Below are 55,084 nucleotides of genomic sequence, written 5' to 3' on the forward strand. Positions count from 1 at the left end.
TGGCGCTGGCCTGGGTGATGGCGCGGCCCGGCGTCACCGCTCCGATCGCCAGCGCGACGACGCTCGACCAGCTCGACAGCCTGGTGCGGGCCGCGTCGTTGCAGCTCAGCCCGGACGATATCGCCGAGCTCGACAAGGCCAGCGCATAGCCGCGCACGATCGTTCAAGACCCGCGCCGCTGCCTTGCCCTACCGTCCCTGCATCGTCACAGGATGCCGGGGACGCCGCATGGCCGGACAGGGTCTTCTCGATCAGCAGCTATGGCAGCAATTGCTGGCGCTTGTGCTGGCATCGGCCATCGTTATGGGCAGCCCGGGGCCGGCGACGATAAGTGTCACCGCGATCGGCGCCGCGTTCGGCCTGCGCGATTCGCTCCGTTATGCCTCGGGAATCGTTGTCGGCACGGTCCTCGTGCTTTTGGTGGTGGCGACGGGCATCATGGCCGTTCTCACCGCGCTGCCGAAGCTCGCAGCGCTGTTGGCGGTCGCCTCGGCAGCCTACATCCTCTATCTGGCGTTCAAGATAGCGACGGCGCCGCCACTGGCGGCACGCGTCGGTAGGGCAGCGCTTCCCACTTTCCTTGGCGGGTTCCTTCTGGCCGTTGCCAATCCGAAAGGCTATGTGGCGATTGCCGCCGTGTTTGCCGGCGCGTCTTCCGGCGCCGGCGGTCTTGCTATTTCAGCCAAGCTGGCGGTCCTCGCCTTGATGATCGTTGCCATTCATCTCTTGTGGCTTCTCGCCGGCGCGGCTTTTGCACGTTTGCTGCGCAAACCGCTGGCGTCGCGGATCATCAATCTGGTGTTTGCGGTGACGCTGATTGCAACAGCCGGCCTGGCTGCCTTGCCGTGAACCCTTCTGGCGTTCGCGGCAGGGTGTCTCAGCCTTTCAATTCACGTTTCGCGTCCAGCTCACCAAGCCTTTTCACCGCCGTCGGCGGCATCGGCGGCGGGTTCGGCGTCTGCGACGCCTCGACGAGGAGCTGGTCGCAGGCTGCTTCCGTCTCGCCGATCAGCCGGTGCATGAATTCTTCCTTGCCGAGGCCCGGCGGGATCGGCGGCAGGAAGCGCGCCTTGATCGTACCGGGATAGCGCAGGAATTTGCGGCGCGGCCAATAGAGGCCGGCGACGTGAGCGACGGGCACCACTGGAATGCCAAGTTGCGCATAAAGTTCGACGATGCCGTATTTGTAGACCGGTTCGTCGCCCGGCGCACGGCGCGTGCCCTCGGGATAGATGATGAGCTGGCGCGGATTGCGCGCCAATTCCTGTTTGGTCGCGGCGATAACCATCTTCAATGCCTTCGAGCGGCTGCCGCGATCGACCGGAATCATCCGCATCTTCAAGATGTACCAACCGAAGAACGGGATCCAGGTCAGCTCCCGCTTCAATATGTAAACGGGATCGTCGAGATACGGCAGGAAAGCGATCGTGTCCCAGAAGGACTGATGCTTCGGCGCCAGGATGAAGGAGCCTTCAGGCAGGTTTTCCTGGCCGGTGATCTCACTCCTGGTGCCGGCGACCTTATCGTAGAGCCACATGCTGGTGCGCGACCAGAATTTCGGCACAAACCAGGCGCGATGGCGCGGCGACAGGAAATAATACGGAGTCCAGAGGATCATCTGGACGATCAAGTTGAGGTAGAAGGCGAGATTGAACGCCAGCGAGCGGAAATAGAGCATACAGCAAGTGCCCGGTGAGGAGGTGTGCGTTGGTTACACCAAGCGCCGGCAAAAAGGAAACGGTGCAGTGGCCGGCAATGAGCCGGTGTCCGCTCCTTTGCTCTGATTTACCACGTCGACTGTGCCAGCCGCTCCTTCAGGCGCGGGGCGGCGAAATCGAGAAACGCACGCAGTTTCACTGGCAGCAGACCCTGGCCGGCATGGACGAGACTCACCGGCCATGGGTCTGGCTCGAACTCCTGCAACACCGGGCGCAGCGTACCAGACCGGAGGGCGGGGGCGATCTGGTAGGAAAGCAGCCTCGTCACGCCGACGCCGGCAATCGCCGCATCGATTGCTGCCTCTGCCGTGTTGACCCGTAACCTGGAGCGGACCGGCACGCTGAATTCAGCCTTGCCGGTGGCGAAGCTCCAACTGGCGGCGGTGAGCCCTTCGAAGGTGATTGCACTGTGTCCTGCAAGGTCTTGCGGCGTTTTCGGTGTGCCGTGCTCGGCGAGATAGGCCGGGCTCGCACAAACGACGCGGCGGATTGAACCCAGGCGGGTGGCGATCAGGCTCGAATCGGCAAGCTCGCCGATGCGGATGGCGAGGTCGATGTGCTCTTCGACCAGCTGGGTTATCCGGTCGGCGAGTGTAAGCCGCACACTTACCTCGGGATAGACGGAGAGGAAGCCGGTGACGACCGGCAGCACATGCAGGCGGCCGAAGACGATCGGCGCAGTGACGATCAGTTCGCCGGTCGGGGCGCTGTATTCGCCGGCGGCCATTCGCTCGGCCTCGCCGATCTCATCGAGAATACGGCGACAGGCGGCGAGATAGGCGTGGCCCGCATCGGTCAGCGACAGCTGCCGCGCCGAGCGGTTCAACAGCCGTGTCTTCAGGTGCCTTTCCAGGTCCGAAACCTTGCGGCTGACCGTCGTCAGCGGAATGCCGAAGCGACGCCCGGCAGCCGAGAGGCTGCCTGTCTCCGCCGCGGCAACGAAAAGCGACATGGACTGGAGGCGATCCATAGCTCTACCGAAAATTTGCCCTTCCGAAAAACGGAAGGATAGGTTGCAGATATGGCATCTGCATCTCGAAGACGGAAGGCCCTATTCTCGTAAGCGAACAATGCAGCGCACTCGGCGCCTAAGGAGATCTTCATGAACGCTCACACCAGCGATGTCGCCTTCACCCCGACGGTGAAGGCGATCCAGGCCCGCAAGGGCTCGCGCCAGGCCTATGCCCGTGTCGAGGAGCGTGGCAGCTGGCAGGCGGCAATCACGCCCGATCTCGCCGCCTTCATCGAGGCGCAGACCAGCGTCTTTCTGTCGACCGCCAATGCGGACGGGCAGCCTTACATCCAGCATCGCGGCGGGCCTGCCGGTTTCCTCAAGGTGCTCGACGAACGGACGATCGGCTTTGCCGATTTTTCCGGCAACAGGCAGTTCATCACCCAGGGCAACCTCAGCGACAACCCACAGGCTTTCCTGTTTCTGATCGATTATGCGCACCGGCAGCGCATCAAGATCTGGGGCAAAGCGCAAGTCGTCGAGGGCGATGCCGAGCTGACCGCAAAGCTGATGCCGCAAGACTATAAGGCGCGACCCGAGCAGGTTATCCTGTTTGCGGTTTCGGCTTGGGATTCAAATTGCTCGCAGCACATCCCGCAGCGTTTCGAAGCGGCCGACGTGGCGGCGGCGCTGGGCGAACGCGACAAGCGCATCGAACGGCTCGAACAGGAGATCGCACGCTTGCGATCGGATGCAGCAGCCAGGGAATAAGAGCCAGGGAATAAAAAGTGCCGGTGCCGTTCAGCTCCCGCCTGCGGCGTCGGCCAGCGCGACGCTCTCGGTTTGCTTCACCGGCATGATGCCGCGGGCCAGCGCCAGCAGGTATTTGTTATATTCGGTGAACAGTACACGCAGCGCTTCCGGCTTGGTCAGCCAGCCGCCATTCTCGAGGTTGGTGTTGACCACCGGATAGGGCTCGAGCCTTGCGCCGTGCAGCAGCCGGCCCATTTCCAGCAGGCTGCGCGGCATGTGATAATTGTTGGTGACGAGAATGACGGTGCCGTAGGCATGGTCCTCGACCCATTTGGCGCTTTCCTCGGCATTGCCGATCGTGTCGAGCGCAGCGCGGTCGATGTCGACGCAGCATGAAAACAGCCTCTTGTCGCCGCCGGTCGCGGCTTGAAGCTGGCGGCGGCTGGCGGAAGGATGGACGCCGCTGATCAGCAGCCGCTCGCCCTTGCCTGACGCAAGCAGGCCCATAGCAGCGTCGAGTCGCGACTGGCCGCCGGTCAGCACGATGATAGCGTCTGCCCTTGCCGGATTGGCGGGCGTCGTCAGACGGCTGACGGTATTGGCGAACCAGCCGAAGCCGGCGACAAACAACGCCACAAGGGCGACCAGAAGGAGAGCCGAGAGGCGCAAGGAGCGGGCTGCCAGCAGCCGCCCATGTTTGGCGGATTGATCCGGCTTGGCAAATTCATCAGGCCCGGCGAATTCATGCGGACGCGCAACCAGCACTGGCATGCACCCAGCGGTATCGGTCGAGTCCCGAACGTCCATCATGAAATGGTTAATCCCGAAATACGGCCTTTGGTAGGAAAAAAATGCAATTTTCGTGACGATGCGTTTCCATCCGTGATCGATCTTTCCTTTAGCCGGCGTCCGGCTGGCGAATATCGATGTCGCTGAGATAGGTAACCACGGTGAAATGGGAGGTTGCCGCCGTCAGCGCGCCGATCACCAGCACCATGACAGCGACCCCGAGATAACCCGCCGAGCCGATGGCGAAATTGCCGAACAGGGCGGTCGCCTGGTCGGCCTGCGGTGTCGCCATATTGCGTGACGACCACCAGGAGAAGGCGATGAAGACGAGGATCGCCGCGGCGCCGCCTGCCGCGGCGCCCTTCATACCGGTGACCAGAAAATGCCGGCGGAATTCGCGCGCGATGAAGCGCGCCTCGGCGCCGACGAAATGCAGCACCTCGATGATGTGGCCGTTGCCGGCCATGGCGCCCCGCGTCGCGAATACAACGGTCAGCACCGTCGCAGACAGCATCAGCGCCAGCACTGCGATACCGATCGTTACCGTGGTGCGGGCCATGGCAACCAGCCGGTCGACCCAGGTGCGATGATCGTCGAGCGAGGCGCTCGGCAGCTTCGGCGTGATTGCCGCACGCAGTGCGGCGAAATCGGGCGGACTGTTCTCGTCAATGGTGATGATGATCAGGCGCGGCACCGGCAGCTCATCGATGTTCAGGCCCGAGCCCAGCCAAGGCTCGAGCAGTCGGGCCGTTGCTTCGCGATCGACGATCCTGGCGCTTTTCACGCCAGGGAATTCGCCGGCGATCTGCGAGGCAAGCGCAAGTGCGGCCTCCATGTCGAGGCCGTCGACCGGCTTGATCTGGATGGTCGCTTCGCGCGAGATCTGGTTCTCCCAGACGGAGGCGGTGTCACGCACCAGCGTGACTGCGCCAAACGTCAGGCAGGACAGAAACGTCATGATGGCGATGACCAGCACCAGCGCCCGGCCGGCGATGTTCTGCGCCGGCACGATCGGCGCCATCTTGCGCTGGACGCGGGGCTTTGCCGCCGCGGCGTCCTGACCCTCGAAATGTTCGACGGAGAGCTCAGTCATAGATGTCCAGCCTTCCGCCGGCCAGGATCATTCGCCGTGCGTCGACCTGTTCCATCAGGCCGAGGTCGTGTGTGGCGATCACCACGGCGGTCCCCAGCCGGTTGAGCTCGATGAACAATCGCAGCAAGCGTCGCGCCAGCGGCGGGTCGACATTGCCGGTCGGCTCGTCGGCGAGCAGGATCTCGGGCTGCTCGATCAACGCGCGGGCGATGGCGGCGCGCTGCTTCTCGCCGCCAGACAGCACCGGCGGCAGCACATGCATGCGCTCGCCGAGGCCGACCCATTTCAGCAGCTCGGTGACGTCGGTGCGGTAGGTCGCCTCCTCGCGGCCGCGCACGCGGAGCGGCAAGGCCACGTTCTCATAGGTGGTCATATGGTCGAGCAGGCGAAAATCCTGGAACACCACGCCGATGCGCCGTCTCAGATGCGGCAATTCGGTGCGCGAGATGCGCGAACGGTCCTTGCCGAAAATGGTGATCAGGCCGCGCGTCGGCTTCAGCGACATGAACAAAAGCCGCAGCAACGTCGTCTTGCCGGCGCCGGAAGGTCCGCTCAGGAACTGAAAGGAGCGCTCCGGAATGTGCAAGGAGATGTCGCGGAGAATCTCCGGACCCATGCCATAGCGGAGGCCGACATTTTCGAAGCGGATCACTTTCGACGACCTGAAATTCTTGGCGGCAAGATGCCAGCCCTTTCTGTGGTAAGACCATCGGCCGGCATCGTTAACCGACGGTTAATTTGGCGGCTTTTCGAGCGAGTGACAGGGGTTCCGGTGGGGAAGCGTTAACCATTTCCGTTTACCCAAAAGAAACGAACAGCGAACAGGTGCTGTAGTGTCGGGCCATGATGGCTGAGGATCGAACCGCGCGCCCGGTTTCCGGCGAAATCATGACCGATCCGGCCGCCGAGCCGGAACGCATCATGCATGACGTGACCACCGACGTCATCGATGCCGACTATGAGGTGCTGCCCCGCCATTTTACACGCCCAGACTTTGCGCCGCCGCCTGCCCGCATGATTTCCACGCCTTCGATCGAAGGCATGGACATGTTGCGCAAGCCCGAAACCGCCGTCGAACGGCCGTTGTGGGTGCACGGTGGGCCGATCTTCTGGATTGTCGGCGTCGGCGCCGCCTTTGCCGCCTTCTGGATGTCGGGCGGCCATGCGCTGGTTCGTTAGAACGGCGCCAGAAAATCAACAGGTCACCAGGTAACCGATTCGCGACGCGCTGGGGGCATCCGACCGTTCGCGGGCGTCCTGCGAAAGATTTGGCCTTGCCAGCCGGCTCGACATGCCTAGAAACGGGGTGGAGGACCGTTTCGGTCGGCTTCGCCTACACGGCGATCATTTCTGGAAGGGCAGCCAATGCCAGTTGTGCGCGGCAAGGACATCGAAGTCCTGTTTTCAGCGTCCGCCATTGCGCGGCGGAACCTGGAACTTGCCAAGGAGATCGCCGGGCACGACTACCACGACCTTCTGGTAATCTCGGTGCTGAAGGGATCATTCATCTTCGCCGCCGATCTTATCCGTGCCATGCACGATGTCGGCCTGTCGCCGGAGGTCGAGTTCATCTTCATCTCCAGCTATGGCGCCGGCACGACCAGCGGTGAGGTGAGGGTGCTGCGCGACATCGACAACGAGGTCGCCGGTCGCGATGTGCTTCTCATCGACGACATTCTGGAATCCGGAAAAACGCTGAGTTTCACCCGCGACCTCATGCTGTCGCGCGGCGCGAGGAGCTGTGCCATCGCCGTGCTGCTCGACAAGCGCATGCGCCGCCAGACCACGCTCAACGCCGACTATGTCGGCTTCGACTGCCCCGATTATTTCGTCGTCGGCTATGGCATGGACGTCGCCCACGCATTTCGCGAATTGCCGTTCGTCGGCATCGTCAAGGGCGACGCCTAGTTGGGTTGTCGCCGCTCGCGGTTCAGGAAACATCAACTTTTCCTCGCCAAATATCCTGCCCATGGCAAAGCTCCTGATCGTCGAGGACGATGAATCCGTCCGCAGCCTCGCCGCCCGTGCGCTCGAACGCGCCGGGCATAATGTCACTGTTGCCGCCGATGGCGCGCACGGTCTTTCTCTGATCGGGGCGGCGCAGGGGGGCTACGACCTTGTGCTGTCCGACATCCGCATGCCCGAGATGGACGGCATCGAGATGGCCAAGGCGGCAGTGGCGCTGTTCCCGGCGGTGAAGATCGTGCTGATGACCGGCTATGCCGACCAACGCGAGCGCGCCGAGGAATTGGACGGCATTATTCTCGACGTCGTGCAAAAACCGTTCGCGCTGGCTGAAATCCGCGCCCGCGTCGAACAGGCGCTCGCCTGCTTCGCCTAACGCCCAAGGCCGACCGCCTTCAGGCAGGGTCGCAGGTCGCCGCAATGGCTGGCGCGCCGCTCCGGCGCCGGCCGGCATTGAGCGCAAAAAGCCCGGCGCCGATGATGAGGGCTGCGCCGGCCGCCGTCGCTGGTCGCGGCATTTCGGCAAAGAACAGAAAACCCCATAGCGGCGACCAGATGATACCGGTGTATTCGAAGGTGGCGACGCTGTTGGCGGGCGCCAGCCGGTAGGCCTGCGACAACAGGATCATTCCGGCCGAGGCAACGAAGCCGCATGCCCCCATCTTGAGGAGATCCGGCGTCGCCGGCCAGGCCCATGGCCGGACGAGGAACTCGAGGCTCGGATGCACGGCGTGGTCAATGCCTGCCAGCCAAAACAATGCCGCTACCAAGGCCGCGCCGACCAGATAGGCGCCGTTCTGATAGAACGCCATGACTGTCGAGGATTCGGTGTCGCCGATCTTGCGCGCCATCAGCTGCGAGAAACCGTAGAGCAGAGCCGAACCTAGCGACAGCAGCGCCGCCCAGTCGAACAGGCCGGCGCCTGGGCGCACCATCACCAGCACGCCGAGCATGCCGACCAGGACGGTGGCGAGCGCCTGCCAGGACACGCGTTCGCCGAGATAGGGGCCGGCCAGCGCCATGATGAACAGCGGCGCCATGAAATAGAGCGCCACCGCGTCAGCCAGCGGCAGGGCGGCGATTGCCAGATAGTAGGCCGTGTAGGAGGTGAACTGGATGAAGGCGCGCATCGTCAGCATGCCGAACCGCTTCGACAGGATTGCCTGCAATCCGACATCGGCGTGGACGAGGAAAACCAGGATCGGCAAGGCGACGATCGAGCGGATCGCCATCACCTCGGTGACCGGATAGTGGCTCGACACCGCCTTGACCAGCGGGTCCTGCAGCGAAAAGACCAGTACGCCGAGACAGAGGCTGAGGATGCCGAGCACAAGCCGATTCTGCATAGGCGCTCCTGTCCCCGCGTGCGCGGCCGAACGCAGGCCTGCATCCGGGTAAAAAGAACCCGCCGCCATTTCGGGCAGCGGGTACGAGTGAGGACTTTTGATTGGTCCGCGGCCGATTTCGCGGACGCATATCCAATGGGTAAGGCGAACTATCGTCCGCCGTTTGACATGTTGCAAACGAATTGGAATGATGCCAGCAATCAGATTTTCTTATGGCGGGCACATGCGACCCAATCTCGACAGCGACCTGTTGCGAACCTTCGTGGCGGTCGCCGACAGTGGCAATTTCACCAAGGCGGCGGAGCGGGCCGGCCGCACCCAGTCGGCGGTCTCGATGCAGATGAAGAAGCTTGAAGGCATGATCGGCGACAGCCTGTTCGAGCGCGGCTCGCGCGGTGTGGCGCTGACACGGCGCGGCGGCGAGCTCATCGCCAACGCCAGGCGCATCGTTTCACTGCTCGACGAGACGGCGGCATCGATGGTCGCGGCGCCGCTTGGCGGGCCGGTGCGCATCGGTATCCCGGAGGAATATGGCCACGCGATCCTGTCGCGCGCGCTCGGCGCCTTTGCCAAGCGCCATCCTCAGGTCGACATCACCGTCCGCTACGCGCATTCCGGTGCGCAGATCGCGGCGCTCGCCGCTGGCGAGCTCGATCTGGCGGTGGTGTTCGAATGGCAGGATCTGTTGGGCGGTGAGGTGCTGATGCATGACCCGACCGTATGGGTGACGTCAGAGCTGCATCACATGCATGAGGAGCGGCCGGTGCCGATCGCGCTCTACAACCGTGCCGGTTGGTGCAAGGATTTCGCGATAAAGTCGCTGGAACAGCGCGATCTCGCCTATCGTGTCGCCTACACCAGCGATACCAATGGCGGCCTGCGGCTCGCCGTCACCTCCGGGCTGGCGATTGCGCCGATCTCGCGCAGCAACATCCCGGCCGGCTGCCGCGAGCTTACGACCGCCGACGGGTTCGGCGACATCGATTCCTCGAACGTGGTGCTGCGGCGCAACCCGAACGCTTCCGGCGAGGCCATCGACGGCATGGAAGAGGCGATCCGCGAGGCTTTCACCAACCGTTAAAGAATGCCGCTCGGTCCGGCGGTGGCGGCCACCACGGACCGCGCGCGGCGATCTTCCGAATACAGGCAGCCTTACTTCAGCTCCAGCAGCCGCTCCAGATAGCTGCGCTCGATATCGGGGCTGAGTGCATTGCCGAGCCGCTTGCGGATCGCTTCGAGGATTTGGCGGGCACGCTGCACGTCGATCTCGTCAGGCACTCTCACCGAACTCCCGTCATCGGGACCCTCGCTGGTGCGGGGCCGCCCGAGCGGGTCACGGTCGGCATTCTGCTGTCGTCCGCCCTGGCCGTTGCCGCCCTGGTCGCCTTGCATCGCCTGCAATTGCTTCATCATGTCCTTGGCGCCCCTGCGCAAGGCTTCCAATGCGCGGCCCTGGTGACCGACGGCCTGGTCGCCTTCGCCCTCGCCGAGCGCCTGTTCGGCATTGCCCATGGATTTGCCGGCCTCGCCAAACCCCTCATTGGGGTCGAGGCCCATGCCTTCGAGGCTCTTCCTCAATTGATCGAGCTCGCTCTGCAGCTTGCCCTGGCCTTCCTGCAACTGCTTCATCGCATCGGCGAATTCCTGCGGCGTCATCTGCCCCGGCCGGCCGAGCGGATCGCGGTCGTCGCCCAGGCCGGGCTTGCCCTGTTCGTCCATCGGGCCCGGCTCACCGTTCTCGCCGAGCTGCTCGTCGCGGTTCTGCCCGCGCTGTTGCTGGCCACGCTGCATCTGGTCCATGCGGAAGGTGTCGTTCATCATCTCCTGCTGGCGCCGCATGATCTCGCCCAGCTTATCCATCTGCTGACGCATCTCGCTGTCCTGCTGACCGCCTTGTTGCTGGCGGCCTGCCTGCAGATTGTTCATCATGTCCTGCAGCTCAGACAGCAATTGCTGCGCCTGGTCGCGATTGCCGGATTTCGCCAGGTTCTCGATCTGGTCCATCATGCGGTCGATGTCGCTCTGGCGCAGTTCCCGGCCGTTCTGCTGCATCTGTGGCGCATTCGGATTCTGCTGCGCCCGCGCCGCGAATTCCTGCAGGAACTGGTTCATCGCCTCGCGCAGTTCCTTCATCGCCTTCTCGATCTCCTGGTCGCTGGCGCCGTTCTTGATCGCATCCTGCAGCGCCTGCTGCGCCTGGCGCAGCCGCTTCTCGGCCGCCGACAGATTGCCTTCCTCGATGCCGAGCGCGATCTCCCAGAGGTAGGCGACCTCGTCGCGCAACTGGTCGTCGCTGTCGGCCATCTTCAGCCGGGTGCGGGCGCTCATGATGGCGAGGTAGTGCGTCATGTTGTCGAACGTGTCTTCGGGCCTGAGCGTGATCGCATCCATCAGGTCGAGCACCCGGTCCTTGGCATAGGCGTCGAGCGCCAGCATGCGGCGCTGCTCGACAACAGCCCGCGCCAACGGGTTGGAGAATGGCCGCTCCGGCATCACCAGCGTCTTGGTTTCGCTGGTCGCCGTGTGTCCGGCACCGTCGGTGGCGACAAGCGACAGCTTGACGTTGCCACCGGCCCAGACATGGTCGGTCAGGTCCTTCGTCGTCTTAGCGGCATTCGCCTTCCCGCCGCGGCGCGGCAACGTCAGCGGCATTTCCGGCGGGCCATAGAGCGGATGCGCGTTGGGTGCCTGCGGATCGGCCAATGCGAAAACCGCCTTGGCGGAGGCCGCGCCATAGTCGTCGTCGATCTGGTAGTTGAGTTCGAAGGCGCCGTTGACGGCGCGCTTCGGCTCGCCGACAAAGCGGATCTGCGGCGGCTTGTCGGGAATTATGGCGAAGGCCCAGCGGCCGAGCTCGCCGTCGCCGGACTGCAGCGTCAGCGTGCCGTCGGCCGTCAACTTGCCGCTGAACTGGCGCACGGTGGAAGGCGTTGCCGGAGCTGCCTCAGTCTTGGCGGCTTGCGGCCCGGTCGGATCGATGGCGCGGGTGTTGCCGCCGGTGTCGGCGTAACTCAGCGTTTCCTCGCCCGAACCGCCGGTGACGCGCAGCGACACATCGCTGCCCTCCGGAACGGTGAAGGTCGGCGCCGTTTGAGTGGCGTTGTTGGCAAGGACTGGGGCGTTCAGGAATATCGGCGGCCTGCCGGTATAGGCCGGCGGCGTCACCCAGGCATCAATGCGCGGCGGCACGACGTCGCGGGCGGCACGGGCAACAAAGCCGTCGCCCAGCCTGCCGCCCGACGGCCCGAAGGAGAAGGCAAAGGCAGTGACCAACAAAAGCGCGGCAACGGCGCGCAACGCCCACGGGTCGCGTTCCGGCACGCGTGTGCGCGGCACGTCGCCGCCAAGCTCGCCCAGCCGGTCCGCCATGCGCCGCTGATGCTCGCGCCACAGTGCTTGCGAAAAAATGCTTTCCTTGCCGCTCGGGCGATCGGTCTGGACCTGCACCGGGCTGTGCAGCAATCGGTTGGCCGCCTCGATGCGGCGGTCGACCTCGGCACTGGATGGCGTGCGGAAGAAACGCAGCGGATAGAGTGCGGCAAGCGCTGCGACGCCGAATGCCGTGATAAGACCGATCCGCGCCAGATCGGGCAAAAATGGGAACAGGCCGAGCCACGAAATGCTGAGGAACAGGCTGGCGACGATGATCAGCGGCAGCAGCAATGGCCAGCCGCGTTCGACGATTATCGAGACCTGCGTCCCCAGCCGGCTCAAGGCAAGGCGCCTGGCCAGACTGCGATCGCTGGTGAAAATGGGTCGTTGCGTCATCGGCCCTTCCTGGCCGGGCGGGATAGCCCAGGCCTCACGAGTCTATCGCATGGGCCCGAAAAGTCGATTTCCGGGAAGCACGATGCGAAGACCTAAAATCTTAGCGCGTACTTCGTGCGTCCAAGCGGATGCACATCGCCCCAAGGATACCAACAAACACGGCGAAGGCGAGGCGGTTCCCCAAAACGTGAACAATAATGCCCCGGATATTGTCAGAATTTCGCCGGATTGGCGTTTGCGCCGCAGACCAGTACGGCAACGCGCTCGCCTCTAGCCGGTGTGTAGCGGCCGGACAGGAGCGCCGCGAAGGCGGCCGCACCGCCCGGCTCGGAGATGATTCGCACGCGGTCCCACAGCGCCGCCTGGGCGGCGACAATGTCGTCGTCGCCGACCAGGATCGAGCGCTCGACGAATGCCTCGGCGATAGGAAACATCATTTCGCCGACACGCTTTGGCGCGAGCGAATCGGCGGCGACGCCCTCAGCCGGCGCGTCGACGGGTCGGCCCGCCGCGAACGCGCGATGAAGCGTCGGCGCACCCTCCGGCTCGACCGCGATGATCCTGATGCGGCCGGAAAACCAGGCGGCGATGCCGCCGATCAGGCCGCCGCCGCCGACAGCGACCAGCAGGGTGTCGAGCTCCGGCAGGTCGGCCTCGATTTCGAGGCCGAGCGTGCCCTGCCCGACCAGCGTCTCCTCCTGGTTGAAGGCGTGGATCTGCAGGGCGCCGGATTTTTCGGCGAAGCTCTCGCTGGCGGCCAGCGCCTCGGCATAACGGGCGCCGCCGACGATCAGCTCGGCGCCGTAGCCGCGGATGCGGTCCAGCTTGGCCTGCGGGCTCACTTCGGGAACAAAGATGGTCGCCTTGTGGCCGAGTCGCATGGCGGCATAGGCGACGGCGGCGCCGTGATTGCCGCCCGATGCGGCGACGACGCCGGCCGCAGGAACCGGCCGTTCGAGGAGATTGGTGAACGCACCACGCGCCTTGAACGAGCCGGAATGCTGCAAGCACTCAAGCTTCAGGTCGACCGGCAGAGGCGGACGGCCGAAATCGGCCATGTCGACGCGCAGCACCGGCGTGTGGCGCACGAAGGGCCGGATGCGTGGTTCCATCGCCGCAATGCGCTCGCGTGTGATCGTGTGGCCGTGCAGCATGCATTCACTCCCAGGGCTGACATTCAGAGTTGACATTACTTAGTAACTTGGCAAAGTAGCTAAATGCAAGAGGTCGATGTCTTCAAAGCGATTGCCAACGAGCGCAGGCTGCAGATCCTCGATTGGCTCAAGGACCCGCGCGCGCATTTTCCGCCGCAGGCGGACGGCGATCTGGTCGACGACGGAGTCTGCGCGCTGCTGATCGCGGAAAAGCTGGGGATCACCCAGGCGACGCTCAGCGAACATATGCGTGTGCTCACCCAGGCAGGGCTTTTGCGCAGCAAGCGCATCAAGCAGTGGACATTCTATCGCCGGAACGAGAACAGGATCGCCGAAGCCAGGGCGCTCATTCAGCACCGCCTGTAGCTGCAGAGTTCTACTCCAACCAGTCCGGCACCGAATCCAGTCCGATCAGCTCGTCATAGGTCTGGCGCGGGCGCACAACGTGGAAGCGGTCGCCGTCGACCAGCACTTCCGGTACCAGCAGCCTGGTATTGTAGGTGCCGGCCTGGACGGCGCCATAGGCGCCGGCGGTGGCGACAGCGATCAGGTCGCCGGATTTCAGCCGGGGCAGGTCACGGTCGAGCCCGAGATAGTCGCCGGTCTCGCAAACCGGGCCGACGACATCGACCTTCATGCGCGGTGCTGCGGCCGGCTGCTGCGCCACCGGCTTGATGTCGTGGAAAGCGTCGTAAAGCGTCGGCCGGATCAGGTCGTTCATCGCGGCGTCGACGACGAGGAAGTTCTTGGCGTCGCCCTCCTTCACGAAGATCACCGCCGAGACCAGGATGCCGGCATTGCCGACGATCAGCCGGCCTGGCTCGAACATCACTTTCAGCCCGAGCTCGGCGACATGCTTTCTGACGATCCGGGCATAGGCATCGGGCAAAGGCGGCGGGTTGTTGTCGACGCGGTAGGGAATGCCAAGGCCGCCGCCGACATCGATGTGCTCGATGGCATGACCGTCGGAGCGCAGGGCGCCGACCAGCTCCACCAGCAGCGCAAAGGCCTCGTCGAAGGGCTGCAATTCGGTGATCTGGCTGCCGATATGGGTGTCTATGCCGGTGACCTTGATGCCCGGCAGCTCAGCCGCGCGGGCATAAACCTTTCGTGCCTGCTGCCAGGGAATGCCGAACTTGTTCTCGGCCTTCCCAGTCGAAATTTTGTTGTGCGTCCTGGCGTCGACATCCGGATTGATGCGCAGCGAGATCGGCGCGATCTTGCCCAGCGCGGTCGCGCGGGCCGACAGCAGCTCCAGCTCCGGTTCGGATTCGACGTTGAAACAGAGAATGCCGGCCGAGAGCGCAAAATCCATTTCGCGCCCGGTCTTGCCGACGCCCGAAAACAGGATCTTGCTTGCCGGAATGCCGGCCGCCAAAGCGCGGCGCAATTCGCCCTCCGAGACCACGTCGGCGCCGGCGCCGAGTCTTGCCAACACCTTCAGCACGGCCTGGTTCGAATTCGCCTTCATGGCATAGCAGACGAGGGCGTCGAGCCCGGCAAAGGCCTCTGTGAAGACGCGAAAATGCCTGGTCAGCGTCGCCGTCGAATAACAATAGAACGGCGTGCCGACGCTGGCGGCGATGTCTGATATCGCCACGTCCTCTGCATGCAGCGCGCCGTCGCGGTAGTCGAAATGGTTCACGAGATTGGTCCGAAAAATCAGAGCAGCGGGTCGAGGATGAATTTCTTGTCCTCAACAGGTTTTTCCGGTTCCGGCGGCAAAGGTTGCTTGGCCTTCTCGGCGTCCTTGCGGGCCTGCACGGCTGCTGCGTAGGGCGTATCGAGCGCAGCCTTCCTGCCGCAGGCCGCAACGGTGGCCATTGCTGCCAACAGCGTCAGCGTCACCAAAATCCTGCTTCCGGTCATCGTGCCATCCGTCCGAAACTGTTGCCCGCAGCCGCTTCTAGCCGAGTTTTGCGGCCATTGCACCCCACGTCTTAGGCCTTGGCGAGCCGCTTTTTCCAGTAGCGGATCTGCTTGCGCACCTCGGACGGCGCGGTGCCGCCGAAGCTCGTGCGGCTCTTTACAGAATTCTGCACGGCAAGGACCGAAAACACGTCGGCGCTGATACCGGGGTGAATGGACTGCAGATCCTCCAGCGAAAGCCTGTCGAGCCCGATCTTCCTGTCGTCGGCCAGCGCCACCGCCCGGCCAGTGATATGGTGCGCCTCGCGGAACGGCAGGCCGAGCGTGCGCACCAGCCAGTCGGCGAGGTCGGTCGCAGTCGAATAGCCGGCGCCGGCCGCCTTTTTCATCGCCGCGGTGTTCACTGTCATGTCGCGCACCATGCCGGTCATTGCCGCCAGCATCAGGTCGAGCGTCTCGGCCGCGTCGAAGACGGATTCCTTGTCTTCCTGCATGTCCTTGCCATAGGTCAGCGGCATGCCCTTCATTACTGTCAGCAAGCCGACGAGGTGCCCGGTGACGCGGCCGGTCTTGCCGCGCACCAGTTCGGCAGCGTCGGGATTCTTCTTCTGCGGCATGATCGACGAACCCGTCGAGAAACTATCCGACAGCCTGACGAAGCCGAATTGCGGCGTCGACCAGATGATGATCTCTTCAGCCAGTCGCGACAGATGCGTCGCGCAGATCGCTGCTACGCCCAGGAACTCGAGCGCGAAATCGCGATCCGAAACGCTGTCGAGGGAATTGCGCATCGGCTCGCGGAAGCCAAGCGCCTTCGCTGTCTCGTGCCTGTCAATCGGAAAGCTGGTGCCGGCAAGGGCGGCAGCGCCGAGCGGGCTTTCATCCATACGCTCAATCGCATCGCGGACGCGAGACAGGTCGCGCGCAAACATCTCGACATAGGCCATGCAGTGATGGCCGAAGGTCACCGGCTGCGCCGCCTGCATGTGGGTGAAGCCCGGCATCACCGTTGCCGCATGCTCCTCGGCGCGATCTAGGAACGCCGTGATCAGCCCCTTCAGCGCCTCGGCGACGCGAAAGCACTCGTCCTTGACCCACAGCCTGAGGTCGACCGCCACCTGGTCATTGCGCGAGCGGGCGGTATGCAGGCGGCCAGCTGCGGGCCCGATCAAATCGGCCAGACGGGCCTCGATATTCATGTGGATGTCTTCCAGCCTGGTGGAGAACTCGAATGTGCCGGCCTCGATCTCTGCCAGGATCGTGTTCAGCCCGTGAGTGATTTTTTCTTGATCGGCCGCCGAAATAATGCCCGTTTGCGCCAGCATCTGGCAATGGGCGATCGAGCCGCGAATATCCTGCGCATAGAGTTTGCGGTCGAACGAGATCGACGCGTTGATCGCTTCCATGATTGCGGCCGGACCCGAGGCAAAACGTCCGCCCCACATCTGGTTGCTGGCCTTCTTGTCGTTCATCGCTATAACCCGTGCTCCGGAGCAGTTTTTAAAAAATGGCAGACGGCAATAGATTCTTCCCGGCTTTGCGTCTCATCCTCGCCGCTTTGGTTGCGGGCGTGCTGGCCGGCGCGGTCGCGGTATATGTCAGGGAAAGCAGTTCTGGCAACAAGGCGCCCGCGCAAGTGGCCGCCGGCGGCGGCAAGGACGACGCCGCCTGCGTCGCCAAGACCGACCGTGCCAAGAAGATCGCCGCCGCTGCTACCGGCCAGGTTGCCGCGCTTTTGCCGGCGGATCCGCCGCAATCGCTGAAAAGCCTTGCCTTCAACGGCCCCGACGGCAAGCCGACGACGATCGCCGATCATGCCGGCAAGACGGTGCTGCTCAATCTGTGGGCGACATGGTGTGCACCTTGCCGCGCCGAAATGCCGGCGCTCGATGCGCTGCAGAAGGAGATGGGCAGCGATGCGTTTCAGGTTGTTGCCGTCAACGTCGATGCCGGCGACGATGCCAAACCGAAGAAATTCCTGGAGGACACCGGCGTCAAGTCGCTCGGCTACTATCGCGATGCTACGATGGCGCTGTTCAACGACGTCAAGATGCGCGGCCTGGCGCTAGGTCTGCCCGTCACCATGCTGATCGATGGGCAAGGCTGCCTCATCGCCCATATGAACGGCCCGGCCGAATGGTCGGGGCCGGATGCCAAGCGTCTGGTCGAGGCGGCGCTTCAGCCGGGATAGGCTCAGACCGTGCGCAGGCGCGGCTTGAGCACGGCAATGCTTGCGCCGCGTCGGCTGGCTGTGCGGATTGCCGGAGCAGCCACGCCCGTCAGTTCGCCGAACGTCTCGATCGGAGCCGGTTTGCCGAGGTAATAGCCTTGCCCGATCTCGCAAGCCTCGGCGTCCAGGAACTGCAATTCACCGGGCGTCTCGATGCCTTCCGCAAGGACCGGTAGGCCGAGACCGCGTCCAAGCCCCAGCACGGCGCGGACGATCGCCGCGAACTGGGCGTTCTTGTCGACCGATTTGATGAACGACCCGTCGATCTTGATCTTGTCGAAGGGAAAGGCGCTAAGGTTGGACAGCGAAGAGTAGCCGGTGCCAAAATCGTCCATCGCTACATGCACGCCAAGCGCCTTGACCTGCCTCAAGGCTGCCAGCGCGCGGGGCATATCCTTCACCAGGGCTGTTTCGGTGATCTCCAGTTCCAGCCTGCCGGGTGCCAGGCCGGACCTCGCCAGTGCGTCATGCACCTTGCGGCTGAAGTTCGGATTGTGAAGCTGCACGGCGGAGACGTTGACTGCGACCATCAGCGGATTTGTCCAGCGAGCAGCATCGTTACAAGCCGTCGTCAGCACCCAGTCGCCGATCTGGGCGATCGCGCCACTGTCCTCGGCCACGGGGATGAAAACAGCCGGAGAAATGTCCCCCCGCTCAGGGTGCTGCCACCGGACCAGGGCTTCGAAGCCGATCATCCTGCCGCCGCGGATTTCCTTCTGAGGCTGGTAGACGAGGTGGAACTCCTTGCGGGCGATGGCCTGGCGCAATTCATGCTCCATCACGCGCTTGTCGCGGGCCGCGGTGCCCATGGCTATCTCGAAAAACCGGTAAGTGTCCCTGCCTTCGGTTTTGGCGCGATGGAGTGCCGTGTCGGCATGGCTGATCAGGCCGGCCTGGTCTTCGGCATCCAGCGGAAAGAAGGCGATGCCGATGCTGGCCGAGACGAGGCCGGAGCCGACCGAAACCCTGTTTTCCTCGCGGATCGCCGCCAACAAGTCCTCGGCTATCCGGCCTGCGGCCAGGGGGTCGGGGAGGTTCGGAGCTATGATGGCAAATTCGTCACCGCCGAGACGCGCGAGCATCTGTCCGTTGCGCGGGATGCCGGAGATGCAGTGCGCGAGCTTCTGCAGCATCGCGTCACCGGCGCTGTGGCCGTAGAGGTCGTTGACTTGCTTGAACCGGTCGAGGTCAAGCAGCAGGAGCGCCAGATATCCATCCTTGCCGCCACGATCCATCGAGGCGACTTCTGCTTCCAGCCGGGAAGAAAAGCTCCGCCGATTGGCAAGCCCGGTAAGCGGATCGAAATGCGCGAGGCGGAGGATCTCTTCTTCTGCTTTCTTGCGCTCACGGATGTCGCGAACGGCAAGCACCGTATGAGGCCTGCCGCAGTAGGTGATCTTCCTGGCGATCAGCTCGACAGGAATTCTCGCGCCGTCGCTGCCCCTTAATGTCGCTTCCTGCGCCTGTTCGCCGAAGCCGGACATAGCGGCTGCGCTCTGTCCGTCGAAAAGCTCGCCGAGTTGCATCGTGTTCAGGGTGGCTGTCGCTGTTCCGGTCAGCTTCGCCATACTGTCATTGGCGCTGACGATGCGGGTGCCATCGCAAACGATCAGACCTTCCACCGCCGCATTGGCGAGATCGTGCATGCGCTCGGCCTCGAGCTTCTGGTGGCGAAAGCGCAGATCGATCCACAGCGCGGCACCTGACAGCACAAGGATTACAAGGCTGGCGACCGCTGCGGCAAAGGCCTGGGAAATGGGCTCGATGGAATGTTCGGATATTTCAATCGAGGAATCCGGAATGATCGACACCGCGGCCATCGCGATGAAATGCAAGCTGCAAATGGCCAGCGTCAAAAGCGCGGCGCCGCCGAGAGTCGAGAGCGCTGACGGGCGGCGCAAGACGACCAGGAGCGCCAGTGCCGCAAGGGTCACGCCGGCCAGAAGCGATATCGCGACAAGGAGCAGGTTCCATACGACCCGGCCTTCGACCTCGAAAGCCGCCATGCCGATGTAGTGCATCGTCGCGATGGCGCCGCCGAGAATGGCGCCACCGACGAGGAAATGGTCGATGCCGCGCCGCAAGGTGGCGACCCACATCCCAAGCGCGGTCAGGATGACGGCGGCGGCAAGCGAAAAGGCGGATAATCCCGGATTGTATGCGTTCGGTATTCCCGGCGTAAACGCGGTCATGGCGATGAAATGCGTCGCCCATATGCCGAACCCGGTCGAGGCCGCAGCGATCATCAGCCAGACAAGCCGGTTTCGCTCGGTCGATCGGCCGACATGCTTAAGGAGATTAACCGCAGAGAAACAAGAAATTCCACAGACGAGTGCGGCGAGCGCAACCAGTCTCAGGTCGTGCTGATTTACGATACAATTATAGACCGTCAGCATCCTGGTTCACTCGGTCAAAACTAACAGGGAGGTGTGACGGATTAGCTCTTGGAGATTTTAACGAATAGTTAACCCGTAGGCCATGAGGCGGGTCTTTTCGGGGGAAAACCGATGCCGCTGCGCCGAAAAGGCGGTGATGTCGTTTCTGACGCCCGGTTTCGGTAGCGAGTGCACTTTAGGAAGGAATGGTGTTCATTGATCGGCAACAAAACCATTGTCCGATTGTCATCAGCGCCACATATTGCCTTTGCGGAGGTGCCCCTTTCGCCAATGACAAACGGGAGATGAAACATGAAGTTCTTCGGCTTTGCGGCCGGTATCGCCGCCACCGTGACCCTGCTTTCCACCACCTCCGCCTTCGCCGTCACGCAGATCAGCTGGTGGCACGCCATGACCGGCGCCAACGCCGAGGTCGTCGCCAAGATCTCCAAGGATTTCAACGCCAGCCAGAGCGAATATGAGCTCGTTCCGGTGTTCAAGGGCACCTATCCGGAGACGCTGAATGCCGGCATCGCTGCCTTTCGTGCCGGGCAAGCGCCCGATATCCTCCAGGTGTTCGACGTCGGCACCGGCGTGATGATGGCGGCCGAGGGTGCGATAAAGCCGGTGGCCGATGTGATGACCGGCGCCGGGATGACTTTCGACAAGAGCCAGTATCTGCCCGGCATCGTCGGCTATTATTCCAAGCCGGACGGCACCATGCTGTCCTTCCCCTACAACTCCTCCTCGCCGATCCTCTACTACAACAAGGACATCTTCCAGAAGGCAGGCCTCGACGTGAACAATCCGCCCAAGACCTGGAACGAGGTTTGGGAAGCCGCCAAGAAGATCAAAACGAGCGGCGCCGCCTCTTGCGGCTATACCTCCACCTGGCTGACCTGGATCCATCTGGAGAATTTCGCGGCGTGGAATGACGTGCCTTGGGCCACCCAGCAGAATGGCCTGGCCGGCGGCGACGTCGAACTCAAGATCAATGCGCCGATTTTCGTCAACCACTTCCAGGCGCTCGCCGACCTGGCCAAGGACGGCACGTTCAAATATGGCGGACGCACCTCCGAAGCCAAGCAGATATTCCTCGCCGGCGAATGCGGCATCTTCACCGAATCGTCGGGCGGCCTCGGCGATATCGTCAAGTCCGGCATGAACTATGGCATCGGCCAGCTTCCCTACGACAGTGACGCCAAGGGTGCCCCGCAGAACACGACGCCGGGCGGTGCCAGCCTATGGGTGTTCGGCAACAAGTCGGACGAGGAATACAAGGGCGTTGCCGCCTTCTTTGCCTATCTGTCCAAGACCGATGTACAGGAATACCTGCACCAGAAGTCGGGATACCTGCCTGTGACGCTCGCCGCGTACGAGGCGACCAAGAAATCAGGCTTCTATGACAAGAACCCCGGCCGCGAGACACCCATCCTGCAGATGATCGGCAAGTCGCCGACCGACAATTCGAAGGGCGTGCGTCTGCCCAATCTGCCGCAGGTGCGTGATATCCAGAACGAGGAGCTGGAGAAGATGCTGGCCGGCCAGCAAACCGCCCAGCAGGCGCTCGACAATGCGGTCGCGCGCGGCAACGCCGCGATCAAGGAAGCCCTGGACAACTAACGAGATCGTCTCGGTCAGTCGGTTGGAATATCGCCCACGCGCGCGCGGGGGGGCGATGCCTGGATAGCGAGGGAAATCAGCCTGTCTCCACGCGTCGTCTTTCCCAACAAGATCCTGCCCTACCTGCTGGTGGCGCCACAGCTCGCCATCACCCTGGTTTTCTTCTACTGGCCGGCCGGTCAGGCGCTTTACCAGTCGATGCTCAGGCAAGACCCGTTCGGGCTGAAGAGCAGGTTCGTCTGGTTTGCCAATTTCCGGAAGGTGCTGGCCGATCCGGCCTACCTCAACTCGATCAAGGTTACGGTGGTGTTCTCGCTTGCGACCGCGATCGTTGCCATGGTTGTGGCCCTGCTGCTCGCGGTCATGGCCGAGAAGGCCGTGCGCGGCAAAGGCCTCTACCGCACACTGTTGATATGGCCTTATGCTGTGGCGCCCGCGATTGCCGGCATGCTGTGGCTGTTTCTGTTCAACCCTTCGATAGGCTCGTTGGCCTATTTGCTGAGAAGCCTCGGCATTGCCTGGGACCCACTGCTCAACGGCACCCACGCCATGATCCTGCTGGTGTCGGCGGCTGCCTGGAAGCAGATCAGCTACAATTTCCTGTTCTTCGTCGCCGGCCTGCAGGCGGTGCCGAAAACGCTGATCGAAGCGGCGGCCATGGACGGCGCCGGCGAAACCAAGCGCTTCTGGACCATCGTCTTCCCGCTGCTTGCGCCGACAACCTTTTTCCTGCTGGTCGTCAACACCGTCTATGCCCTGTTCGACACGTTCGGCATCGTTCATGCCGTCACCGGCGGCGGGCCGGGCAAGACGACCGAGACGCTGGTCTACAAGGTCTACAATGACGGCTTCGTCAATCTGATCCTGGGCGACTCGGCGGCGCAGTCGGTCATCCTGATGGCCATCGTCATCGCGCTCACAGCGATCCAGTTCCGCTATGTGGAACGCAAAGTCCACTACGGCTGAGGGCAGCGATGATCGGCCAGTCCTCGCTCCGCACCTTCATCGCCCATGCCGTGCTCATCCTCGGCATATTGATCGTGGCTTTTCCGATCTACTACACCTTCGTGGCCTCGACGCACACGCTGCAAACGATCCTCAGGCCGCCGCTGCCGCTCTTGCCGGGCAGCCAGCTATGGAACAACTACAGTGAGGCGCTGTTCGGCGGCATCGGCCGTATCGGCGGGGTCAGCGTCGGCAGGCTGCTCCTCAACACCACGATCATGGCGCTCGGCGTTGCGGTCGGAAAGATCTTCATCTCGATCCTGTCGGCCTACGCGATCGTGTTCTTTCGCTTTCCGCTGCGCATGACCTTCTTCTGGCTGATCTTCATCACCTTGATGCTTCCAGTCGAGGTGCGCATCCTGCCGACCTACAAGGTGATGGTCGATCTCGGCATGATCGACACCTATGCTGGCCTGATCGTCCCGCTGATCGCCTCAGCCACCGCAACGCTGCTGTTTCGCCAGTTCTTCATGACCATACCGGGCGAATTGGTCGAGGCGGCGCGTGTCGACGGTGCCGGGCCATGGCGCTTCTTCTTTGATATCCTCCTGCCGCTGTCGCGGACAAACATCGCCGCGCTGTTCGTGATCCTCTTCATCTATGGCTGGACGCAGTATCTTTGGCCGCTGCTCGTCACCAACAGCAACGACATGAACACCATCGTCATCGCGCTGAGAAAGATGGTTTCCTTCGCCGATGCCGACACCCAATGGCACCTCGTGATGGTCACGGCAATGCTGGCCATCGTGCCGCCGATTCTCGTCGTGGTGATGATGCAACGCTGGTTCGTGCGTGGCCTGGTCGAATCCGAAAAGTGAGACTCTGATGGCGACCGTCGATCTGAAGGACGTGAAGAAGGTCTATCCCAGCGGCGTCGAAGCCGTGAAGGGCGTCTCAATCGCCATTCCTGACAAGGAGCTTTGCGTGCTGGTCGGCCCGTCAGGTTGCGGCAAGTCCACGCTGCTGAGGATGATCGCCGGGTTGGAGACCATTTCGGCCGGTACAGTCGCCATCGACGGCAAGGAGGTCAACGCCATCGGCCCGACGGAGCGCGACATCGCCATGGTGTTCCAGAATTACGCGCTCTACCCACATATGAAGGTCTATGACAACATGGCCTATGGCCTGCGCAACCGCGGCACGCCGAAGGACGAGATCGATAGCAGGGTACGCTCGACGGCCAAGGTGCTGGAGCTTTCGGCGCTGCTCGACCGGCGCCCGCGCGAGCTTTCAGGCGGTCAGCGCCAGCGCGTCGCCATGGGTCGCGCCATCGTGCGCAACCCGAAGGTCTTCCTGTTCGACGAACCACTGTCCAACCTCGATGCGAAATTGCGCGGGCAGATGCGCATCGAGATCAAGAATCTGCAGCGCTCGCTTGGCGTCACCTCGGTTTATGTCACGCACGACCAGCTTGAGGCGATGACGCTGGCCGACATCCTCGTCGTCATGAACGCCGGACTGGTCGAGCAGACCGGCGCGCCGCTTGATGTGTACGAGAAACCGGCCTCGACCTTCGTCGCTTCGTTCATAGGCGCACCGCCGATGAATCTGCTGGCGCTCACAGGGGCCTCCCCAAGCTTGGTATTGGCCGACGGTACGGTGATTGGCTTGGCGCCTCGACAGGGCAAGGCGGTGACACTGGGCTTTCGTCCGGAGGACGCCGATATCACCTTCGCGGCAGAGGCGCCGGCCGGCGCGCTCGCGCTGCCGGCGACAGTGGAAGCGGTCGAACCGGTCGGTGCCGAAAGCTTTCTCCATTGCGTGGCAGCCGGCAGCCGCATCGTGGTGCGCGTCTCAGGCCGCGCCAGCGCCAAGCCAGGCGACCGATTGCGCGTCGTGGCCAGGTCCGAAAAGCTGCATTGGTTCGATCAAGCGGGCAAACGGGTCGATTGAAATCGGCCTTGCGCAAAACCGTTCAGGCAAACACATGCGCCTTGCCCGACACGGTCAGCCGCACGATCTCGCCGACCGCAGGCGCGTCCATGCCCGGCTTGCGCAGGATCAATGGCGTGTTGCCGATGGCGGCGGCGTCGGGCGGATCTGGGCTGTTCAAGAGACGTACGGCGATCGTGCACATCGAGCCCGCGAATTCGGATTCCGTGACCTCGCCGAACAGCATGTCCGGCGTGCCGGACATGCCTTCACGCGAGGTTCGTTTCAGCAGCACCTGCTCGGGCCGCAGCATGATACGGGCGATGTCGCGCCGCTCGGTGCTGTCGACGGCGATGCGGCCGAGCGGCGAGGTGGCGAAGCCATCAGCGATCCGGGCCGGCAAGACGATGGCGTCGCCGAGGAACTCGGCGATCATCCTGTCCTTCGGCCTGAAATAGAGCTCGCGCGGCGTGCCGACCTGCGAGAATTTGCCGTCGCGCATCACCGCGACCTGGCTGGCGAATGACAGCGCCTCGGCCTGATCATGGGTGACCAGGATGGTGGTGATGCCGGCGGTTTCAAGGAGCTCGGCCACGGCCTTGCGCATCGAGGCGCGCAGGCCGGTGTCGAGCGCCGAGAACGGCTCGTCGAGCAGCATCAGCCGCGGCTTCATGGCCATGGCGCGGGCGAGCGCGACGCGCTGCTGCTGGCCGCCGGAGAGCTCATGCGGGCGGCGCCTCAGGATTCCTTTGTCCAGTCCGACGACATAGGCGAGCTCGGCGATGCGCTCACTGCGCTTTTCCTCGTGACGCCCCATGCCGAAGCCGATATTGGCGGCGATGCTCAGATGCGGGAACAGAGCGCCGTCCTGCGCCACCAGCCCGATGCCGCGGCGATGCGCCGGCACGGCCGTGTCGCCATCGGCCAGCACCTCGCCATCGAGCACGATGCGGCCCTGGTCCGGCGCCTCGAAGCCGGCGATCAGCCGCAGCAAGGTGGTCTTGCCGCAACCGGATGGCCCGACGATTGCCGTACGGCTGCCGCTGACCACGCTGAGGTCGACGCCGGCAAGTGCTGCGACAGGCCCGTAGTGCTTGTGGATGCCGCTCAGCTCGAGAAAGCTCATCGCCCGGCCATCCGCTTCGACTGGACGTAGAGCAGCCAGGTCAAAGGCAGCGACATCGCTACCATGATCAGGGCATAAGGCGCCGCCGACGCATAGTCGATCTCGCCGCTATAGGACCAGAACGCCATGGCCAGCGTGCGGGTGCCGTTGGGTGCCAGCATCTGGGTTGCGGTCAATTCGTTCATGATACCCAGCGCGACCAACGCCATGCCGGCTGCGGCGCCCGGCGCCGACAGGCGGATGGTCGTCGACCACAGCGCCTTGAGCGGCGACCGGCCTAGGCTCGAGGCGGCGCGTTCGAGCTCGACTGGCGCCTGTGCGATCGACGCCCTGAGGCTAATCAGGGCGCGCGGCAGGAACATCAGCGCATAGGCGACCAGGATGGTGAACAGGGTCTGGTAGAGCGGCATGGCGATACGCACGGCGATGGTGACCAGCGCCAGCGCGATGACGACGCCAGGCAACGCGCCGACGATATAGTTGCAGCCCTCCAGGACGCGTTGCAGCCTTCCCGGCGCGCGGATCGAGATCCACGCCATCGGCATTGCCGCGACGGTGGCGAGCAGCGCGCCGGCAATCGCCAGGAACAGCGTCTGGCCAAGCGCCAGACCGATCTCGTCGAACCGCCAGACATTGGCGCCGCCGGCCACGAGCCAGCGGCCGATGGTGGCGAACGGCACGCCGAGCGCCAGTAGCGTGGTAATGGCAGGCAGCAGCAGGCAAGGAATGGTGGCGCGCCCAAGGCCCGTGCGCTGCTGCTGGCGCGCAGCACCCGAACCGACGCGGGCATAGCGCTCTTCGCCGCGTACCAGCACCTCCAGCCCGAGCAGCACAAGGCAGCAGGTCACCAGCACGCCGGCCAGCATGTTGGCGGCGGGACCGTTGAAGGTCGACTGAAACTGGTCGACGATCGCGGTGGTGAAGGTGTCGAAGCGGATGAAAACGTAAAGGCCGTATTCGGCCAGGAGGTGCAGGCCGACCAGCAGCGAGCCGCCGCAAATGGCGAGTCGGAGCTGCGGCAGCACGACACGCCGAAACACGCGCCATGGGCCAAGCCCGAGGGCCGCTGCTGCATCTTCGAGAGCGGGATCGAGCCGGCGCAAAGCCGCCGCTATCGGCAGATAGAGGAACGGGAAATAAGCGATGATGGACACAAGCACGCCGGCCCACAGGCCGTGCAGTCTGGGCGCCATGGTGATCCAGGCGTAACTGTGGACGAAGGCGGGAATGGCGAGCGGCGCCACCGACAACCAGGCCCATAGGCGGGCCCCCGGCAGATCGCTGCGCTCGGTCAGCCAGGCCAGCGCCACCGACAGCACGATCGAAATCGGCACGGTCAGCACCACCAGCAGACTGGTGTTGACCAGAAGTTCCCCGACGCGCGGCCTGAACACCAGCGCCGCCACGGTTTCCCAGCCAGTCTGCACCGCCACCCAGACGATGAAGGCAAGTGGCAGCAGCGCGAAAAGCGAAACAAAGACGGCAGCCAGTGCAATCCATGAGACCGACCAACGACGTGCCCGCACGGCCGTCGTATCGGCTGGCAAGCCTGAAGGTGCAAGATCGATCGCCGACTGCATCAGATCAGACGTTGTGCCGTTTCCGCCCGAAGGCGGAAACAATCGTCGGCGAATGCGGCGAGCAGCTTGTGGTCATGGACAAATGCCATCTTGAAAACAGAGCGCTCCCGCGGAAAGCGAATTCCCACAGGAGCGCAGTCGGTTGCCCTTTTAGGACGAACGCCGGCTAAAGCAAGCCGGCCGCCGTCATCAGGTCGGTGACCTTCTTCGAGTTCAGCGTCGTCGGGTCGACTTTCGGCGCCTGCAGATCGGCCAGCGGCACCAGCTTCGGATTGGACTCGGCGCCCTTGCCGACTGCGTATTCGAACGAATCGCCTGTCTTCAGCACGTCCCGGCCACCCTTGCCAGTGACCCATTTCAGGAAAGCCTGCGCTTCCTTCGGGTGCTTGCTCGAGGCCAGCACGCCACCGCCGGAAACTGAGACGAAAGCACCGGGATCCTGATGCTTGAAATAGTGCAGCTCGACATTCTTGCTGTTCTCGCCGGTCTTGGCCTGATCGCCGTAATAGTAATAGTGATAGATCACGCCGCCTTCGACCTCGCCGGCATTGACCGCCTTCATCACCGTGCTGTTGCCCTTATAGGCGGTAAAATTCTCCTTCATCGCCTTTAGCCATTCGGCCGTCGCTGCCTCACCCTTGAGCTGCAGAAACGCGCTGACGATCGCCTGGAAATCGGCGCCGGAGGGCGAAGCGGCCCAACGGCCCTTCCAGCTCGGATCGGCGAGATCGAGAAGCGATTTGGGCAGCTGGTCGGCGGCCAGCTTGGTCTTGTTGTAGACAAAGACCGTGCTGCGCGCCGCGACGCCGACCCATTTGCCGCTCGCCGGCTGGTACTCCTGCGGAACCTGGGCCAGCGTCTCGGTGTCGACCGGTGCGAACAGGCCGGCCGCCTCGACTAATGCCATGGCCGGCGAATTCTCCGTCAGGAATACATCGGCGGGCGAAGCGGTGCCCTCCGCAACGATCTGATTGGAGAAATCGCTGTCGCCGCCATTGCGGACGGTAACCTTGATGCCCGTTTCCTTGGTGAATCCCTCCGCCCAGGCCTTGGTCAGGTTTTCGTGCTGGGCGTTGTAGACGACGATGCCCTCGTCCTCTGCTATTGCCGGGCCGGCGATCAGGCTGATTGCAAGTGCTGTCGCACCGGCAAGGGCGGAAAGAGCATATTTCATGGCGTCGTCCTCGATTTCGATGGTCGTTGGCTTGGCACGCTGCACCTACCAATACATGACTAGCGCAGTCAACATTGCTGGCCCACTCAATTGCTCAAAAGGCCAAACTTTCGTGATGCTCAGCTAATTTGCCTTGGACATTATTTCGCCGGCCCCGTAACAAATCAGCGCCGAGACGCGAATATCGGGGAGTGAACTCTTGTGAGCGGCAAGGACGAAGCCGAGCTTTCACGGCTGCTGCGGGCCGCGATCGCCGGAGACGAAAGGGCCTATGCCGACTTTCTGCACCGGATCGCCGCGCTCGTTCGTGGCTTTGCCCGGCGCAAGATCGTGCAGGGTGGGGTGGATCCCGAGGATGTCGTGCAGGAAACCTTGCTGGCCATTCATGTGAAACGACATACCTGGCGCGATAATGCGCCGGTGCTGCCTTGGGTCTATGCAATAGCCCGCTTCAAGCTGATCGACGCGTTCCGGCGGCGCGGCCGGCGGATCGAGGTCGAGATCGACGAAATCGCCGAGACCTTTGCCGAGCCGGAATCGGAGACGGTGAGCGAGCGCGACGTCAACCGGGCGCTCGACAGCCTGTCGCCGGCACAGCGTTCCGTCGTCTCGGCCGTATCGGTCGAAGGCCGTTCGATCGGCGAGACGGCGGCAAAATTCGGCATCAGCGAGACGGCTGTGCGGGTGTCACTGCACCGCGGGCTTGCCGCCATTGCCAAACGGTTCGGGGCGAGGCGGGAATAAAAATGAGGACCGAAGATCTCATCAAGGCGCTCGATGCCGATGCCCGCAGCAAGGCGCTGCCGCTAGGCGCCGCCTGGTGGCTTGCCGCCGGTGCGGCCATGGTGATCGCGGCCGCGGTTTTCTGGCTGACGATCGGCCCGCGCCCCGACATTGCGATCGCCATGCAGACGATGCGGTTCCTGTCCAAATTCGTCTTCACGATCGCTCTTTCGGCCAGCGCCTTTGCCATGGTGCATGCGCTGTCGACGCCCGGTGCATCGACCCGCCGAGCGGCAAGCTGGATGATCGCTGCGCCGCTGCTGGTGATTGCGGCCGTGATTCTCGAACTCTTCGCCGTGCCTGCGTCCGACTGGGGCACACGCCTGGTCGGGACGAACATGGTCATCTGCCTGACCTTCATTCCGTTGATCGGGATCGGCCCGCTTGCCGTCTTTCTCGCGGTCCTGCGCCATGGCGCGCCGACAAGGCCGGTGCTTGCCGGTGCGGCCGCGGGCCTGCTTGCCGGCGGGCTGGCGGCGACCTTCTATGCGGCGCATTGCTTCGACGATTCGCCGCTTTTCGTCGCCACCTGGTACACGATTGCGGTCGCCATCCTTGCCGTGCTCGGGGCGCTCGGCGGACGACTTTTCGTGCGCTGGTAGCGATAAGAATCAGCGTGTCGGAACGGGATGCTCGCCGCGATAGTCGTAAAAGCCGCGCCCGGTCTTGCGGCCGAGCCAGCCGGCCTCGACATATTTGACCAGCAGCGGGCAGGGGCGGTATTTCGAATCCGACAGTCCGTCATGCAGCACCTGCATGATCGACAGGCAGGTATCGAGCCCGATGAAATCGGCAAGCTGCAGCGGCCCCATCGGATGATTGGCGCCGAGCTTCATGGCGGTATCGATGGCATCGACCGAGCCGACACCTTCATAGAGCGTGTAGATCGCCTCGTTGATCATCGGCAGCAGGATGCGGTTGACGATAAAGGCCGGGAAATCCTCCGAGACGGTGATCGTCTTGTCGAGCTGCTTCACATAGGTTTTTGCCGCCTCGAAGGTCTGGTCTTCGGTGGCGATGCCGCGCACCAGTTCGACCAGCTTCATCACCGGAACCGGATTCATGAAATGTATGCCGATGAAGCGTTCCGGCCGGTCGGTCTGGGAAGCCAGCCGTGTGATCGAGATCGATGATGTGTTCGTCGCCAGGATGGCTTCGGGGTTGAGCTGCGGGCAGAGCTGGGCATAAATCTTGCGCTTGACCGTCTCGTCCTCGGTCGCCGCTTCGATCACCAGATCGGCGCCCGCAAGGTCGGCCATGGCCGGCGCCGCCGAAATGCGCGCCATCGCCTCATTGCGCAGCTTTTCCTCGAGTTTGCCGGAGCCGACCTGACGGGCCATGTTGCCGCTGATCGTAGCGATGCCCTTTTCGATGCGGTCGGGCGAAATATCGTAAACCAGCACCTTATAGCCCGCCAGCGCCGACACATGGGCGATGCCGCCACCCATCTGGCCCGCGCCGATGATGCCGATCGTCTCGATCTTGCTCATTACCCGATCCCGTCGAGGCCTTTGCGGCCCGTTTTTTGTGCAGTGCAAACTAAAAGGGCGGGGCGACTTCGTCTACCCCACCCGTCAGAATTTAATACGCTTTGGCAGAAGGCGTCAAAGCGCCTTTTGCAGTTCCGGCAGAATGACGAAGAGATCGCCGACGAGACCGTAGTCGGCGACCTGGAAGATCGGCGCCTCCTCGTCCTTGTTGATGGCAACGATCACCTTCGAATCCTTCATGCCAGCAAGGTGCTGGATGGCACCGGAGATGCCGACGGCAATATAAAGGTCGGGCGCTACCACCTTGCCGGTCTGGCCGACCTGCCAGTCGTTCGGCGCATAGCCGGCATCGACGGCGGCGCGAGATGCGCCAACCGCCGCACCGAGCTTGTCGGCGACCGGCAGGATGACCTCCTGGAACTTCTCGGAGGAGCCCAGCGCACGGCCGCCCGAGATGATAATCTTGGCCGAGGTCAGCTCTGGACGGTCGGTCTCGGAGAGCTTGTTCTCGACAAAGCTCGACAGGCCGGGATTGGCCGCCGCCTGAACCGTCTCGACCGGCGCGGAACCGCCCTCGGGTGCTGCCTGGAAGGAGGCGGTGCGCACCGTGATGACCTTCTTAGCGTCACTCGACTGCACCGTCTGGATGGCGTTGCCGGCATAGATCGGCCGCTTGAAGGTGTCGGGCGACACGACTTCGATGATTTCCGATATCTGGGCGACATCGAGCAGCGCCGCCACGCGGGGCGCGACGTTCTTGCCCGACGAGGTCGCCGGCGCGATGATCGTCTCATATGGCTCAGCAAGCGAAACGACGAGTGCCGCCAGCGGTTCGGCGAGACGCTCGGTCAGTTCGTCAGCGTCGGCGAGCAGCACCTTAGTAACGCCCTTGAGCTTGGCGGCTGCGTCCGCTGCCGGCTTGGCATCTTTGCCGGCAACCAGCACATGCACGTCCGAACCGATCTGCAGCGCCGCCGAAAGCGCCTTGGCGGTCTGGTCGGAAAGCGCCGCGTTGTCGTGTTCGGCAATCAGAAGAATAGCCATGATGTTTTCCTGACTTTCGTCTTCGAGGCTCCTGAAATCCGGTCAGGCTGAGTCGAAAACGGTTGGTTTCGAGAACCGGAGCGGAGCGTACTTCAGTACGTGAGCACCGGAAGCGGAGAAACCGGCCGTTTGCCGGCCGGCCTCATCGGATTTCCTTAGAGCACGCCGGCTTCGTTCTTCAGCTTGTCTACCAGTTCGGCGACGCTCTTGACCTTGACGCCCGCCTTGCGGCCGCCCGGCTCCTCGGTCTTGATCACTTTAAGCCGCGGCTTGACGTCCGCGCCGTAGTCGGCAGGGCTCTTCTCGTCGAGCGGCTTCTTCTTGGCCTTCATGATGTTGGGCAGCGACGCGTAGCGTGGCTGGTTCAGCCGCAAATCCGCCGTGATGATTGCCGGCATCTTCAGTTCCAGCGTCTGCAGGCCGCCATCGACCTCGCGCGTCACCGTGGCCTTTTCACCGTCGAGCACGATCTTGGAGGCGAAGGTGCCCTGCGCCCAGCCGAGAAGTGCGGCCAGCATCTGGCCGGTCTGGTTGGAATCGTCGTCGATCGCCTGCTTGCCGAGAATGACAAGGCCGGGCTGTTCTGCCTCGACGACGCCCTTCAGCACCTTGGCGACGCCCAGCGGCTCAGTCTGCTCGTCGGTCTTGACCAGGATGGCGCGGTCGGCGCCCATGGCGAGTGCGGTGCGCAAGGTCTCCTGTGCCTGCTGCGGCCCGATCGACACCACGATGATCTCTTCGGCCTTGCCAGCTTCCTTCAGCCGGATCGCCTCTTCCACCGCGATCTCGTCGAACGGGTTCATCGCCATCTTGACGTTGGCGAGTTCCACCGCCGAACCGTCCGCCTTCACCCGGACCTTGACGTTCGCATCCACAACCCGCTTCACGGGCACAAGGATCTTCATTTGCCTGTCACCTCTTTCACGATAGTCTCTCACGCTCGTCGGACGCGCTATAGCAGCGTGCACCTCTTCAGAGTTGTCGAAAGCCGACATTCCGGACGGAATTCTGGTCTTCGCCACGCCAGTAGGGTGGCGCTTCCGTAGTTGCGGCGACCCCGCGCGTCAATATCCGGGCGCACTCGGATCCTCGGCGAAGCACTCAAATCAGTTCAGTCCGGACCGGAAACGCTTCCTCGGCCCCAGCGCGGCGCCTGCTGCGCAGGTTGTGGTTCGCTTGGCGCCGGCTCTACGGCAACGGGCACATGGCCGGCGACCACCACAGTCTCTTCATCCGCAGCGGCGAGCAGCGGCACGCCGCGGCTGCGCAAGACAAGCACCAGCACGGCTCCGGCGATGATGCCGCCGATATGGCAAGCCCAGGAGACCTGATCCTCGCCTCCCTGGGCAAACATGAAGATCTGGAACAGGATCCACAGGATGAGCGGGATGAAGGCGGGGATACGCAACGGGATGCGGGCGAAGACCAGCACCCATACCTTTACGCGGGGATAAAGGATCAGATAGGCGGCGACCACACCGGCGATGGCGCCCGACGCACCGATCAGCGGCACTTGCGAATCCCAGGCCACCAGACCCTGGAAGAAAGCGCCGGCAATGGCGCAAAGCAGGTAGAAGATGAGGTAGCGGATGTGGCCGAGTGCATCCTCGACATTGTCGCCGAATACCCACAGGAACAGCATGTTGCCGCCGAGGTGGAAGATATCCGCGTGCAGGAAGGAATAGGTCAGGTAGCTCAGGCTCTCGGGAATGACGACGAATTGCGGATCGAGCTCGACGCTGTCATGCACGACCGACGGGATGAAGCCGAGGCCCAGCACCGCGGCGTTGGAGAAGTCCTCACCGCCAAGCGTGGTGACAAGGTAGATCAACATATTGAGCGCGATCAGGCCGATGGTCACATATTGCAGCTTGATGTGCCGCAGCCTGTTGGTGTCGTAAAGCGGGATGAACATCGGGTCCCCAGCTCGGCGGATTTCAGCGGTTCTTGCCAGGAACCCATAGCACGTCGGCGTTTCCGTTGTCATTGACCGCGCGCGCGGCAACGAACAGGAAGTCCGAGACGCGGTTGATGTACCTTATTGCCTCGCGGTTGACGGGCTCGTTTGGGTCTTGCGACAGCGCCACCATGATGCGCTCGGCGCGGCGCGCGACCGTGCGGGCGAGGTGAAGGGCGGCGGCGGCCGGCGTGCCGCCATTGAGCACGAAGGATTTGAGCGGCTGCAGATTTTTGTTGAGGAGGTCGATGTCCTGTTCGACGCGGTCGGTCTGCGAGGCTACGATGCGCAGCGGCTCGTAGTCCAGCGGCTTGCCATTATCGGGGACTGCCAGATCGGCGCCGAGATCGAAAAGATCGTTCTGGATGCGGCCGAGCATCGCATCGATCGCCGGATTTACTGCCGCGGTATGGATGCGGGCCATGCCGATGCAGGCATTGGCCTCGTCGACCGTGCCGTAGGCGTCGATGCGAAGGTCGGATTTCAGTCGCCGCTCGCCGGAGCCGAGACCGGTGGTGCCGTCGTCGCCAGTGCGGGTGTAGATCTTGTTGAGCTTGACCACGGGGTACCTCCCGGCTGGTGCCGCGTCACTTACGGGTGAAATACACCGCCAGCATGATCAGCACCAAGGCCACGAACTGCAAGAGCACGCGCGTCTGCATCAGCTTGTTGGAGGTCATGCTGGAGCCGCCGCGCATCATGTTGATGAGGCCGCGGATCAGCACGATCACCACTGCGACCATGACAAGAACGGCGAGGATGTTGAAGACGGTTGCCATGATGTGTTCCAGATGAATTGCGTTCAGGCGCGTTTGGCGAGCAGACGGTAGAGTGCAGATGCCGGCAGGATGCGTTTAAGGATCGCGCCGATCCTGGCCGGCACTGTTACCACATAATGCGGGCGCGGGCGCCGCGACAGAAGCGCATGGTGCAAGGCGGCATAAACCACCTCCGGCCCGGGCTTCAGCCGCGATGTGCTGCCGCCGGCCCGCAGCCGTTTGAGTTGCGCCGCATAGGCGAGGCGATGAACGGAATTCTCGTGATCGATATTCGCCAGGAACCATGCGAGGCTGTTGCTGGCGATCTTCGATTTCACCGGCCCCGGCTCGATCAGCGAAACATGGATGCCGCTACCCCGGAGTTCTTGATAGAGGGACAGCATCAGCCCTTCGATAGCGTGCTTCGATGCCGAGTAGGCGCCGCGAAAAGGCACCGGCGCGAGGCCGAGGATCGACGAGCAATGAACGAGACGACCATGGCCCTGGCGGCGCATCACCGGTACGACGCGGCGAGTGAGATCATGCCAGCCAAAGACATTGGCCTCGAACTGCTGCCGCAAAGCCTCGACCGGCAGGTCCTCGACGGCGCCGGGCTGTCCGTAGGCGCCGTTGTTGAAGAGCGCACCGAGCCGGCCGCCGGTCCGTTCCAGCACCGACGTCACCAACGCCTCGATCGATCCGGGTTCGGTGTAGTCCAGATAGAAGGCCTCAATGCTGTCGGCCTCGAGCGCGGCGATATCCTCGGGCTTTCGGGCCGTTGCGAACACCCGCCAGCCTTCCTTCTTAAGAGCATGGGCGCAATAGGCGCCTATACCGGAAGAGGCACCTGTGACAATGATGGTGCGCAACTCTTTTCCGGGAGGAATGGTGGTTTGACCTAGGGTTGTCATTTACTGCAAACCCTTCCCATATTCGCGGCGTCCGGACAATCGAAGGGAACGCGGTTCTTGTTGCGGAAGATCGTAGCCCTTAAACGCGTCCTCTACGACGCGCTCGGCCATTTCAACACCGACGACGGCTGGGCAATGGCCAGCCATCTGGCGATCACCGCGCTGATGGCGCTTTTTCCTTTCCTGATCTTCGCTACGACGCTGGCGAGTTTTTTCGGCGCGCAGGCCTTCGCCGACACCGCCGTGCACCTTGTGTTCGACACATGGCCCGAGCAGATCGCCAAACCGATCGCGCGCGAAGTGCTCAACGTGCTTACCGTTAGGCGCAGCGACCTGTTGACGTACGGTATCGTGCTTGCCGGATACTTCGCCTCGAACGGCATCGAGGCGCTGCGCACCTCGCTCAACCGCGCCTATCGTGTCTCGGAAACGCGGGGCATCATCTACCGGCGGGTGCAGAGCATCATCTTCGTGCTGATCGCGACGGCCGGGTTTTTGGCGATCAGCGTGCTGCTGGTCTTCGCGCCGTTGCTGGCACGGCTGGCCGAGTCGCATTTCGAATGGATAAAGCCCTACATGGGCACGATCACGCTGTGGCGTTACGTCATCGCCTCGGTCGTCATCATCGGCGGCCTGTTCGCCGTGCATTTCTGGTTGCCGGCCGGCAAGCGCCGCTTCGTTTCGATCGTGCCTGGCATCATCTTCACGCTGATCGGCTGGCTTATCGGGTCGACCATCTTCGCCGCCTATCTCGATCATTTCTCGTCCTATGTGACGACCTATGCCGGCCTCGCCTCGATCATGATCGCCGTCGTATTCCTCTATATCGTCTCGGCGATCTTCATCCTCGGTGGCGAGCTCAACGCCGCGATCAGCCGCTATTTAGAGGCGCGTGCGAGAGTCGGCTGAGTTAAGCATGATCTTTTCCGAAAACCGGTTCCCACTTTTTTGGGATCATGCTTTTGGCGGCTGAGCGGTCGCCAGCCCGACGCCGAGCGTCGCGATTGCCATGCCGGCGATCTGGAGCGGGCTCAACTGCTCACCGAACAATGCCCAGGCGATGACCGCGGTGACGGCCGGCACGAGGTAAAACAGCGAGGCGACCTTCGACATCTCGCCGTCGCGGATCATCACCATCAACAGGAAGATGGCGCCGATCGACAGCACCAGCACAAGCCAGGCCATGGCAAACATCAGTTCGCCGTTGACGATGACCGTTCGGGTCTCGAAGGCGAGCGAGGCCAGAGCCATCACCGATGCGCCGCCGACATATTGCCAGAACGTGGCAGCCACCAGATCGCCGCCGGAGGCGAAACGCTTCTGCCAGATCGTGCCCGCACTCATGCCGAGTACGGAGACCAGCGAGGCGCCCAGTGTTTCGGCCGTCACCCCGCCGCCGAGCGCGCCGAGCTTCGGCCAGAGCACGATTACCACGCCGATCAACCCGAGGCCGAGACCGGCCCAGTGGCGCGGCAGGATGGCCTCGCCCAGAAGCCGGCCGGCGAGCACTGCCGTGATCAGCGGCTGCAGGCCGACGATCAAGGCTGAAAGCCCAGCGGGCATGCCCCGGTGGATGGCCCAGAACACGCCGCCGAGATAGACCCCATGCATCAGGATGCCGGCGCCGGTCGCGTGCAGCGCCTCGTCGCGGGTGGCGCGGCTCGAACCAAGTGCGGCCATCAAAGCGACAAGCAGGATTGCGGCTAGGACAAAGCGCGCGGCCAGGAAAGTAAAGGGCTCCGCCCACGGCATGGCATAGCGCGCGCCGATGAAGCCGGTCGCCCACAGGAGGACGAAAGAGGCGGGGATGAACCGCTTGAGGCTGTGCATTTTCAGGAGGCCGCGGTGAATTCGGGTGAGGGATCGACTGCGGCGACTGCTTAATGCCGTTCGGGCCGGCAAGCAAAACCAAACGGTTGATCCATAGAGTCATTTGAATTGAAGGAGCGCCGTTGATGGCCGTCAGCTCGCCGGTCCAGCTAGAGACCGACCAGCCGCCTTACATCGTCGGGCGAGGCGCCCGCCGCACGCTGGGCGGCAAGGCTGGTATCGCCAAGACTCTTCGACAGTTTTCGTCCGTCCGGGCCGAGGATCAGGCGATGGTGAAAATAGGCCGGCTGCGGCAGGCCAAGCAACTGCTGAAGCAGCCGCTGCACACTGGTCGCGGAATAAAGGTCCTGGCCGCGCACGACATGGCTGACGCCCTGCAGTGAGTCATCCACGGTGACGGCGAGATGATAGCTGGTCGGGATTTCGCGGCGCGCCACGACCACGTCGCCCCAATCCTGCGGATGGGCTTCGACACGACGCGTCGCGGAGAGCGTCTCGTCCGTGTATTCGGCCCATGACAGGTCCTTGCCGGCGCGCCCTATTGCCGCATCGACGTTCAACCGCCAGGCAAATGGCACATTTTCGGCGATGCGCCGTTTGCGTTCGCTCGCCGGCAGCGCCTTGTCGGCGGCGGGATAGAGCGGCACGCCGTCCGGGTCGCGCGGCCAGTCGCGGCCGCGCTTTTGGCTGTCGGCGATGAAGGCGCGGATCTCACTTCTGCTCATGAAGGCCGGATAGACAAGCTCCGCCTCGATCAGCCGTTCGAGCATAGCCCGATATTCGGCAAAATGCTCGGACTGGCGGCGCACCGGTTCCTCCCAGCCAAGCCCCAGCCATTTCAGGTCGCGAAAAATGCCTGCTTCGAATTCCGGCGTGCAGCGCGTCGTGTCGATGTCCTCGATGCGCAGCAGCAGGCGTCCGCCCGCCGCCTTTGCCAATTTCTGATTGAGCAGCGCCGAATAGGCATGGCCGAGATGCAGTTCGCCGTTCGGGCTCGGCGCGAAGCGGAATGTCAGCAGTGTCATTGTCCGGCGGGCAATCGGGTTGTGCGGCGCTTTCGCCAATTGCTACTTTGCGCCGGCGGCGTCGTGCGTCCAGAGGGACACGTGACGAAACGTGCGGCACTTTTGATTTTGGAACAAGCAGACATGCAACGCATCGCCAGCCTCGACGACATTGCGCAAGGGCTGGATAGGCTATGCTTGCTCGACCCACGCCTGGAAAAAGTGCGCGGCATGGCTGGCGAGGTGCCGCTCAGGCTGTCGGAGCCGGGGTTCAGGAGCCTTGCTTCCATCGTCGTTTCGCAACAAGTGTCCCGCGCGAGCGCCGATGCCATCTTCGGCCGCCTGACGGAACTGCTCGATCCGCTGACGCCGCAGGCGATCCTTGCCGCCGATGAGGCGATCTTTCGCAACGCGGGGCTGTCGCGGCCAAAGCAGCGCGGCCTGATTGCCGTCGCCCAGGCGGTGGCCGACGGGCTCGACCTCGATCACCTCTGCCGGCTCGATGCAAGCGAGGCTATCGCGGCCATGACCAGAGTGCCGGGCATCGGCCCGTGGACGGCTGAAGTCTACCTTTTGTTTGCCGCCGGACACCCGGATATCTTTCCGGCGCGCGACGTTGCTTTGCAGAGCGCGGTCGGCCATGCGCTCGGCATCGACCCGCGTCCGCCGGAGAAAATGCTAATCCGGCTTGCCGAATCATGGAGCCCGTGGCGCGGTGTCGCATCGCGGCTTTTCTGGGCTTATTATCGCGAATTGAAGGGCAGGGATGCCGCGCCTCCGGCCTGAATCCGCAAAAAAGCATTGAAATCATGCGTTTTTGAGACCCGGCATGATCGACAATCCGCTTCACATCCCTGTCATGTCGGGCTTACAGTATCCGCGTCGACCGGTTCTAGGGTGAAGGAGGTCAACGACGTGACGGTTGCCGTATCTCCGGATGGGCTTCCAGCGCTGGTGCTGAATGCGGATTACCGTCCGCTCAGCTATTACCCCCTGTCGCTCTGGTCCTGGCAGGATGCCATCAAGGCGGTGTTCCTCGAGAGGGTGAACATCGTCGCCGAATACGAACACGCCGTCTCTTCGCCGACCTTTTCGATGAAGCTGCCGAGCGTCGTCAGCCTGAAGGCTTACGTGAAGCCGTCGAGGCATCCGGCATTTACCCGTTTCAACGTCTTTCTGCGCGACCGTTTCCAGTGCCAATATTGCGGCACACCGGACGATCTGACGTTCGACCATGTCATTCCTCGCCATCGCGGCGGCGCCACGACCTGGGAGAATGTCGTCGCTGCCTGCTCGCCCTGCAATCTGAGGAAGGGCGGCATGATGCCGGCCCACGCCAAGATGTGGCCGCTGCAGAAGCCCTACCAGCCGACGGTGCATGATTTGCATAATAACGGCCGGCTGTTCCCGCCCAACCATCTGCACCAAAGCTGGATGGATTATCTGTACTGGGATGTCGAACTCGAACCATAGAGTTCGGCAGAAATCCGCCATGCCGGTCGGCTGACGCAGCTTTCTACGCTTCCGGCCTTCGCCGGCCGAAGCATTCATGAGCGGTCGTGGCGTGGTAGTTAAGGCTACGGCCGGCGTAGGCCGGTGCTCACGTAGTTTAGCACGCTCCGCTCCGGTTCTCGAAAACTACGTCATGCACTCCGGCCTGACGAATTTCTGAACGAATTCTGCGTTGTGCCACTCAGTCGCGGGCAAAGGCGCCGCGGAACGCGACTGCGGCGAGGACAAAGCTGGCGATGGCATTCCAGCCCGCCAGCGACAGGCCGAGGATGCGAACCGCCGCCTTGTCGCAGGAAGGCGGGACGAATTTGTCGAGCGCGTCGAGCACGCCCTTGCCGCCGGTGTCCACCGGCCCTGCGGCTGCCGTGCAATCGGTCGGGCCCGGCCACCACGCCCATTCGACGCCGGAGTGATAAACGCCGAGATAGACGCCGTAGAGCATCAGCAGGCCGCCAATGGCCAGCAGGCCACGGCTTACCCAGGCTGGTGCCCGAAGCGCCGACGCAAGCACCGCCAGCAGCATCAAGGGCACGCCGACGTAGTAAGGCGTGCGCTGCTCGAGGCAGAGCTTGCAGGGGATGTAGCCGCCAACATACTGGAAGGCCAGCGCCGAGCCGACGGTCGCGGCCATGGCGACGGCGAGAAACAGGGCGGTGCGCAGCCGCTGGCGTCCGGTATCGGCATTCACGGTCGCTGTCATCGGGCTCAGTCCGTTCGGTTCGATGCCGTTCAGACGGCGTATTTGACGACGATATAGAGCAAAATCAGGGCAGCGGCGCCGGCGCCCGCAATCTGGCCAAGGCGCTTTTCGATGAAGTGGCGGATCGGCTCGCCATAGCGGCGCAACAGCCACGCGAGAAACAGGAAGCGAGCACCGCGCGCCACGATTGCCAGCACGATGAACAGCAGCAAAGGAACACCGATGACGCCCGACAGGATCGTCACTACCTTGATCGGCGGCAGATGGGCGAGGCCGGAGGTGACCAGCATCAGGATGATGAAGCCGACACCCGATGAGACGCGCATCGCTTCGAACTCGTCATATTTGCCATAAAATTCGAGGATCGGCCGCGCCACCGCATCATAGGCATAATGGCCGATGAACCAGCCGGCGATGCCGCCGAGCACCGAGGCGACGGTGGCGACCAGCGCGTAACGATAGGCGCGATCCGGCCGCGACAGCGCCATCGGCAGATAGAGGACGTCGGCCGGCACCAGGAACACCGAACTCTCGACGAAGGCGATGAAGGCCAGCCACCATTCGGCGGATTTGCTCGCCGCCAGCGACAAGGTCCAGTCGTAAAGTCCGCGAAGCATCGGCACTCCTAATGCACGCCCAAACCAGACGCGGTCTTGAGATCACGACATGTACAAACAAGACCTGGAAGCGCCCCGCATCAACCTCGTCGGACAAGGCGCGCTTCAATGACATGCGCCGCCTGTCTAGAAAGATTTTCCGCGCTGCACAATGGCAGCTGCTTCACGAAATCGAAAGGCTGAGGCTTGAGCGAGCCCAGATGTCGGGATTTGGCCAGTTGACGAACAGGCCTCCAACCGTATAGTCCGCGCCCATCCAGGCCGCCCGGCCTGAGCCCCTATGGCGGAATTGGTAGACGCGCTCGACTCAAAATCGAGTTCCGCAAGGAGTGCTGGTTCGATCCCGGCTAGGGGCACCATTTCCCACCTGAGAAACCGCGAGCTCGGCTGGCGTTATCCCAGGAGCCCTCCTGGGATAACCGCTATTGAGGCCGCGGCCGGCCCTCCGATAGCCTCAGCGGTAACGAGGTCGCTTACATCGGCCCCGGCACCATCTTGGTCGGCTGCTCCGGCATCGGAAATGCATAATTGTCGCATTTCACGTCCGGGTTCGTCGGGCTGAACATTCCGAGCGGGTTCTCCTTGAACAGCCAGGCGTGAAGGTCGTAGTGGTGGAACTCCTTGGGGATGAGCGGGTAATGCCCCTCCATCGGCCCCATGAATGTCTGGCCGAAAAGCTTCGGCGGCTCCTTGGTGTCCGGCGTCAACGGCACGAGCCATTCCACGCCGACCAGGCGCAACTCGTTACCGACCGGCTCATAGATCAGCACATTGGGGCGCGTCGGATCTGCGGTCGGGCCGACAGTCGTGACATTGACGAAATGGATGCCCATTGCGCCCTTCGGGTAGTCCATCGCCCCTTCCACCTTTTCGCCGCTGTAGAAGACGCATCCAACCGTCGACAGATAAAGTTCGCGAACGGCAACCTTGTAATCTTCATATCTGGACAGCGATTTACGCAGGGCATCTATCTCGGCCTTGTCGGGTTCGGCGGCCCGAGGCGCGGCGGCGCTCAGACACGCGCCAACGAGACCTGCCAATGTGAGGATACCGAGATGCCTGAGGTGAGTTGGTTTCGTCATGCATTCCTCCCAGTTTTTTCTTCTGGCCGTGCAGGACCGAGGCGGCAATGATGCTGGACGCGCGGCCGAAATTGATCGCCTCATCCCTGTTGGGACTGCGTTGATGCTAGTCCCTTCCGGTGATTGGGAGAATTAACCCTGACGACCTAGGTCGTCGGCACAGAGGATTTGGTTCTGCGACTGAGTCTGAAAGGGACTGTCGACGGTTGCTGCCGACCGGCTTCCTTCGTCATCCAGGGGTCTGCGCCGGAGCGAAGCGACGTCGCGTAGACTCTGGGTTCGAGCTCTTTCGCGGGAACGGCGTGGTAGCGTTTGGTTCTCGTCCGCCGGAGCACTGCCGCCAGGTAACGGCATGGATCCCAGGGTCTGCGCCGCGTCGCTTCGCTCCTTGCTCCGCCCCGGGATGATGAAGGGAGGGAGGATTCGGCCAATCTCCAACGCTGGCGATTTGCCGCCGACAGGAATTATTGACGTTAATTATCGACGTTCGCTGCTGATTGGCCCGACCTGTCAAAATCACTGTGTCGAGGAACTAGGCCCCCAGCAGGAACACCAAGTCTACCGCCGCCGCAGCAAGCTCTTCATCCGGTTGCGCAGCAGGCGCGCCATGTTGCGGGTCTCGCGGTAGAGGTGAAGCTGCGATGCCGCCTGGCGGGCAGGGCGGTCGGCATCCGGCGTCAGCCCGATCACCAGCGTGCCTATCGGCTTGCGCTCCGTCCACAGCCGGCTCATCACCGGATGGTCGGGCACGGCGCAGGAATCGGTCATCATGATGTTGGGGTCGTCGAGATGCTGCCTGGTCACCTCGATCATCAGCAGCGTACCCGGCGAATAGGCGGCGAGCGTCTCGTCATAGGCGGTCTTCCAGGTGTAGCCGACGCCGGCCTCGACGAAGACGACCAGGCAGGCGATGGTGCGGCCGTCGAGCGTCAGCGAATGGATGCGGCAAAGATCCTGCTCGGCCAGCCGGTGCACCGCCTCGCGGGCGAAGGCGGCGCGGTAGCGGTCGATGGCCATGGCGGTGCGCTCGCGGCCTTTCCAGCCAGCGGCCTCCAATGTCAGGAAATTCTCGATGGCATGGCGGATCTCGTCCGGCCCGCGCGCCACCACATGCTCCAGCCGGCCGAGGTCGGCGAGGCGGCGCTTCAGGCGGCGGAACTCGCGATAATGGTGGGCGCGCAGTGAAGCTTTCAGATATTCCTCGCCGTCGAGCGCGCTTTCGAGCACCGGGCGGTCGGCCTTGCCGGTGGTGACCAGCGTCAGGCCGCGCGTTTCGGCGACGCTGGCGAGCAGGCTGGCCACCGGGCCGTCCAGCCTTATGTCGGGCAGCACGAAGACTTTCGGCAGCTTGAGATGCGGCCGCGACAGCATCGAGAAGAAATCCTCGATCACGCCGATCGGATCGTCGCGGTCGACCAGCGGCGTGCCGATCGGGCCGAACGGGCTCGACCAGGTGCGCATGACTGGAACTCCGAGCGGCACCGCCGGCCGCTCGACCGAGAACGGCACCAGCAGGCGCAGCCGATTGCGAAACTGGTCGCCGTCGCGGATGACGGCCAGCCGCACTTCACGGTCCTCCAGCCTCGGCATGGCCGGCGCCAGGAAGCGCGGGTTGAAGAAGACGTTGGGCTCGATTGTGCGGGTGCAGAGATAGTCGAGCTCCTCGACCAGGTCGAAGCCGGCGGAGGCTGGATAGATGGCGAGCTTGCGCTCGGGCCGGTGGTTGGCGAGGATCTCGATATGGGCGGGATCGGCCTCGCGGGCGAGCCCGGCAAGACCGGACACCATGGCGCCGGCCGGGCCGCCGCTGGTTTCCTCGAGCAGGGGGACGGCAGCCATCAGGCGGCTCCTTTGGCTGATACGAAAATGACCATGACGATGCCGAGCTTGCGCCAGACCGTGAAGGACAGCGCGCCGGCCTCGAAGATCATGGCGAAGACGGTGGCCATCGCCGCGCCCCACAGGCCGAAGAGCGGGATCAGCACGACGCTCAGCGCGATGTTGAAGGCCAGCGTCAGGGCGTAGACCGCGGCGCAGACGTTCTGATTGCCGCTCATGGTGAGCAGGCTTTCGCAAGGGCCGACGGCGGCCCGCGCCACGACGCCGAACACCAGCAGGAACAGCAGCGGATAGCCGGCGGAAAATTCCGGGCCGAACAAGGTCAGCATAGGCTCGCCCAGCGCCAGCACCAGCAGCGCCATCGCCAGCGACGGCCAGAAGGTCCACGACACCGTCTCGCGGGCAAAGGCGGCGAGCTTTTGCGGCTCGCCATGGGTGAACTGGGCATAGCGCTGGGCGACGCCGGCCTTGACGGCGAAATAGACGAAATGCACCAGCGCCAGCGTCTTGACCGTGGCGAAATAGACGGCGACGTCGTTGGGATCGAGGTAGGCGCCGACCATCAGCACGTCGGCATTGGTGAGCAGGAAGAAAAAGCTCTCGACCAGGAAGATCGGCAGCGAGACGATGAACCATTGGCCGAAATGCAATTTCATCGGCCCGGCCGGGATCCTTCTGTCCATGCGCGACGTCACGCCGATGAGCTGACCGAGCGTGGTGCCATAGGTGGCGGCGATCGCGGCGAAGATCGCCGTCCTGGCGTCGGGCGCGTAGCCCGCCAGCAGCATCAGCGCCATGAAGGCCAGGATCAGCACCGGCCGCACCAGAAAGGTCGGGGATAGCGCAAACAGCGCCCAGGAATTGGCCCGCGCCAGCCCTTGCAGAAGGTCCGACATGGCGATCATCGGCAGGCAGATGATGCCGAGGATGAACGGCACGACATAATAGTCTTCGATAAAGGACGACAGCAGCCAGACGGCGAGCGCGCCGAGGCCGGCGATCGCAGTCGAGGCAACCAGCACGAACAGCCGGCTGGCCCGCACGATGCCGCGCAATTCGGCCAGCATGCCACGCGCGCGATATTCGGGGATGAAGCGGATGACCGAGGTGTGGAAGCCGAGGCAGGCGAGATTGCCGACGATGACCATGGTCACCCAGACGAGGACGAAAATGCCGTACTCGAACGAGCCCATCCAGCGCGCCATCAGCACCTGGCTGACGAAGGCGATGACGGCGCTGACGATGCGGACCGAAAAGGCGATCAGCGACATGCGGCCGGCCTCGCCGCGCTCGCCGGCGGTGAACAGCACGGCATCGATCAGGCCAAGCAGCGGCCTTATGCGCAGCGCAAGGCGCTGCGGCAGGAACCGCCCGGCTGTCGTCGCCGCGGAAAAGCGCACCCCGATTACACTCCGTTTTCCCGCCAATTTACAGGGGCTTAGTGTAGCGGAGACACATTAAGAAACGGTTGGGTGGGCTTTCCTTCGCCCTGTCGCTATACGGGGAGAAGGTGCCGGCAGGCGGATGAGGGCGGCGCGGGCTGCTTCATATTCATCATTCGCGCAACCCTTCAACCTGCTCGGGAGTGTCTCAGTTTGAAATCCGCGGAAACGCCTATCCCGTTTGCCCCATATGCGAAAACGCCTATATGCTTAGCGGAACGCACGGCAGCAACAATGGTCTACACTGTCATCTGGTATGGAAGGCAGGGCATCGTCGACAAGGTGATCTTCGACGACGAGAAGACCGCGAAAGATCATGCAACCTCCATGTTTCAAACCCGAAAGGGTGACGATGGAATCGTGTCCGTTGAAGTTCGTAAGGACAACGGCGCTGTCGTCTTTAGCCATGCCGAGAACTAGGAATGCCAACCGGACCTAAAGGCCAGAAGCGTCCTGCCGACGTGATCGGCAATGCCGCCCGCGTCATGCGTATTGCTACAGGCGAGGAATCCGATGACGTGGTTGACGACGGTAAAGACCTGCCGCGAAAGCGCTGGGCGCGAAAGGCGGCACGAAGCGGGCCGAGAATATGACGCCAGAGCGTCGCCCTAAGATCGCCAAAAAGGCTGAGCGCCCCCCTCTGGCCTGCCGGCCATCTCCCCCTCAGGTGGGGAGATTGGCTAATTGCCAACGCCTCCGCCGCCCCTCATTCGCCCTTCGGACACCTTCTCCCCGTGAACGGGGCGAAGCAAAGCAATGCCTTACGCAAACGCCCCGTGGCAATGCTTGTACTTTTTCCCTGACCCACAGGGGCAGGCTTCGTTGCGGCCGATCTTGCCCCAGGTCGCCGGGTTCTTCGGGTCGCGGTCTTCGGGGGCGACGATTGCATTGGTCTCCTGGCGGACCAGCACGGCCGTCTCGCCGCCTTCGAAGTCGTCTTCGCCGGTCGAGCCGTCGATATGGCTGCCGAACATGTCGGGCGCCTCTGGCGGCGGCGCTTCCGCCGCCTGGCGGACCAGCTCGACGCGCATCAGCTGCGCCGTTACCGCCTGGCGCAGATTGCCCAGCATCGCCTGGAACAGCTCGAACGCCTCGCTCTTGTACTCCTGCAGCGGATCGCGCTGGGCGTAGCCGCGGAAGCCGACGACCGAGCGCAGATGGTCGAGATTGACGATGTGCTCGCGCCACAGATGGTCGAGCGTCTGCAGCACCACGGAGCGCTCGACATAGGTCATCACGTCGGGGCCGAAGCGCTCGGCGCGCTCCTTGGCGGCAGCATCGGCGGCCTGGCTGATGCGCTCGCGGATGTCGTCCTCGGCAATGCCTTCTTCCTTGACCCAGTCTTCTACCGGCAGGTCGAGGTTGAGGAATTCGGCGATCTCGGCCTTGAGCCCGGCGACGTTCCACTGCTCGGCATAGGCGTTTTCGGGAATGTTCTTGGCAACGATCTCCTCGATGACGCCTTCGCGCATCTCGGTGATCGTCTCGGACAGGCCTTCGCCGTCCATCAATTCGAGGCGCTGCTCGAACACCACCTTGCGCTGGTCGTTGGAGACGTCGTCATATTTCAACAGGTTCTTGCGGATGTCGAAGTTGCGCGCCTCGACCTTCTTCTGCGCCTTTTCCAGCGCCTTGTTGATCCAGGGATGGATGATCGCCTCGTCTTCCTTGAGGCCGAGCTTCTGCAGCATGCCGTCCATGCGCTCGGAACCGAAGATGCGCATCAGATCGTCCTGCAGCGACAGGAAGAACTTTGACCGCCCGGGATCGCCCTGACGGCCTGAGCGGCCGCGCAACTGGTTGTCGATGCGGCGCGATTCATGGCGTTCGGTGGCAAGCACATAGAGGCCGCCGGCGGCGAGCGCCTTTTCCTTCAGCCGGGCGATGTCGTCGCGGATTTCTTTTTCCCGGGCCTCGCGCTCGGGGCCGGCTGGCATGTCGCCAAGCTCCTCGGCGATGCGCATGTCGGCATTGCCGCCGAGCTGGATGTCGGTGCCGCGGCCGGCCATGTTAGTGGCGATGGTGATGGCGCCGGGTTTGCCGGCCTGGGCGACGATCGCCGCCTCGCGCTCGTGGTGGCGGGCGTTCAGCACCTCGAAATCCTTGAAACCCTCCTTGCGCAGGCGCTCGGCCAGTTGCTCGGATTTCTCGATGGAAGTCGTGCCGACCAGCGTCGGCTGACCCTTGGCGCGGGCTTCCTTGATCTCCTTGACGATCGCCTTGTATTTCTCCTCGACCGTCCGGTAGACCTCGTCGTCTTCGTCAATGCGGATGACCGGCAGGTTGGTCGGGATCTCGGTGACATCGAGATTGTAGATGTTGGCGAATTCCTCGGCCTCGGTCAGCGCCGTGCCGGTCATGCCGGCGAGCTTCTTGTAGAGGCGGAAATAGTTCTGGAAGGTGACCGAGGCGAGCGTCTGGTTCTCCGGCTGGATCGCCACATGCTCCTTGGCTTCGAGCGCCTGGTGGAGGCCTTCCGAATAGCGGCGGCCGGGCATCATGCGGCCGGTGAACTCGTCGATGATGACGATCTCGCCGTTGCGCACGATATAGTCCTTGTCCCTCTGGAACAGCCGGTGCGCCTTCAGTGCGTTGTTGACGTGGTGGACGATGGCGACGTTCTCGACATCATAGAGCGACTCGCCCTTGAGCAGACCGGCATCGCGCAGCATGTTCTCCAGCTTCTCGGTGCCTTCCTCGGTGAAGATCGAGGTCTTCTGCTTCTCGTCGATCTCGTAGTCCTGCGGCTGCAGCTGGACGATGAAGGTGTCGATGGTGTTGTACATTTCCGAACGGTCCTCGAGCGGACCGGAAATGATCAGCGGCGTGCGCGCTTCGTCGACCAGGATGGAATCGACCTCGTCGACGATGGCGTAGCTGTGACCGCGCTGCACCATCTGGGCGCGCTCGTATTTCATGTTGTCGCGCAGATAGTCGAAGCCGAGCTCGTTGTTTGTGGCGTAGGTGACGTCGGCGGCGTAGGCGACCCGGCGCTCCTCGTCGGACAGGCCATGGACGATGACGCCGACCTTAAGGCCGAGGAATTTGTAGACGCGGCCCATCCATTCGGAGTCGCGCGTGGCCAGATAATCGTTGACGGTGACGACATGGACGCCATTGCCGGCGAGCGCGTTGAGATAGACCGGCAGCGTCGCCACCAGCGTCTTGCCTTCACCGGTCCGCATCTCGGCAATACCACCATTGTGCAGCACCATGCCGCCGATCAGCTGCACGTCGAACGGCCGCATGCCGAGCACGCGGCGGGCGGCCTCACGCACGGTAGCGAAGGCCGGCACCAGAAGGTCGTCGAGGCTGGCGCCGTTGGCGATGTCCTGGCGGAATTTGTCGGTGCGGGCCTGAAGCTCGGCGTCGGAGAGCGCCCGCATCTCGTTTTCCATGGCATTGATCGCCTCGACGCGGGGCCGGGTCGATTTGACCCGACGATCGTTGGAGGAGCCGAAAACCTTACGGGCGAGACCGCCGAGACTGACCATCCAATGGCCCTTTCGATAGCATTCCAAGTCGTTGCGACGGGCGCCGGCTGGCCCCATCAAATCCACGTGAACGCGGACAAACGCAAAAAGCGCCCGGAAAACGGTTCTGGACGCAAAGTCGTTGGACAGATAAGAGGGGGCTCATTCGATGTCAACGCCGCGCTCGCCCTGTCGACCGCGCCAAATTCCGCCACAATCCTGCTGGTCTGGAAGCCATTCCGCTCTAGCTACCCCGCTTTGGAGATAATCGTAATGTCCTTGTTGTTCCGCCGTGCGTCGCTCGCCAGCCTTGGTCTGGCATTCGGCCTGTCGGCCCTCTCGCTGTCGCCGCTGATGGCACAGGAAGCCGCCCCTGCCCAGCCGGCAGCACCCGCCCCGGCGGCCAAGCCGGTCGATCCGAACGCCGTGGTCGCCACCATCAACGGCCAGACACTGACCGAGGCAGACCTTGGGCTTGCCGAGGGCGAACTGTCGCAGCAGTTCGCGCAGCTTCCGCCCGAGCAGCGCCGCGCCGCGGCACTGTCGGCGGCGATTGAAATCCGCGTCATGGCGGCTCAGGCGGTGACCACCGGCCTCGACAAGGATCCCGACTTCCAGCGCCGCATGGCCTTCCTGCAGCAGCGCGCGCTGCATGGCGAAATGGTCGAGAAGGGCGTCATCGACAAGGTTACCGATGCCGAGGTCCGCGCCCGCTACGACCAGGAAATCGCCAACACGCCGCCCACCAACGAGGTGCACGCCCGTCACATCCTCGTGAAGACGAAGGAAGAGGCCGACGCCATCATCAAGCAGCTCGACGGCGGCGCCGACTTCCAGAAACTCGCCAACGAGCACACCAGCGATCCGAGCGGCAAGACCAGCGGCGGCGATCTCGGCTGGTTCGGACCTGGCCAGATGGTGCCGGAGTTCGACAAGGCGGCGTTTGCGCTGGCGGTCGGCAAATACACCGAGCAGCCGGTGCAGTCGCAGTTCGGCTGGCATGTCATCAAGGTTGAGGACAAGCGCACCAAGCAGCCGCCGGCGTTCGACCAGGTCAAGGACCAGGCGCGCCAGGCGGTCATCCGCGACAAGTATTTCGCGCTGGTCAAGTCGCTGCGTGCCAACGCCAAGGTCGACATCCCCGATGCGAACCTGAAGAAGACGGTCGACGCGTTGGAAAGCGCCAAATAAGCCAGATTGGGCTACGACAGGGCGCGCTGCCGCCCTGTCGCTTCTATTTGGTAGGGCGAGCGAGGATGCGTCGACGCCGCCGCCGGACCGCCGTGGCGTCGCCGGCATCCTCAGCGACGATGCCTTTCAAGACATAGCCGACCGCCCCGCGTAAGATCGCCTCGTCCTCGTCCAGGCGGTCTGTCAGAAGGTGCGCCCAGGCAAACGACGCGACCAGGTCGGCGACGACAGTGGCATCGACATCGGCTGCCACCTCTCCCCTTGCCTTGGCGCGTTCGACCATCTGGCCGGTGTGGATACGACGCCCTCTCGCGTATTCGGCAAGGGCGGCGGCGGCTTTTTCGTCCGACTGCGCCTCGGCGATCAGCGATCTGAACACGCTGCCCGACGATGTGTCGCGCCAGTGCGCGAACAAGCTCTTCAGGAAGCCGACGAGATCCTCCGCAAGGCTCCCGGTATCGGGATTGTCGACGCGCTTTTGCCGCTGGTAAACGTCGAGCAGCAAGGCGGCCTTGCTTGGCCACCAGCGATAGATCGTCGGTTTTCCGGCACGCGCGCGGCGCGCCACCGCCTCGATCGAGAAGCCGGAATAGCCGGCCTCGACCAGCACCGCCTCGGCGGCATCGAGAATGGCATCGGCGCTTTCGGGGCTGCGCCGTGCGCCGGCCGACTTGCGCCCGGGATCGGTGATTTCGCCCATTTCTTTGTCCTTGCCCGCGATTTCAGCAGCCATCATATACAACTCTTGACGAAACGAAACGATCCGTTTCACACGTAACGGAACGTTCCGTTACGATAAGGAAGACAGCAATGACTTCGACCGTCGCCACATGTTTTACGCGCCTGCGCTTCGCCCTGCTGGTGCTGCTCGGCGTCTATCCGCTGATCACTGCCATTCTGTACGTGGTTTTTCCGCTGACGCAGGAATGGCAGATCTGGCAGCGTACACTGGTCATCGCGCCGCTGATGGTCTCGATCATGATCTGGGGACTGATTCCTGGCGTGCAGCGGATGTTTCGTGGCTTCCTCAACCCGACCGTCCGGTGACGGTCATTCCAGCGCTTGCGACGTTTCCGATGCAACGCGCCATTCGCCGTCGGCCAGAACGAGTTCCAGCGTCACCCGCGCCTTGCCGGTCAGGCGCTGCGCCGATTTGTTTTTTGGCACATAGTCGTAGTTCATGGCGAAAACTACGTCGGCACGATCCTTGCCGTGCGGCGTCACCTCGAGGCTGCCGGGCTCGAGACCGAACGACCACGACGCCCATTGCGCGAACCAGTCGGTCTTGACCTTGACGATGGCCTCGCTGTCATAACGCGTGCCGTAGATGGTGGCCGACGAACCGTAAAGCCGCCTGACGGTTTCGCGCATTCTCCTGGCATCAGGCGCCAGATAGTTTTCGCGCAAGAATTTTTCGATGGCACCCTCGTCGCCGACGGAGCGTCCGAGCGCAGCCACCTGCGACGCGGGAGCCGGCCTGACGGCCGGTTTCGGTTGCTGGGCAGTGTCTCCGCCCGGAACGAATTCGAAACGCTCGAGCAGCGACCCCTGCTCCCAGGGACGCTGCGCCTCGCGCGTTGCGGAAACGACGTCGCGACGCACCGCGATCATCATGTCGTTGATGCTCTGTCCGGGCTCCGCCATGTGCCGCAAAAGCGCCGCGGCGAAGGGCGAGTTGCGCTCCGTCCCGTCCATTGCCACAGCGCCGGGCGCCGTCGAGAAGGCGATGAAGGAGCCGCGTGTCGACTCGAACTGGGCAAGGCCGGCGAGAGCCGTCGCCGAGCGCGTCGTGGCGCTGCGGCTGAGACTTCGGGCAAACGGGTTGTTGCGGCAGGCATCGAGGAAGACCAGGCTGACCTTGGTCTGCTGCTCCATGATGTCGAGAACCTCGTCGATCGGCACCGCCTCGAGTTGCAGCTTGACCGGCATGTCCAGCCGGGCGTCGACCGGCACGATGAAGTTGCGCCCGTCGACCTGCAGGCCGTGGCCGGCATAGTAGAACAGCCCGGCACCGGCACCTTGCAGCGCATCGGAGAATTCGCCGATCTTGCGTTCGAGCTCGCGCTTGCCGAGATCGTTGCCTTCGATCACCTCGAAACCGATGGCGCGCAGCTTGTCGGCGATGTCGAGCGCATCGTTGACCGGATTGGCCAGCGTGCCGGCTTCGGCGTAGCTGCCGTTGCCGACCACAAGCGCTACGCGCCGCGCCGTCTGCGCATCGGCGCGCAGCAGCAGAAAGCCCAGAAACGCCAGTGCCAAGACCACAAGCCTGCCCATGGGGCAGGATCATAGCGCTATCGGTCGCAGCGACACCAACAAATTTGCAACAGCCTGCTTGCGGCCGCGGCAGGTGTCAGGCTTCCAGTAGCCATAACGGCTGTGAAAACGCCTTGCGCCGGCGCGTGCTATCGGGCAAACCGGCGCTCCTTTCGCGATTTTTCCCGCCCGAGGTCTTCCATGTCCGCACAGGTTTCGCCGCTCGCGCCGAAGAAATATCCCAAGATGCCGGTGATCGAGGGCGTGCGCATCGCCACCGCCGAGGCCGGCATAAAATACAAGGACCGCACCGACTTGCTGGCCATGGTGTTCGACGCCGGCACCACCGTCGGCGGCGTGTTCACCAGGTCGAAATGCCCGTCGGCGCCGGTCGATTTCTGCCGGCAGAACCTCGTGGCTGGCAAGGCACGCGTGCTGGTGGTCAATTCCGGCAATGCCAATGCCTTTACCGGTCAGAAGGGCCGCACCTCGACGGCACTCACGGGCGAGGTGGCGGCGAAGGCGGCGGGCTGCACAGCGGGCGAGGTGTTCCTGGCCTCGACCGGCGTGATCGGCGAACCGCTCGACGCCGGCAAGTTCAGCCATTTGCTGGCCGGGCTGGTCAAGGACGGCAAGCCGGAATTGTGGACCGAAGCCGCCAAGGCGATCATGACCACCGACACCTATCCCAAACTGGCGACCGCGACGGTCAGGCTCGGCGATGCCGACGTCACCATCAACGGTATCGCCAAAGGCGCCGGCATGATCGCGCCCGACATGGCGACGATGCTTTCCTTCATCGCCACCGATGCGCCGATCGCAGCACCGGTGCTGCAGGATCTCTTGTCGCGCGGCACGGCCAAGACCTTCAACGCGGTTACCGTCGACAGTGACACCTCGACCAGCGACACGCTGCTGATGTTCGCCACGGGGGCTGCCGCCAGGCGCGGCGCGCCGGCAATTTCCGATCCCAAGGATGCGCGCCTTGGCGCCTTCCGCCGTGCCCTCGGCAAGGTATTGAAATCGCTGGCGCTGCAGGTGGTGCGCGACGGCGAGGGCGCCCGCAAGCAGGTCGAGGTCACCGTCACCGGGGCCAAATCGGCCCGCTCGGCCAAGCGCATCGCGCTGTCGATCGCCAATTCACCGCTGGTCAAGACGGCAGTCGCCGGCGAGGACGCCAATTGGGGCCGCGTCGTCATGGCCGTCGGCAAGGCCGGCGAACCTGCCGACCGCGACCTTCTGTCGATCTGGTTCGGCGACAACCGCCTGGCGTATCAGGGTGAGCGCGACGCCGCCTATTCCGAGGCGGCGACTTCGGCGTATATGAAGCGCGACGAGATCCGCATCCGCGCCGATATCGGCATCGGCCGCGGCAAGGCGACGGTGTGGACCTGCGACCTCACCAAGGAATATGTCGCCATCAACGGCGATTATCGGAGCTGATGACGTTGGCTTCCAGACATCCGGCAAGCGTGTTGGCGATCGTGCGCCGCTATGAGGCGGCCGGCTTTCGCGCCTGGCCGGCGGCCGCCGTCCATTATGACGGTACCTGGGTGGTGCGGCTGACGGCCGGCCACCCGGCCAAGCGGCTGAATTCGGTCAATCCGCTCGATCCGGGCGACATCCAGCACATTGCTGAGCGCATCGGTCGCGCCAGCCGCCGCTTCGACGCCTATGGCAGGCCGCTGACCTTTCGCATCTCGCCGCTGTCGGGCCCGGATCTTTCAAAGTACCTCGACAGCGAAGGCTGGAGCACGTTCGCGGAGTCGCTGGTCATGCGGCTGCCGCTGGCCGACGCCGCGCTCGACGACGCCATGGACCAGATTCCGTTGAGGGACATCAGCCGTTTCATCGGCGCGGCCCTCAAGGTGAGCGGTTCTGATGTGTCGCTGCGGCCGGGCCTGTCGGAGATCATCGGCGCCATCCAGCCGGAGGCCGGGCTGTTTGCGCTGGAGGCCGGCAGCGAGCCGCTGGCGACGTTGATCTGCGTGCATGACGGCGACCTTGCCGGCCTGTTCGAGATCGCCACCGACAGGTCGGTGCGCAACCAGGGCCATGGCCGCCACCTCATCCGGTCGGCGCTGAAATGGGCGCGGCTGCGCGGGGCGCGGGAAGCCTGGCTGCAGGTCGAGGCGGACAACGCGCCGGCGCTGGCGCTCTACCGTTCGCTCGGATTCGACGAAGTCTATCGCTATCACTATCGCCGGCCACAAGGCGCATGAGCGGCTTGGATACGGTCGGCAAACGCCTGCTCCTGGTCGCCGCCTGCGCGCTGGTCGATGCCGACGGGCGCGTCCTCTTGGCGCAGCGGCCCGAAGGTAAGCAACTCGCCGGCCTGTGGGAGTTTCCGGGCGGCAAGGTAGAGCCCGGCGAGACGCCGGAACAATGCCTGATCCGCGAATTGTACGAGGAGATCGGCATCGAAACCGACATCCCTTGCCTGGCGCCGCTCACCTTCGCCAGCCATTCCTACGATGATTTTCACCTCCTGATGCCGCTGTTCGTCTGCCGTCGCTTCCGCGGCATTGCCCGGCCGAAGGAAGGCCAGGTGCTGAAATGGGTGCGGCCGCGCCAGATGCGCGATTTTCCAATGCCGCCGGCCGATGCCCCGCTGATCCAGTTCCTCATCGATCTGCTCTAACGGCCGACCTGCCGTAAACCGGGCAGCTCCTCAACGCGATATCGGCAGCATTAATGAAAGATTTATCTGGCCGTGAAAAATTGACGCAAAGCGGCTACGCCGATTCCACCGCTGGGGAGCGATTTGCATGAGCCTCGACAAGGACTGGGACTCGCCTTGGCC

Annotated in this window: 58 protein-coding genes and 1 tRNA gene (2 of these 59 cut by a window edge); 27 read left to right on the forward strand and 32 right to left on the reverse strand. The window is 63.4% G+C overall.

Translation table 11 applies throughout. The features are described from left to right. Positions 1-149, forward strand: partial view of an aldo/keto reductase gene (locus tag NKH83_RS02320; protein ID WP_352801905.1) — the final stretch only. The gene continues 799 nt to the left of window position 1, outside the view; 149 of the gene's 948 nt are visible here — the last part of the coding sequence; its start codon lies beyond the left edge, outside the window; its stop codon occupies positions 147-149. Positions 150-228: 79 nt separating this feature from the next. Further along, a complete protein-coding gene (locus NKH83_RS02325; protein ID WP_352801907.1) occupies positions 229-849 on the forward strand; it encodes a LysE family translocator in 621 nt (206 codons plus the stop codon). Positions 850-877: 28 nt separating this feature from the next. Here NKH83_RS02325 and NKH83_RS02330 read toward each other — a convergent pair whose 3' ends face one another. Together NKH83_RS02330 and NKH83_RS02335 are read right to left on the reverse strand one after the other, a co-directional pair. After that, positions 878-1,678: a lysophospholipid acyltransferase family protein gene (locus NKH83_RS02330; RefSeq protein WP_352505091.1), complete on the reverse strand. Its 801-nt coding sequence runs from the start codon at positions 1,676-1,678 to the stop codon at positions 878-880. Between the two features lie 107 nt (positions 1,679-1,785). Further along, a complete protein-coding gene (locus NKH83_RS02335) occupies positions 1,786-2,688 on the reverse strand; it encodes a LysR family transcriptional regulator (protein WP_352801909.1) in 903 nt (300 codons plus the stop codon). A 132-nt stretch (positions 2,689-2,820) separates the two neighbouring features. Here NKH83_RS02335 and NKH83_RS02340 point away from each other — a divergent pair, with 132 nt between their 5' ends. Beyond that, positions 2,821-3,441, forward strand: a complete 621-nt coding sequence (locus NKH83_RS02340; protein ID WP_352649315.1) for a pyridoxamine 5'-phosphate oxidase family protein — start codon at positions 2,821-2,823, stop codon at positions 3,439-3,441. Between the two features lie 30 nt (positions 3,442-3,471). Here the strand turns inward: NKH83_RS02340 and NKH83_RS02345 are convergent, their stop codons facing one another. The 3 genes from NKH83_RS02345 to ftsE all read right to left on the reverse strand — a co-directional run bounded on the left by NKH83_RS02345 (position 3,472) and on the right by ftsE (position 5,957). Then, the gene (locus NKH83_RS02345; protein ID WP_352801911.1) at positions 3,472-4,233 is read right to left on the reverse strand and encodes a YdcF family protein; all 762 of its coding nucleotides are present in this window, start codon (positions 4,231-4,233) and stop codon (positions 3,472-3,474) included. An 88-nt stretch (positions 4,234-4,321) separates the two neighbouring features. Then, positions 4,322-5,305, reverse strand: a complete 984-nt coding sequence (locus NKH83_RS02350) for a cell division protein FtsX (RefSeq protein ID WP_254816652.1) — start codon at positions 5,303-5,305, stop codon at positions 4,322-4,324. After that, positions 5,298-5,957, reverse strand: a complete 660-nt coding sequence (gene ftsE, locus NKH83_RS02355) for a cell division ATP-binding protein FtsE (RefSeq protein ID WP_023677923.1) — start codon at positions 5,955-5,957, stop codon at positions 5,298-5,300. The genes NKH83_RS02350 and ftsE overlap by 8 nt, the downstream gene beginning before the upstream one ends. Before the next feature lie 236 nt (positions 5,958-6,193). Here ftsE and NKH83_RS02360 point away from each other — a divergent pair, with 236 nt between their 5' ends. From NKH83_RS02360 to NKH83_RS02370, 3 genes are all read left to right on the forward strand, one after another. After that, on the forward strand, positions 6,194-6,484 hold the full coding sequence (locus NKH83_RS02360) for a hypothetical protein (protein WP_352801913.1): 291 nt from the start codon (positions 6,194-6,196) through the stop codon (positions 6,482-6,484). A 186-nt stretch (positions 6,485-6,670) separates the two neighbouring features. Continuing rightward, positions 6,671-7,213 (forward strand): hypoxanthine phosphoribosyltransferase, encoded by a 543-nt coding sequence (hpt, locus tag NKH83_RS02365; protein WP_254816654.1) that lies wholly within the window; start codon positions 6,671-6,673, stop codon positions 7,211-7,213. Positions 7,214-7,274: 61 nt separating this feature from the next. Next, positions 7,275-7,646, forward strand: a complete 372-nt coding sequence (locus NKH83_RS02370; RefSeq protein ID WP_352476273.1) for a response regulator — start codon at positions 7,275-7,277, stop codon at positions 7,644-7,646. Positions 7,647-7,665: 19 nt separating this feature from the next. Here NKH83_RS02370 and NKH83_RS02375 read toward each other — a convergent pair whose 3' ends face one another. Then, complete coding sequence (locus tag NKH83_RS02375; protein WP_352751160.1) at positions 7,666-8,616, reverse strand: DMT family transporter; 951 nt, start codon at positions 8,614-8,616, stop codon at positions 7,666-7,668. A 223-nt stretch (positions 8,617-8,839) separates the two neighbouring features. Here NKH83_RS02375 and NKH83_RS02380 point away from each other — a divergent pair, with 223 nt between their 5' ends. Then, on the forward strand, positions 8,840-9,697 hold the full coding sequence (locus NKH83_RS02380; protein WP_352505097.1) for a LysR family transcriptional regulator: 858 nt from the start codon (positions 8,840-8,842) through the stop codon (positions 9,695-9,697). A gap of 71 nt (positions 9,698-9,768) precedes the next feature. Here NKH83_RS02380 and NKH83_RS02385 read toward each other — a convergent pair whose 3' ends face one another. Together NKH83_RS02385 and NKH83_RS02390 are read right to left on the reverse strand one after the other, a co-directional pair. Further along, positions 9,769-12,384, reverse strand: coding sequence for a TIGR02302 family protein (locus tag NKH83_RS02385; RefSeq protein WP_352801916.1), 2,616 nt, complete (start codon positions 12,382-12,384; stop codon positions 9,769-9,771). A gap of 212 nt (positions 12,385-12,596) precedes the next feature. Beyond that, on the reverse strand, positions 12,597-13,538 hold the full coding sequence (locus NKH83_RS02390; protein WP_352801917.1) for a threonine/serine dehydratase: 942 nt from the start codon (positions 13,536-13,538) through the stop codon (positions 12,597-12,599). Positions 13,539-13,601: 63 nt separating this feature from the next. Between NKH83_RS02390 and NKH83_RS02395 the strand changes: the two genes are divergently transcribed. Continuing rightward, entirely contained in the window at positions 13,602-13,904 is a 303-nt protein-coding gene (locus NKH83_RS02395) for an ArsR/SmtB family transcription factor (protein WP_352649321.1), read from the forward strand. A gap of 10 nt (positions 13,905-13,914) precedes the next feature. On the opposite strand, the gene lysA is transcribed toward NKH83_RS02395, so the two are convergent. From lysA to argH, 3 genes are all read right to left on the reverse strand, one after another. Then, positions 13,915-15,183, reverse strand: a complete 1,269-nt coding sequence (lysA, locus tag NKH83_RS02400) for a diaminopimelate decarboxylase (protein WP_352476278.1) — start codon at positions 15,181-15,183, stop codon at positions 13,915-13,917. Between the two features lie 17 nt (positions 15,184-15,200). Further along, a complete protein-coding gene (locus NKH83_RS02405) occupies positions 15,201-15,407 on the reverse strand; it encodes a hypothetical protein (RefSeq protein ID WP_023677931.1) in 207 nt (68 codons plus the stop codon). Between the two features lie 71 nt (positions 15,408-15,478). After that, positions 15,479-16,879 (reverse strand): argininosuccinate lyase, encoded by a 1,401-nt coding sequence (gene argH, locus NKH83_RS02410; protein WP_352649322.1) that lies wholly within the window; start codon positions 16,877-16,879, stop codon positions 15,479-15,481. 35 nt (positions 16,880-16,914) lie between these two features. Here argH and tlpA point away from each other — a divergent pair, with 35 nt between their 5' ends. Continuing rightward, positions 16,915-17,598, forward strand: coding sequence for a thiol:disulfide interchange protein TlpA (gene tlpA, locus NKH83_RS02415; protein ID WP_352649323.1), 684 nt, complete (start codon positions 16,915-16,917; stop codon positions 17,596-17,598). 2 nt (positions 17,599-17,600) lie between these two features. On the opposite strand, the gene NKH83_RS02420 is transcribed toward tlpA, so the two are convergent. Continuing rightward, positions 17,601-20,033, reverse strand: coding sequence for a bifunctional diguanylate cyclase/phosphodiesterase (locus NKH83_RS02420; protein ID WP_352801921.1), 2,433 nt, complete (start codon positions 20,031-20,033; stop codon positions 17,601-17,603). A gap of 291 nt (positions 20,034-20,324) precedes the next feature. Between NKH83_RS02420 and ugpB the strand changes: the two genes are divergently transcribed. The 4 genes from ugpB (at position 20,325) to ugpC (ending at position 24,533) form a co-directional block, all read left to right on the forward strand. Next, the gene (ugpB, locus tag NKH83_RS02425; RefSeq protein ID WP_352476282.1) at positions 20,325-21,635 is read left to right on the forward strand and encodes a sn-glycerol-3-phosphate ABC transporter substrate-binding protein UgpB; all 1,311 of its coding nucleotides are present in this window, start codon (positions 20,325-20,327) and stop codon (positions 21,633-21,635) included. Positions 21,636-21,716: 81 nt separating this feature from the next. Beyond that, the gene (gene ugpA, locus NKH83_RS02430; RefSeq protein WP_352483564.1) at positions 21,717-22,601 is read left to right on the forward strand and encodes a sn-glycerol-3-phosphate ABC transporter permease UgpA; all 885 of its coding nucleotides are present in this window, start codon (positions 21,717-21,719) and stop codon (positions 22,599-22,601) included. A gap of 8 nt (positions 22,602-22,609) precedes the next feature. Next, positions 22,610-23,458 carry a sn-glycerol-3-phosphate ABC transporter permease UgpE gene (gene ugpE, locus NKH83_RS02435; RefSeq protein ID WP_352801924.1) on the forward strand — a complete coding sequence of 283 codons (849 nt, stop codon included), beginning with the start codon at positions 22,610-22,612 and terminating at the stop codon, positions 23,456-23,458. Positions 23,459-23,465: 7 nt separating this feature from the next. Further along, complete coding sequence (gene ugpC / locus NKH83_RS02440; RefSeq protein ID WP_352801926.1) at positions 23,466-24,533, forward strand: sn-glycerol-3-phosphate ABC transporter ATP-binding protein UgpC; 1,068 nt, start codon at positions 23,466-23,468, stop codon at positions 24,531-24,533. A gap of 22 nt (positions 24,534-24,555) precedes the next feature. On the opposite strand, the gene NKH83_RS02445 is transcribed toward ugpC, so the two are convergent. The 3 genes from NKH83_RS02445 to NKH83_RS02455 all read right to left on the reverse strand — a co-directional run bounded on the left by NKH83_RS02445 (position 24,556) and on the right by NKH83_RS02455 (position 28,392). Beyond that, positions 24,556-25,638, reverse strand: a complete 1,083-nt coding sequence (locus tag NKH83_RS02445) for an ABC transporter ATP-binding protein (RefSeq protein ID WP_352801928.1) — start codon at positions 25,636-25,638, stop codon at positions 24,556-24,558. After that, positions 25,635-27,218 (reverse strand): ABC transporter permease, encoded by a 1,584-nt coding sequence (locus tag NKH83_RS02450; protein ID WP_352801931.1) that lies wholly within the window; start codon positions 27,216-27,218, stop codon positions 25,635-25,637. The genes NKH83_RS02445 and NKH83_RS02450 overlap by 4 nt, the downstream gene beginning before the upstream one ends. A 166-nt stretch (positions 27,219-27,384) precedes the next feature. Beyond that, positions 27,385-28,392, reverse strand: coding sequence for an iron ABC transporter substrate-binding protein (locus tag NKH83_RS02455; protein ID WP_352801933.1), 1,008 nt, complete (start codon positions 28,390-28,392; stop codon positions 27,385-27,387). 201 nt (positions 28,393-28,593) lie between these two features. Here NKH83_RS02455 and NKH83_RS02460 point away from each other — a divergent pair, with 201 nt between their 5' ends. Both NKH83_RS02460 and NKH83_RS02465 read left to right on the forward strand, forming a co-directional pair. Continuing rightward, positions 28,594-29,136 carry a sigma-70 family RNA polymerase sigma factor gene (locus tag NKH83_RS02460; protein WP_254816670.1) on the forward strand — a complete coding sequence of 181 codons (543 nt, stop codon included), beginning with the start codon at positions 28,594-28,596 and terminating at the stop codon, positions 29,134-29,136. A 2-nt stretch (positions 29,137-29,138) separates the two neighbouring features. Continuing rightward, entirely contained in the window at positions 29,139-29,777 is a 639-nt protein-coding gene (locus NKH83_RS02465) for an NrsF family protein (RefSeq protein ID WP_352801936.1), read from the forward strand. A gap of 9 nt (positions 29,778-29,786) precedes the next feature. Here NKH83_RS02465 and NKH83_RS02470 read toward each other — a convergent pair whose 3' ends face one another. The 7 genes from NKH83_RS02470 to NKH83_RS02500 form a co-directional block, all read right to left on the reverse strand. Beyond that, positions 29,787-30,665 carry a 3-hydroxybutyryl-CoA dehydrogenase gene (locus tag NKH83_RS02470; RefSeq protein WP_023677945.1) on the reverse strand — a complete coding sequence of 293 codons (879 nt, stop codon included), beginning with the start codon at positions 30,663-30,665 and terminating at the stop codon, positions 29,787-29,789. 114 nt (positions 30,666-30,779) lie between these two features. Further along, positions 30,780-31,709 carry an electron transfer flavoprotein subunit alpha/FixB family protein gene (locus NKH83_RS02475; protein WP_352476293.1) on the reverse strand — a complete coding sequence of 310 codons (930 nt, stop codon included), beginning with the start codon at positions 31,707-31,709 and terminating at the stop codon, positions 30,780-30,782. A gap of 155 nt (positions 31,710-31,864) precedes the next feature. After that, positions 31,865-32,614: an electron transfer flavoprotein subunit beta/FixA family protein gene (locus NKH83_RS02480; RefSeq protein ID WP_352801938.1), complete on the reverse strand. Its 750-nt coding sequence runs from the start codon at positions 32,612-32,614 to the stop codon at positions 31,865-31,867. Between the two features lie 206 nt (positions 32,615-32,820). Further along, positions 32,821-33,624 carry a rhomboid family intramembrane serine protease gene (locus NKH83_RS02485; protein ID WP_352801940.1) on the reverse strand — a complete coding sequence of 268 codons (804 nt, stop codon included), beginning with the start codon at positions 33,622-33,624 and terminating at the stop codon, positions 32,821-32,823. A gap of 22 nt (positions 33,625-33,646) precedes the next feature. Next, positions 33,647-34,228 (reverse strand): cob(I)yrinic acid a,c-diamide adenosyltransferase, encoded by a 582-nt coding sequence (locus NKH83_RS02490; protein ID WP_254816675.1) that lies wholly within the window; start codon positions 34,226-34,228, stop codon positions 33,647-33,649. 25 nt (positions 34,229-34,253) lie between these two features. Then, positions 34,254-34,445, reverse strand: coding sequence for a twin transmembrane helix small protein (locus NKH83_RS02495; protein WP_023677950.1), 192 nt, complete (start codon positions 34,443-34,445; stop codon positions 34,254-34,256). A 23-nt stretch (positions 34,446-34,468) separates the two neighbouring features. Next, positions 34,469-35,335, reverse strand: coding sequence for an SDR family oxidoreductase (locus NKH83_RS02500; RefSeq protein ID WP_352801942.1), 867 nt, complete (start codon positions 35,333-35,335; stop codon positions 34,469-34,471). Between the two features lie 57 nt (positions 35,336-35,392). On the opposite strand from NKH83_RS02500, the gene NKH83_RS02505 reads away from it, so the two are divergent. Continuing rightward, positions 35,393-36,244, forward strand: coding sequence for a YihY/virulence factor BrkB family protein (locus tag NKH83_RS02505; protein WP_254816677.1), 852 nt, complete (start codon positions 35,393-35,395; stop codon positions 36,242-36,244). Positions 36,245-36,289: 45 nt separating this feature from the next. Here the strand turns inward: NKH83_RS02505 and NKH83_RS02510 are convergent, their stop codons facing one another. After that, positions 36,290-37,165, reverse strand: a complete 876-nt coding sequence (locus tag NKH83_RS02510; protein WP_352476296.1) for a DMT family transporter — start codon at positions 37,163-37,165, stop codon at positions 36,290-36,292. A gap of 149 nt (positions 37,166-37,314) precedes the next feature. Beyond that, positions 37,315-38,190, reverse strand: a complete 876-nt coding sequence (gene gluQRS, locus NKH83_RS02515) for a tRNA glutamyl-Q(34) synthetase GluQRS (RefSeq protein WP_352801944.1) — start codon at positions 38,188-38,190, stop codon at positions 37,315-37,317. A 123-nt stretch (positions 38,191-38,313) separates the two neighbouring features. Here gluQRS and NKH83_RS02520 point away from each other — a divergent pair, with 123 nt between their 5' ends. After that, on the forward strand, positions 38,314-38,955 hold the full coding sequence (locus NKH83_RS02520; RefSeq protein WP_254816680.1) for a DNA-3-methyladenine glycosylase family protein: 642 nt from the start codon (positions 38,314-38,316) through the stop codon (positions 38,953-38,955). Positions 38,956-39,084: 129 nt separating this feature from the next. After that, a complete protein-coding gene (locus NKH83_RS02525) occupies positions 39,085-39,642 on the forward strand; it encodes an HNH endonuclease (protein ID WP_254816681.1) in 558 nt (185 codons plus the stop codon). Positions 39,643-39,862: 220 nt separating this feature from the next. Here the strand turns inward: NKH83_RS02525 and NKH83_RS02530 are convergent, their stop codons facing one another. Beyond that, entirely contained in the window at positions 39,863-40,381 is a 519-nt protein-coding gene (locus tag NKH83_RS02530) for a disulfide bond formation protein B (RefSeq protein ID WP_352476298.1), read from the reverse strand. 29 nt (positions 40,382-40,410) lie between these two features. Further along, entirely contained in the window at positions 40,411-40,998 is a 588-nt protein-coding gene (locus NKH83_RS02535) for a YqaA family protein (protein ID WP_023721063.1), read from the reverse strand. 274 nt (positions 40,999-41,272) lie between these two features. Between NKH83_RS02535 and NKH83_RS02540 the strand changes: the two genes are divergently transcribed. After that, positions 41,273-41,357, forward strand: a tRNA-Leu gene (locus tag NKH83_RS02540). 114 nt (positions 41,358-41,471) lie between these two features. Here the strand turns inward: NKH83_RS02540 and NKH83_RS02545 are convergent. From NKH83_RS02545 to NKH83_RS02555, 3 genes are all read right to left on the reverse strand, one after another. Continuing rightward, positions 41,472-42,080, reverse strand: a complete 609-nt coding sequence (locus NKH83_RS02545; protein WP_352476299.1) for a hypothetical protein — start codon at positions 42,078-42,080, stop codon at positions 41,472-41,474. Between the two features lie 558 nt (positions 42,081-42,638). Beyond that, positions 42,639-43,919: a GNAT family N-acetyltransferase gene (locus NKH83_RS02550; protein WP_352476300.1), complete on the reverse strand. Its 1,281-nt coding sequence runs from the start codon at positions 43,917-43,919 to the stop codon at positions 42,639-42,641. Beyond that, positions 43,919-45,319, reverse strand: a complete 1,401-nt coding sequence (locus tag NKH83_RS02555) for a lipopolysaccharide biosynthesis protein (protein ID WP_352476301.1) — start codon at positions 45,317-45,319, stop codon at positions 43,919-43,921. Before NKH83_RS02555 ends, NKH83_RS02550 begins: the two co-directional genes overlap by 1 nt. A gap of 276 nt (positions 45,320-45,595) precedes the next feature. On the opposite strand from NKH83_RS02555, the gene NKH83_RS02560 reads away from it, so the two are divergent. Together NKH83_RS02560 and NKH83_RS02565 are read left to right on the forward strand one after the other, a co-directional pair. Beyond that, positions 45,596-45,781, forward strand: a complete 186-nt coding sequence (locus NKH83_RS02560; protein ID WP_031194557.1) for a hypothetical protein — start codon at positions 45,596-45,598, stop codon at positions 45,779-45,781. A 2-nt stretch (positions 45,782-45,783) separates the two neighbouring features. Continuing rightward, on the forward strand, positions 45,784-45,954 hold the full coding sequence (locus NKH83_RS02565) for a hypothetical protein (RefSeq protein ID WP_352704409.1): 171 nt from the start codon (positions 45,784-45,786) through the stop codon (positions 45,952-45,954). Between the two features lie 168 nt (positions 45,955-46,122). Here the strand turns inward: NKH83_RS02565 and secA are convergent, their stop codons facing one another. Then, positions 46,123-48,855: a preprotein translocase subunit SecA gene (secA, locus tag NKH83_RS02570; RefSeq protein ID WP_352801948.1), complete on the reverse strand. Its 2,733-nt coding sequence runs from the start codon at positions 48,853-48,855 to the stop codon at positions 46,123-46,125. Between the two features lie 252 nt (positions 48,856-49,107). On the opposite strand from secA, the gene NKH83_RS02575 reads away from it, so the two are divergent. After that, entirely contained in the window at positions 49,108-50,025 is a 918-nt protein-coding gene (locus NKH83_RS02575; protein WP_352476303.1) for a peptidylprolyl isomerase, read from the forward strand. A gap of 43 nt (positions 50,026-50,068) precedes the next feature. Here the strand turns inward: NKH83_RS02575 and NKH83_RS02580 are convergent, their stop codons facing one another. Next, positions 50,069-50,725: a TetR/AcrR family transcriptional regulator gene (locus NKH83_RS02580; protein WP_352476440.1), complete on the reverse strand. Its 657-nt coding sequence runs from the start codon at positions 50,723-50,725 to the stop codon at positions 50,069-50,071. Between the two features lie 110 nt (positions 50,726-50,835). Between NKH83_RS02580 and NKH83_RS02585 the strand changes: the two genes are divergently transcribed. Next, positions 50,836-51,072 (forward strand): putative antibiotic biosynthesis monooxygenase, encoded by a 237-nt coding sequence (locus NKH83_RS02585; protein ID WP_352476304.1) that lies wholly within the window; start codon positions 50,836-50,838, stop codon positions 51,070-51,072. A 3-nt stretch (positions 51,073-51,075) separates the two neighbouring features. Here NKH83_RS02585 and NKH83_RS02590 read toward each other — a convergent pair whose 3' ends face one another. Then, positions 51,076-52,302 carry a caspase family protein gene (locus NKH83_RS02590; RefSeq protein WP_352476305.1) on the reverse strand — a complete coding sequence of 409 codons (1,227 nt, stop codon included), beginning with the start codon at positions 52,300-52,302 and terminating at the stop codon, positions 51,076-51,078. A gap of 180 nt (positions 52,303-52,482) precedes the next feature. Between NKH83_RS02590 and argJ the strand changes: the two genes are divergently transcribed. The 4 genes from argJ to NKH83_RS02610 all read left to right on the forward strand — a co-directional run. Then, a complete protein-coding gene (gene argJ, locus NKH83_RS02595) occupies positions 52,483-53,724 on the forward strand; it encodes a bifunctional glutamate N-acetyltransferase/amino-acid acetyltransferase ArgJ (RefSeq protein WP_352476306.1) in 1,242 nt (413 codons plus the stop codon). Further along, entirely contained in the window at positions 53,724-54,503 is a 780-nt protein-coding gene (locus NKH83_RS02600) for a GNAT family N-acetyltransferase (RefSeq protein WP_352476307.1), read from the forward strand. Before argJ ends, NKH83_RS02600 begins: the two co-directional genes overlap by 1 nt. Continuing rightward, the gene (locus NKH83_RS02605; RefSeq protein WP_254816694.1) at positions 54,500-54,922 is read left to right on the forward strand and encodes a (deoxy)nucleoside triphosphate pyrophosphohydrolase; all 423 of its coding nucleotides are present in this window, start codon (positions 54,500-54,502) and stop codon (positions 54,920-54,922) included. The genes NKH83_RS02600 and NKH83_RS02605 overlap by 4 nt, the downstream gene beginning before the upstream one ends. Positions 54,923-55,049: 127 nt before the next feature. Continuing rightward, on the forward strand, positions 55,050-55,084 hold the 5' portion of the coding sequence (locus NKH83_RS02610) for a hypothetical protein (protein ID WP_352476308.1). It continues 271 nt past the right edge of the window; the window shows 35 of its 306 coding nt (coding positions 1-35); it begins with the start codon at positions 55,050-55,052; its stop codon lies off the right edge, out of view.

Source organism: Mesorhizobium sp. M0909 (assembly GCF_040319515.1).
GTDB lineage: Bacteria > Pseudomonadota > Alphaproteobacteria > Rhizobiales > Rhizobiaceae > Mesorhizobium.

Bases quoted from the DNA above. Each gene is read 5' to 3' on its own strand.
- NKH83_RS02325 (WP_352801907.1), top strand. From the start codon at position 229: ATGGCCGGACAGGGTCTTCTCGATCAGCAGCTATGGCAGCAATTGCTG.
- NKH83_RS02330 (WP_352505091.1), bottom strand. From the start codon at position 1,678: ATGCTCTATTTCCGCTCGCTGGCGTTCAATCTCGCCTTCTACCTCAAC.
- NKH83_RS02335 (WP_352801909.1), bottom strand. From the start codon at position 2,688: ATGGATCGCCTCCAGTCCATGTCGCTTTTCGTTGCCGCGGCGGAGACA.
- NKH83_RS02340 (WP_352649315.1), top strand. From the start codon at position 2,821: ATGAACGCTCACACCAGCGATGTCGCCTTCACCCCGACGGTGAAGGCG.
- NKH83_RS02345 (WP_352801911.1), bottom strand. From the start codon at position 4,233: ATGATGGACGTTCGGGACTCGACCGATACCGCTGGGTGCATGCCAGTG.
- NKH83_RS02350 (WP_254816652.1), bottom strand. From the start codon at position 5,305: ATGACTGAGCTCTCCGTCGAACATTTCGAGGGTCAGGACGCCGCGGCG.
- NKH83_RS02360 (WP_352801913.1), top strand. From the start codon at position 6,194: ATGACCGATCCGGCCGCCGAGCCGGAACGCATCATGCATGACGTGACC.
- hpt (WP_254816654.1), top strand. From the start codon at position 6,671: ATGCCAGTTGTGCGCGGCAAGGACATCGAAGTCCTGTTTTCAGCGTCC.
- NKH83_RS02370 (WP_352476273.1), top strand. From the start codon at position 7,275: ATGGCAAAGCTCCTGATCGTCGAGGACGATGAATCCGTCCGCAGCCTC.
- NKH83_RS02375 (WP_352751160.1), bottom strand. From the start codon at position 8,616: ATGCAGAATCGGCTTGTGCTCGGCATCCTCAGCCTCTGTCTCGGCGTA.
- NKH83_RS02380 (WP_352505097.1), top strand. From the start codon at position 8,840: ATGCGACCCAATCTCGACAGCGACCTGTTGCGAACCTTCGTGGCGGTC.
- NKH83_RS02385 (WP_352801916.1), bottom strand. From the start codon at position 12,384: ATGACGCAACGACCCATTTTCACCAGCGATCGCAGTCTGGCCAGGCGC.
- NKH83_RS02390 (WP_352801917.1), bottom strand. From the start codon at position 13,538: ATGCTGCACGGCCACACGATCACACGCGAGCGCATTGCGGCGATGGAA.
- NKH83_RS02395 (WP_352649321.1), top strand. From the start codon at position 13,602: ATGCAAGAGGTCGATGTCTTCAAAGCGATTGCCAACGAGCGCAGGCTG.
- NKH83_RS02405 (WP_023677931.1), bottom strand. From the start codon at position 15,407: ATGACCGGAAGCAGGATTTTGGTGACGCTGACGCTGTTGGCAGCAATG.
- argH (WP_352649322.1), bottom strand. From the start codon at position 16,879: ATGAACGACAAGAAGGCCAGCAACCAGATGTGGGGCGGACGTTTTGCC.
- tlpA (WP_352649323.1), top strand. From the start codon at position 16,915: ATGGCAGACGGCAATAGATTCTTCCCGGCTTTGCGTCTCATCCTCGCC.
- NKH83_RS02420 (WP_352801921.1), bottom strand. From the start codon at position 20,033: ATGCTGACGGTCTATAATTGTATCGTAAATCAGCACGACCTGAGACTG.
- ugpB (WP_352476282.1), top strand. From the start codon at position 20,325: ATGAAGTTCTTCGGCTTTGCGGCCGGTATCGCCGCCACCGTGACCCTG.
- ugpE (WP_352801924.1), top strand. From the start codon at position 22,610: ATGATCGGCCAGTCCTCGCTCCGCACCTTCATCGCCCATGCCGTGCTC.
- ugpC (WP_352801926.1), top strand. From the start codon at position 23,466: ATGGCGACCGTCGATCTGAAGGACGTGAAGAAGGTCTATCCCAGCGGC.
- NKH83_RS02445 (WP_352801928.1), bottom strand. From the start codon at position 25,638: ATGAGCTTTCTCGAGCTGAGCGGCATCCACAAGCACTACGGGCCTGTC.
- NKH83_RS02450 (WP_352801931.1), bottom strand. From the start codon at position 27,218: ATGCAGTCGGCGATCGATCTTGCACCTTCAGGCTTGCCAGCCGATACG.
- NKH83_RS02455 (WP_352801933.1), bottom strand. From the start codon at position 28,392: ATGAAATATGCTCTTTCCGCCCTTGCCGGTGCGACAGCACTTGCAATC.
- NKH83_RS02465 (WP_352801936.1), top strand. From the start codon at position 29,139: ATGAGGACCGAAGATCTCATCAAGGCGCTCGATGCCGATGCCCGCAGC.
- NKH83_RS02470 (WP_023677945.1), bottom strand. From the start codon at position 30,665: ATGAGCAAGATCGAGACGATCGGCATCATCGGCGCGGGCCAGATGGGT.
- NKH83_RS02475 (WP_352476293.1), bottom strand. From the start codon at position 31,709: ATGGCTATTCTTCTGATTGCCGAACACGACAACGCGGCGCTTTCCGAC.
- NKH83_RS02480 (WP_352801938.1), bottom strand. From the start codon at position 32,614: ATGAAGATCCTTGTGCCCGTGAAGCGGGTTGTGGATGCGAACGTCAAG.
- NKH83_RS02485 (WP_352801940.1), bottom strand. From the start codon at position 33,624: ATGTTCATCCCGCTTTACGACACCAACAGGCTGCGGCACATCAAGCTG.
- NKH83_RS02495 (WP_023677950.1), bottom strand. From the start codon at position 34,445: ATGGCAACCGTCTTCAACATCCTCGCCGTTCTTGTCATGGTCGCAGTG.
- NKH83_RS02500 (WP_352801942.1), bottom strand. From the start codon at position 35,335: ATGACAACCCTAGGTCAAACCACCATTCCTCCCGGAAAAGAGTTGCGC.
- NKH83_RS02510 (WP_352476296.1), bottom strand. From the start codon at position 37,165: ATGCACAGCCTCAAGCGGTTCATCCCCGCCTCTTTCGTCCTCCTGTGG.
- gluQRS (WP_352801944.1), bottom strand. From the start codon at position 38,190: ATGACACTGCTGACATTCCGCTTCGCGCCGAGCCCGAACGGCGAACTG.
- NKH83_RS02520 (WP_254816680.1), top strand. From the start codon at position 38,314: ATGCAACGCATCGCCAGCCTCGACGACATTGCGCAAGGGCTGGATAGG.
- NKH83_RS02530 (WP_352476298.1), bottom strand. From the start codon at position 40,381: ATGACAGCGACCGTGAATGCCGATACCGGACGCCAGCGGCTGCGCACC.
- NKH83_RS02535 (WP_023721063.1), bottom strand. From the start codon at position 40,998: ATGCTTCGCGGACTTTACGACTGGACCTTGTCGCTGGCGGCGAGCAAA.
- NKH83_RS02545 (WP_352476299.1), bottom strand. From the start codon at position 42,080: ATGACGAAACCAACTCACCTCAGGCATCTCGGTATCCTCACATTGGCA.
- NKH83_RS02550 (WP_352476300.1), bottom strand. From the start codon at position 43,919: ATGGCTGCCGTCCCCCTGCTCGAGGAAACCAGCGGCGGCCCGGCCGGC.
- NKH83_RS02560 (WP_031194557.1), top strand. From the start codon at position 45,596: ATGGTCTACACTGTCATCTGGTATGGAAGGCAGGGCATCGTCGACAAG.
- NKH83_RS02565 (WP_352704409.1), top strand. From the start codon at position 45,784: ATGCCAACCGGACCTAAAGGCCAGAAGCGTCCTGCCGACGTGATCGGC.
- secA (WP_352801948.1), bottom strand. From the start codon at position 48,855: ATGGTCAGTCTCGGCGGTCTCGCCCGTAAGGTTTTCGGCTCCTCCAAC.
- NKH83_RS02575 (WP_352476303.1), top strand. From the start codon at position 49,108: ATGTCCTTGTTGTTCCGCCGTGCGTCGCTCGCCAGCCTTGGTCTGGCA.
- NKH83_RS02580 (WP_352476440.1), bottom strand. From the start codon at position 50,725: ATGGGCGAAATCACCGATCCCGGGCGCAAGTCGGCCGGCGCACGGCGC.
- NKH83_RS02585 (WP_352476304.1), top strand. From the start codon at position 50,836: ATGACTTCGACCGTCGCCACATGTTTTACGCGCCTGCGCTTCGCCCTG.
- NKH83_RS02590 (WP_352476305.1), bottom strand. From the start codon at position 52,302: ATGGGCAGGCTTGTGGTCTTGGCACTGGCGTTTCTGGGCTTTCTGCTG.
- argJ (WP_352476306.1), top strand. From the start codon at position 52,483: ATGTCCGCACAGGTTTCGCCGCTCGCGCCGAAGAAATATCCCAAGATG.
- NKH83_RS02600 (WP_352476307.1), top strand. From the start codon at position 53,724: ATGACGTTGGCTTCCAGACATCCGGCAAGCGTGTTGGCGATCGTGCGC.
- NKH83_RS02605 (WP_254816694.1), top strand. From the start codon at position 54,500: ATGAGCGGCTTGGATACGGTCGGCAAACGCCTGCTCCTGGTCGCCGCC.